A 50,371-nucleotide genomic window follows, 5' to 3' on the forward strand; every position below is an offset into this window, starting at 1 on the left:
CCTGGCAACCGGACGGCCAGCGCCCGCCGGGCGACCAGGACCATCGCAACGACGGTGACCACCGCGGCGACGACCGGCGCGGCCCCGACGGCGACAACCGACGACCCGATACCCCGAACCAGAACCCGTTCCCGGGAGTGCTGCTGGCGGGGTTCCCTGGAGTAGAGCTCGCGAGGTTTCCGGCTGTGCGGCCGGTCGGGTTACCGGGAGCAGAGCTGGCCGGGTTTCCGGTAGTGCGGCCGTCCGGGTTTCCGGGAGCAGAACTGGCGAAGTTTCCAACAGTGCGGCTGGCCAGGTCTCCGGAAGCGAAGTCGGCCGGGTTTCCGGTAGTGCGGCTGGCGGGGTTTCCAGGAGCGGAGTTGGCCGGGTTTCCGAAAGCGGGGCTCGCCAGGTTTTCGGCAGTATGGCTGTCTGGGTTTCCGGCAGCGGGGTCGGCCGGACTGTCGGTAGTGGGGCCGGACTGGTTTCCGGCGGCGGGGTCGCGTGGGCTTCCGGCGTCGGCACGTGAGGGGGCCGGAGGTTCGGCCGGAGCCCGGTCGAGGCTGAATGGCCGTGGCCGGTCGGTATTCTCCGGTGCTCGCGAGCCGGCGCGCGTCGGCGTGTTTTCGGCGTCGGGGCCGTAGCCGACCAGGTACCGGCCGCGCGGTGGGGTCGGATCGGCGGGCGGGAACGGCTGTACTGCCTCGGATTCGGGGGGTGTGGGGTCGTAGTCGTCGAAATTGCCTGCGGCGGAGGCGAATTGGCCGGTGCTACCGGCGTAGCGGTCGGGCTCGTAGTCGTCCTCGACCTGGTGGCTCGTGTCCTCGGCGAACATGTCGGGACCGTCGTAGACGGGGGTTGCGATGGTTCCGGTGTCGGCCGTATCGCGGCCGTAGCCCACCGACAGCCCGAATGCCGCGCGCGCGGCGCCCGCGAACTCGCCGGCGGTGGCGTAGCGGCCGTCGGGCGCCTTGGCCATCGCGTGCGCGATCACCGCGTCCAACGCGGGCGGGACGTCCGAGCGTTGCAGACTGGGCCGCGGCGGCGGATCGGACAGGTGGGCGCGGATCAGGGCGCTCACATTCTTCGACGGGTACGGCGGTGCGCCCGTGAGGCATTCGTGCAGCACGCAGGCCAGGGAATAGACGTCGGCGCGGCCGGTGACCGGACCGACGTCGAATCGTTCCGGCGCCATGTACGTGTAGGTCCCGGCCGCGGTGCCGACCAGCGTGACGCTGCTGTCGCCCTCGCTGCGGGAGATGCCGAAATCGGCCAGGTACGCGAAATCCGCTGCGGTGACCAGGATATTGGCGGGTTTGACATCGCGGTGCACAACACCCGCGACATGCGCGGCGTCGAGGGCCGCCGCGACCTGCTCGACCAACGCGACAGCGCGGTCCGGGTCCATCGGGCTGTGCCGGCGCAGCAGCGTGCGCAGATTGTCGCCGCGCACCAGCCGCATGTCGATGTAGAGAATGCCGTTGATCTCGCCCCAGTTGTGAATCGGGATGACGTGCGGCTCCGCCAATCCGGCCGTGGCCTGTGATGCGCGGCGAAACCGGGCCTGGTACGCCGGATCCTCCGCCAGTGCCCCCGGCAGCAGCTTCAGCGCGACGACCCGATCCTTGTTGGTGTCATAGGCCTCGTAGACCTCGCCCATGCCGCCTCTGCCCAGCAGCGAGCGCAGCTCGTACGGGCCGAATCTGTCGCCGGCCCGCGACCGCGGTGCGTCCACCGGTGCAACCTCCACATCCTGGGCAGGGTGCGAAACCCGTGCCCGGTGTGTCACCGGGGTTGTGCCTGCCCCTCAGACTGCCGATTCTCCGGGTGCGACCACGCCGTGGTCAAACGCGTACACGATCGCCGCGGCCCGATCCCTTAACCCGAGCTTCCCGAAAATGTGCCCTACGTGGCTCTTTACCGTCACCTCCGAGATGCCGAGCTCGTCGGCGATTTCGGAGTTGACGCGCCCGCGGCCGATCAGCCGGAGCACCTCGAACTCGCGGGCGGTCAGTTCGGCGAGCCGGTTCTGTGCCTTCGACGGGGTGGGCCGCACCGACCGATACGCCGAGAGCACGCGTCCGGTGACCGACGGGTCGAGCCACGAACCGCCCGCGGCGACGGTGCGGACCGCGCGGATGAGGTCCTCGGCGGGAGAGTCCTTGAGCAGGAACCCGGCCGCGCCCGCACGCAGTGCGCCCGACAGCAGTTGGTCGTCGTCGAAGGTGGTCAGCACCAGCACCGGGGGCGCTCCTTCGCGAGCGCGGAGCAGGCGGGTGGCGTCGATACCGCCGACTCGTTTCATCCGCAGATCCATCAGCACCACGTCGGGGCGCTGCGCGGTTACCGCCGAAGGCACCTCGTCGCCGTCGGAGCATTCGGTGACGGCGAAGCCGTCGCGGCGGCGCAGGATGCGGCGCAGTCCGCCGCGCACCAGTTCCTGATCGTCGACCACGAGGACCGTGATGGTGCCCGCCTCCGCCTCCACCGCGCTGCCCGCGGTATCCGCTCCCGATGTCACGTGCCCTCCTGCGTTTTCCTGGTTATCGAAACGAAGGCATCGCGCACCACCCGCAGCGGATCCTCCACGCCGGTGACCACGCAACTGCTCGCCGACTTGCCGGCGCCGAGCGGGATGTGCGCGCGCACCTGCCAGGTATTGCCGTCGTGCGGGCCGGAGGTCAGCGTGCCGCCCAGCAGGGTGGCCCGCTGGCGCATACCGGAGATGCCCATGCCGCCGCCGCGGTGCACGGTCCAGCCGGGCAGGGTGTTGATCACCGTGGCCGTCACGTCCGCCTCGGTCACCTCGATGCGGAGAACGACCTCCGCGCCGGGCGCGTGTTTCGCGACATTGGCCAATGACTCCTGGCTGATCCGGTACAGCGCCAGGCCCGTGGTCGCCGAGACCGCGATGGTGTCGCCGGTGATCGCGCAGTCGACAGGAAGGCCCGCGCGCACGAAATCCGTTACCAGACCGTCGATGTCGTCGAGCCCTGGTTCCGGGGTGCTGCTGGACGGGCGCTGATCGAGCAGGCCGACCGTGCGGCGGATATCGGACATGGCCTGGCGGCCTAGGCGTTCGGCGTCGGTGAGCGCGTCCACCGCCTCGTCCACGTCGCGGTCGGTCTGCAGGGCGTGGCGGGCGGCGGTCAGGTGCAGCATGGTGACACTGAGCGAGTGCGCGATCACGTCGTGCACCTCCCGGGCGATGCGGCGGCGCTCCTCGTCGGCCGCGCGGATCGCGCGAATCTCCTGATTCTCCCGCTCCTGGTAGAGGAATCGGCGCTGAAACTGCAGCATCAGCCCCACCATCCAGCCCAGCACGATGCCGACCAGATACATCGGCAGCCCGCCCTCCACAGTGCCCATGGCGGCGAAGGCGAGTAGTTGGAGCAGGGCGGCGATGGTGGCCGCGATGCTGATCTTCTTCGGGGCGATGGCCGCGACCTCGCCCACCACCACCGTCAGTACCAAGGGCGCACAGTCGGGAGATACCGGCTGGGCCAGGAAGATCGCCGCGGCCGTCATGGCCGAACCGGCCAGCACGACGGGGTGCGGCTCCAGATCGAACAGGAAGATGATCGGGTAGCACAGCATCAGGATCGCCACCGCGACGAACGGCAGTGTCGTGGCGAAATAGTCGTGACGCAGCGCGGCCGCGGCGATCGCGGTGATGATCATCGCGCCGTCGGCGGTGTAGACCACCGAGGCCGGGTAGTCGTAGCTGCTGTCCTCGATCTTGCGACGGACCGAATTCACCGGGTCGTGCAGGAATTCGCGGAACCGGGCGCTGATCCGGCCGGGCAGCCGCGACTGCGGCGCGGTACCGGTCGGCCCGGTCTCGCTCTGCGCGGTGGCGTCGGTCACAGCCATCCTGCAAGGCTAACCGCCCGCCCGGGGCCGCGGCATCGTGCCGTGAACGCACCGGTTCTCCTACCACGGTAGGAGTGGAAGTCTCGCCCGCGGCACGACGAATGCGCGGCCCGGTCGCCGTAGCGTGAAAGGCACCGTGCCCGGTGGTGAGCGGCGGGCACACGTACAGAGGAGGTGGGTGCGATGACGTGGAAGGATCTGCACGATCGTACCGAAATCCTGCACGAGGTACTCGCCCGCGCGGCCGCGGACCCGGCCACCCCAGGCCTGTTCTACGACCTTCCCGACTGCGACCGGCTCTTCGGCGGACCCGCCGGCGTGCTGGCCGCGCTGCAGTACCAGTGGGACAACCACATGCGCGCAAAGCTGGATCAGGCCCAGGTGGTGGGGCAGTCGGCCGCCGAGGCATACCTCGAGCTGGCTGCCGAGCAGCCCGTGCTCCGGGCCGTGCTGGACGCCCAAGACGCCCGCCGCTGGCGGGAGTCGCGGGCACTGGCCTCCTGATCCGGCACCGACAGCCAGCAGCATGCCGGCGCGAGTAGCACAGCGCCGCAGAACGACAGAGAGGCGACCACCGTGTTGGAACTGACCGATGTCACCAAGGAATACCTGGTCGGAAAGCAGCAGGTGCGTGCGCTGGACGGCGTGAGCCTGCGCATCGAGGCGGGCGAGTTCACCGCGATCATCGGCCCGTCCGGATCCGGCAAGAGCACCCTGTTGCACCTGCTGGGCGCGCTGGATACGCCGAGTTCGGGGTCGATTCAGTTCCGCGGCGAGGAGATCGGCTCGCTGGACGACAACCGCCAGTCCGAATTCCGGCGGCACCGGGTCGGTTTCGTGTTCCAGTTCTTCAACCTCCTGCCGACGATGTCGGCCTGGGAGAATGTCGCGATCCCGAAACTGCTGGACGGCACCGGATTACGCCGCGCCAAGCCACGCGCGCTGGAGCTGTTGAATATGGTCGGCCTCGGTGATCGCGCCGAACACCGCCCGGCCGAGCTGTCCGGCGGCCAGATGCAGCGCGTCGCCGTGGCCCGCGCGCTGATCATGGACCCGCCGCTGATCCTGGCCGACGAGCCCACGGGCAACCTCGATTCCAAGACCGGCGCGGCAATTCTCGAACTCCTCGGCGAGATCACGGGCACCGGCAATTCGGTCGTCATGGTCACCCACGACATGGGTGCCGTGCAGTACTGCGACCGGGTGATCACCCTGCGCGACGGCCGAATCGGCTCGAACGACAAGGTCGAGCGCGGGCACGCGAGCGTCGCCGAGATCGAGAAGGCGGTGCGCGCGTGATCGGTGCGGGCTGGGATCGGCTGCGGCTGTTCAACATCGGCGAACTACTCATCCACCGCGGCCGCACCCTCATGTCGATGGCGGTGATGGCGGTGTCGGCCGCGCTGCTGGTCGCCGTGCTGAGCATCGCCGGCTCGGTCACCGGATCGGTGGAGAAGCTCACCCACGCCCTCGGCGGCAAAGCGCAACTGGAGATCTCCGGCATCACCGAATCCGGCTTCGATCAGCAACTGCTGCCGCAGCTCCGGGCGGTGCCCGGCGTCGAGGCCGCCGTCCCGATGCTGCGCACCCGAGTGGGCAACCACGGCGATCGGACGCTGCTGGTCGGCGCCGACGCGAGTGTGGCATCGCTGGGCAGCGACCTGGACGGCCCGATGCGCGGGGACGCGGCGAAGCTGCTGTCGGTGCCCAACGGTGTGCTCGTCGGCGCTGCCCTCGGGCATGCCGAAGGCGAGCGATTCCAACTCGGGTCGTCCACCGTCACGGTCGCGGGAGTGCTCGACGAGGCCGCCTCGAAAGACCTCAACGGCGGGCATATCGTCGTCGCCACCCTGCCGCTGGCGCAGCAACTGGTGCACCGCACCGGCATGCTGGATTCCGTCCAGATCGTCCCGAAGCCGGATACCGATGTCACACAACTGCGTTCGGACCTGACCGCGGTTGTGAACGGGCGAGCGGTGGTGGCGGATCCGAGCCTGCGGACGGCGCAGGCCGGTGGCGCGATCCAACTGGTGCGCTACTCGACCACGATGGCCTCCGCCGCCGCGTTGATCGTCTCGGGATTCCTCATCTACAACGCGATGAGTATGGCCGTGGCGCAACGGCGTCCGATGCTCTCGCTGCTGCGCGCCATCGGCGGTCGGCGCGGGCCCATGGTGCGCGACCTGATCGCCGAGGCTGCCCTGCTGGGTGTGGTGGGCGGCGCCATCGGGGCGGTGATCGGAATGTTCGCGGGGCGCACCGCGATCGACAAGATCCCGTCGGCGATGGTGGCCGCGGTGGAGTCGCGCACCGAGTACATGGTGCCGTGGTACGCGATTCCGATCGCGGTCGCCGCCTGCGTCATCGCGAGCGTGGCGGCGGCCTCGATCGCCGCCCGGCAGATCTACAAGGTGGAGCCGATCGAGGCGCTGGCGCCGGTAGGGGTGTCGAAGTCCGACCTGGTGCCTCCGCTGCTGCGGTGGCTGGCCGGGTTCACCGGTGTGGCCATGCTCGTGGCGGCGGTGTTCGTCGCGGAGGCGAAGCTGGGCAGGTTGTCCCTGGCGGCGATCTCCCTGTCGATCGCGGGAGCGGTGGGGCTGTGCTTCGCGGCGTCCGGGCCGATCATCCGGATGGCCGCGGGGATCGCGCGATTGTTCGGCGCCCCGGGCGCTCTGGGCGCGACGACCGTCGAGCGTGCTCCGCGCCGAGTCTGGGCGACCACGATGACGGTCATGATCGGCGTCACCGCGACGGTCGCGATGGGCGGCGCATCTCGCAACCTGGTCGATTCGGCGGCCGCGTCGTTCCAAGACCTCGCCGACCGCGACGCCTACGTGAGCCCATCGGCGCTGGCCGAATTCCCCACCGGCCCACTGCTTCCGATCGACCTGCGGGATCGGATCCGCGCGGTGCCCGGCGTGGCGAATGTCGGCTCCGCCCAGATGGCGTTCGCCACGCTCGGCCGCGACCGGGTGATGCTGCAGGCCTACGAGAACGGTGTGCGCTCCTCCCTGATCGGCGGCCTGGACCCGGCCGTGCCGAAGCAGATGGCGTCCGGTGAGGGCGTGGTGCTGTCGCGAGATGTCGCCAAATCACTGGGCGTCGAGCAGGGGTCGACGCTGGACATGCCGACTCCCACCGGCATCCACAACGTCCGGGTGCTGCAGGTCATCCCGTACTTCTCGGCCGTCTCCGGCATCGTGCTGCTCGACATCGACATCATGCGGCAGTGGTACGAGCGGCCCGGCGAGACGATCCTCGGCGTCGATTTCACACCGGGCGCCGACGAGACCGCGGTGCTGGCCGCGCTACGTCAGGTCGCCGGACCGGACCTCGCCGTCGACACGGGGCAGGAGGCGGTGGCCGCAGTATCCCAAGGCGTGCAACAGGGTACGTCGCTGTCCGGCTCGATTCTCTGGATCGTGGTCCTGGTATCCACCGCCGCGCTGCTCAATACACTGATGCTGTCGGTGCTGGAACGCCGCCGCGAACTCGGCGTGCTGCGCGCGATGGGCACCAGCCGCCGCTTCCTGCTGCGCACGGTGATCACCGAGGCCGTCGGCATCGGAGTGGCAGGTGCCGCAATCGGATTGGTCACGGGCGCTGCCGTGCAGTATCTCGCCACCCTCGCGATGGGTCAGGCCATGACCATCGACGTGGTCTACCGGCCGAGCCCGATCCTGTTCGTCTACGGTGCCGCCGCGCTGATCCTGGCTCTGCTGGGCGCCATCCCACCGGCCCTCCGCGCGGCCCGGATGCCGATCGTCGAGGCCATTGCCGCCGACTGATCGGGAAGAGGAGGGGAACCCTCACCCGGCTCGGGCGGGTGAGGGTTACCGGGGCCGCCTTACTTAGACTGAGGGACATGACTGCACCCACGGTGGACTTGATGGACTATGCCGACGTCGTCGACCGGTACGAGCCGGTGCTGGGCATGGAGGTCCACGTCGAACTGGGCACCGAGACCAAGATGTTCTGCGGGTGCCCGACGGCCTTCGGCGCCGAGCCGAACACCCAGGTGTGCCCGGTGTGCCTGGGCCTGCCGGGCTCGCTGCCGGTGGTGAACCAGAAGGCCGTCGAGTCGGCCATCCGCATCGGCTTGGCGCTCAACTGCTCGATCACCCCGTGGGGCCGGTTCGCGCGCAAGAACTACTTCTACCCCGACCAGCCGAAGAACTATCAGATCAGCCAGTACGACGAGCCGATCGCCACGAACGGCCACCTCGAGGTGCCCCTCGACGACGGCACCACCTTCCGCGTGGAGATCGAGCGCGCCCACATGGAGGAGGACACCGGCAAGTCGGTGCACGTGGGCGGCGCCACCGGCCGCATCCACGGCGCCAGCCACTCGCTGCTGGACTACAACCGCGCCGGTGTGCCGCTGATCGAGATCGTCACCAAGCCGATCACCGGCGCCGGCGACCGCGCGCCCGAGGTGGCCCGCGCCTACGTCACCGCGCTGCGGGATCTGCTGAAGTCGCTCGGAGTGTCGGACGTGAAGATGGAGCAGGGCTCGCTGCGCTGCGACGCCAACGTGTCGCTGATGCCCAAGGGCGCCACCGTCTTCGGCACCCGCACCGAGACCAAGAATGTCAACTCGCTGCGCAGCGTCGAGGTGGCGGTGCGCTACGAGATGCGCCGCCAGGCCGCGGTGCTCGCCTCCGGCGGCACAGTGATCCAGGAGACCAGGCACTTCCACGAGACCGACGGCAGCACCTCCCCGGGCCGCGTCAAGGAAACCGCCGAGGACTACCGCTACTTCCCGGAGCCCGACCTCGAGCCCGTCGCGCCGGATGCCGCCTGGGTGGACGAGCTGCGCGGCACCATCCCGGAGTACCCGTGGCTGCGCCGGGCCCGCATCCAGGCCGACTGGGGTCTGTCGGACGAGGTGTTCCGCGACCTGATCAATGCCGGTGCGCTCGATCTGATCATCGCCACCGTCGATGCCGGCACCTCCGTCGATGCCGCTCGCTCCTGGTGGGTGAACACCTTGACCGAGCGGGCCAAGGAGCGCGAGGTCACCCTGGAGGAGCTGCCGATCACCCCGAAGCAGGTCGCCGAGGTGGTGGCGCTGGTGGACGCCAAGACCATCAACAGCAAGGTCGCCCGTCAGGTCGTCGACTTCGTGCTGGCAGGTGAGGGCGAGCCGGGCCAGATAGTCGAGGCCAAGGGCCTGGGCATGGTCTCCGACGACTCGGCCCTGCAGGCGGAGGTGGACAAGGCCCTCGCCGCCAACCCCGACATCGCCGACAAGATCCGCTCCGGCAAGGTGCAGGCCGCCGGCAAGATCGTCGGCGACGTCATGAAGGCCACCCGCGGCCAGGCCGACGCCGCCCGCGTCCGCGAACTGGTACTCACCGCCTGCGGCGCGGCCTGACGCCGTCACCGCGGACCGGCCGATCCGAACTCACCACAGGATCGGCCAGGTCCCGCCGTCCGTCGGTGCTTCGTCCTTGACGACCAGCATCGCCGCCGCCACGGCCGTCCCACCCATGCGAAGCGCCTCGGCCACGGTGGCGGCGCGCGTCCGGGTCTCCGGGGCCAGCGCGATCTCGAATGCGGCCGAGAGCGATTCGGGAGCCGGAGCCGATCCCGGACCGAACGCCGCGCCGATGCGCAGCTCGGCCACCCGGCGGGCCCAGTACGGTTGATCGGCCAACTGCGGTATCACTACCTGCGGAGTTCCGGCGCGCGCCGCCGCCGTCGTGGTGCCCGCACCGCCGTGATGCACGACGGCCGCCACCCGATCGAACAGCGCTTGGTGATTCACATCGCCGATGGTGAGGCAGTCCTCCCGCGCGCCGGTCGGCGCCGGCTCGGCCCAGCCGTGGGACACGACCACCCGGCGGCCCTGCGCCCGGATGGCCTCGACCGTGGCCTGCGTGATGTCCGAGGCGGCCATCGGCATGCTGCCGAAACCCACGTACACCGGTGGCGCGCCGGCGTCCAGGAACGCCGCCAGCTCGGCGGGCAGCGGGCGTGCGTCCGGCAGGATCCACGCACCGGTCTGCGCCACGTCGAGGTCGGCCGGTTCCTGCCACGGATCCAGCACCGGGTCCGTCGCGAGCCACGGCCGGTCGGTGAAGGTGTGGTCGCGGATATCGTGCAGCGGTGGCAGACCGGCCGCGGCCCGCTGGGTATTGAGGGCCGGCCCGAACAGCGCGTCGATGTTGCGGGCGTCCAGGTCCCACAGCTCGCGGTTGCCGGTCTCCGGTGGGAACCGCCAGCCCGGATAGGGCGGCGGGCGATGCGGCGAGGGCAGGGTCAATTGCTGAAAACTGGCGTACACGTAGCGAATTCCCAGTTTCTCGGCCACGGAGTGCGCCCCGGCCGCGGCCGGGAACTGCCCGGCCGCCACCAGCGCATCGCACCCCTCGGCCGCCGCGGCGACGGTATCGAACTGCGCCGCGATCAACTCCGCCGCACGGTCGAGCAGTTCCTCCGTCGACTGTGTGCCTCCCGCCAGCATCCGACGGACCGACGGGCCGACCGGGATCATCGGTACCCCGACCTCCGCCACCCGTTCCTCGAAGTCCGGCGGCGCGCACAGCCGCACCTCGACGCCGAGGTCCCGTAGCCGGATCGCCAACGCCACCATCGGCTCGACGTCCCCGCGCGACCCGTACGTCGACAACACCACACGCACTTGGCAACTCCCGTTCGATCGGCCCGGCTCCGGCCAAAGGCTATGCGCCGAGAAGGTACTTGCGCCCGGATACAGGCCCAGACATGGGGAGCCGCGACTCAGTCCGGCGTGCCGCCGCCGGCGCCCGACGGCGAAATGACGACCACGCGGTCGTCGGTCGGGGTGGGCTGACCGCCGACCTTGTTGGCGGTGCTGGCCCAGATCAGCCCGTTCGGGCCGGGCGCGGCGTCGTTGAGGCGGCCCCACTTGTCCTGGTACATCAGCGCCGGAGCGGACGTGATGGCGTGTGAGTCCTTCTCCACCTTGGCCATTGCCAGACCCTTCGCATCGGACATGGCGACGGCCACGAAGTCGTCGCCTGCGACGCAGCCCGCCACGCCGGGGTGGTCCGGCCAGTTCCAGGCCGTGGTGATGGCGCCGTTCGGGTCCAGACGCTGCAGGCGGTCGGCAACGGCGGTGCGGTCGGTGAACCAGATGTTGCCCTCGATGTCGGGGCATACCCCGCCGGCGGTCCCGATCCCGGAGGCCAGCACGTCGGGCGCGCTGCTGCCGGGGGCGGGGTTGGTGAGCCGCAGCAGTTTCCCGGCCAGCGAGCCCTGATCGGCCGCGGCCCCCGGGTTGCCCGCGTCGCCGGTCAGCACCAGCATCTTGTCCGCCGCGATGAACTCGATCGAACCGCGATTTCCGCTGTCGCTCTTGGGAATTCCGGTGAGGATCGGCTTGGCGGTCCCGTCCGCGCCGATGCGCACCACCCGGTTGTCGCTGCCGGTGGTGACGTAGGCGTAGATCAGCTTGTCCTGGCCGTACGTGGGCGACAGGGCGATGTCGAGCAGGCCGCCGTCGCCGGATGCGTCGACATCCACCTGTGCCATCTGCTTCATGTAGTACGGCCACGGACCGGGATCCTGGGTGTCGATCATGAAGATCTTGCCGGTGGCGCGCTCGGCGACGACGCCCGTGGTGCCGTCCGGCATGGCGAGCACGCCCGTGGAGTCGTTGACACAACTGGCGACGACGCTCGGGTCGGGATCCTCACACGGTCCCGGCGGCCGCTTCTTGGTGCTCGGCGGTTGCGGAGTGGTCGGCTCGACGCCTTCGGGCCGAATGGTCGGTGCGGGGGTGAACGGGCCGGACGCGGATTCGTCGAAGCGCGCACAGCCGGCCAGCAGACCGGCGGTGACGGCCAGGCTCAGCGCGACACGGCCGGCGACAACCACACTCATGGCTCAGACGTTACGGAAATACCCCGGCGGGCGCTCGCACCGGGGGTTGGCGCGCGCGAGCGCCGTGGGACACGCCGAGATCGGACAGCGCGCAGACTGCCCGCCCGTCATACTCTGACCCCGTGACCGACAAGCCGAACCAGACACCGGAGTCGAACGAGCCGCCGGAGAAGTCAGCTCAGGAGACGACCAGTCACGCGGCCACCAGCCCCTTCGACAACCCGACCGGTGAATTCCCGCCGGTCCGGCCGGAGCCGGGCAAGCAGGTGCCACACACCGACGACGAGCTGGGCCTCGACCCCGAGGTCCCGGCCGCCGGTGCGGCAGGTCCCGCCGGTGTGGGAGGTCGCGGCGAGGCGCCGGGTTCCGCCGGTGCGGCAGGTTCCGGCGAGGCGGACGCGCCCACCTACGCGTTCGCCACGATCCCGCCCGCCCCGGCCGCCACGGCGGAGAACGGACGCAAGCGCCGCCGCGACACGCGCCGCGGCACACAGGATCTGGGCCTGCTCGGACTGCGCCTGGTCATCGGCCTGACCTTCCTCTACCACGGCACGCAGAAGCTGGCGGGCTGGTTCCACGGCCCGGGTCTGGACGGCACCCGGCAGATGCTGGAGCAGGGCGGCTGGAAGCACATCGAATTGTCGACCGCGATGCTCACCATCTCCGAGGTCGGCGGCGGCGCGCTGGTGGTGCTGGGTCTGGCCACCCCGCTGGCGGCGGGTGCGCTGTTCGCCTCGATCGCCGACGCGTGGCTGTGGAAGCAGGGCATGGCGCCCGGATTCCAGTACAAGACCACCGAATTGGAGGCGATCCTCGCAGGCCTGGCCGCGGTGCTCGTCCTCACCGGCCCCGGCCGCCTGTCCTTCGACCGCAACCGCGGCTGGTCCACCCGCCCGGCCTGGGGCTCCTTCGTGGTCCTCGTCCTCGCGATCGCCGCGGCCATCGGCGGCTGGCTGGTCCTGCACGGCGGCAACCCCTTCGTCGGCACCATCGACTGACGTCCCTGCATTCCCGGCAAAAAGTACGCCGGGAATGCAGGGAATGCGTGCGGGCGCGGGGCTCGCCGTGTGGCGGGGAATGTGCTGTCCAGGCGCAGGGCTCGCCGCGTGGCAGGGAATGCGCTGTGCGGGCGCTGGGGTGGCCGCCTGGCAGGGAATGAGATGTGCGGGCGCAGATCTGGGCTGCGTGGCAGGGAATATGCGGGGGCACAGGGCTGCTGTGTTGCAGGGAATGTGCGGGGCGCAGGGCCGGCTGCGTGGCAGGGAAGGTGCGCTGAACCACTTGCGGGGAATGCTCGCCGAACGGCAGAAAGCCGGGATCCCGTGAGAGGTCCCGGCTTTCGTGTGGGCAGGCGCCGCTATGGCACTCGGCGGACAGCGCCCTTGTCGGCCGAGGTTGCCAGCGCCGCGTATGCCCGCAGCGCGGTGGTGACGGTCCGGTCGCGGTTGGCGGGTTGCCAAGGGCGTTCGGACGCTTCCATTTTCGCGCGCCGTTCGGCGAGAACCTCGTCGGGAACCAGCAATTCGAGCGCGCGGGTGTGCACGTCGACGCGGATGCGGTCGCCGTTCTCGATCAGGCCGATGGCGCCGCCGCTGGCCGCCTCGGGGGAGATGTGGCCGATCGACAGGCCCGACGTGCCGCCGGAGAAGCGCCCGTCGGTGATCAGCGCGCACTGCTTGCCCAGGCCGAGGCCCTTCAGGAACGAGGTGGGGTGCAGCATCTCCTGCATGCCCGGCCCGCCGGACGGGCCCTCGTAACGCACCACGACCACGTCGCCCGGCTTGATCTGCTTGCCGAGGATGGCCGACACCGCCTCCTCCTGCGACTCGACCACCACGGCCGGGCCCTCGAAGGTGAACAGGTCCTCATCGATACCGGCGGTCTTGAGGATCGCGCCGTCCGGGGCGATATTGCCCCGCAGCACACACAGCCCGCCCTCGACCGTGTACGCGTGCTCGAGATCGCGGATGCAGCCTCCGGCGGCGTCGGTGTCCAGCGACGACCACCGGTTGTCCGTGGAGAACGGCTCGGTGGTGCGCACCCCGCCCGGCGCGGCGTGGAACAGTTCGAGGGCTTCCTCGGAAGCCTTGCCCGAGCGGATATCCCACGTATCGAGCCACTCCTCGAGGGTCGCGGAGTGCACGGTGGTGACGTCGGTCTCCAACAGACCCGCCCGCCGCAACTCGCCGAGGATGGCCGGGATGCCACCGGCGCGGTGCACGTCCTCCATGTGGTAGTCGGAGTTGGGTGAGACCTTCGACAGGCACGGCACCCGGCGGCTGATCTCATCGATGGTGTCGAGGGTGAAGTCGATCTCGCCCTCCTGCGCGGCGGCGAGCGTGTGCAGCACCGTGTTGGTGGAGCCGCCCATCGCCACGTCCAGCGCCATCGCGTTGCGGAAGGCCTTCTCGTCGGCCACGTTTCGCGGCAGCACCGACTCGTCGTCGTCGCGGTAGTACCGGGTGGCGATGTCGACGATGGTGGTGCCCGCTCGCTCGAACAGCGCCCGGCGCGCGGCGTGCGTGGCGAGGGTGGAGCCGTTGCCCGGCAGCGCCAGGCCCAGCGCCTCGGTGAGGCAGTTCATCGAGTTGGCGGTGAACATGCCCGAACACGAACCGCAGGTCGGGCAGGCGCTGCGCTCGACCTCGGACAGGCCGTCGTCGGTGACATCGGTGGAGGCGCTGGCGGAGATGGCGGTGATCAGGTCGGTCGGGGCCTGCGCGACGCCGCCGACCACCACGGCCTTGCCAGCCTCCATCGGCCCGCCGGAGACGAACACGGCCGGGATATTGAGCCGCATCGCCGCGTTCAGCATGCCCGGAGTGATCTTGTCGCAGTTGGAGATACACACCAGCGCGTCGGCGGTGTGCGCGTTGGCCATGTACTCCACCGAGTCGGAGATGATCTCCCGGCTGGGCAGCGAGTACAGCATGCCGCCGTGGCCCATCGCGATGCCGTCGTCCACGGCGATGGTGTGGAACTCGCGCGGCACCCCGCCCGCGGCGCGTACCGCGTCCGCCACGATCTCGCCGACGTCTTTCAGATGCACATGGCCCGGCACGAACTGGGTGTAGGAGTTCGCGATGGCGACGATCGGCTTGCCGAAGTCGGAATCGGTGAGGCCGGTGGCCCGCCAGAGCGCGCGAGCGCCCGCGGCGTTGCGTCCGAAGGTGGTGGTGCGTGAGCGAAGCGGTGGCATGGGTATGGGTCCTAGGTCGTCGGGTGTGGGCCGCCTGCCGTCGTCGGGGGAGGGCGTCTCCTCGCTGTCGGCGAGGTCGGGCCACTCGTTCCCGAGTCGGCGCTCGTTCCGGTGATGCCGGAACCGGGTCGCCCAGGCTGGTCGGCGACTGTGCCGAGGATCTCGGCGGCTATCTCACGGTACTCCCGGGTGGCGGGGGCAGAGCGGTTACCTCGGCTCGGATCCCGCGTCCGAGTCGGGAGTCTCGGGTTCCGCGGGCTCGGTCTCCGGCTGCGCGAACGGATCCGGAATGCGGCCGTTCGACGCCGCGACCAGCAGTCGCAACCGGTCGTAGCTCACCGCGGGCAGCGCGACCTCGGAACCGTCGGACAGGTGCGCGCGCACGAATCCGCGCTTCGGCAGGCGCAGCCCCTGGATCTGTGACCAGTCCAGATGCCGGGAACCGAACACGGTCCGCAGGTCCAGCCCGGCGTTCGAGACGGTGGTCCGGGACCGCTCGATCCACAGCGAGACCGCGGCCGGGATCAGAAACAGCACCCACAGCACCGCGGGCCACCCGAAGAACGGGAACGCCACGCAGAACAGGAGGATGAGTACCCCGATATGACCGAGCCGGGGAATTCTGATCACCCGACCCGTATCCGCTCCGCTCTCGGCGGTATGCGACGATCGAGCAGGTGGTACGGACTGATGCGGCGACGACACACCCCCATCCTCGCATCACGGTAGACAGACAGACGAAACCGCCCCGTCTCACATAATGGGACACCACATGTCAAGGAATTTGACTCATCGGCTCTCGCGCGCATACCGTCGTGCGCGTGAATCGAATCGAGCTTCTCGTAATCGGCCGGCGCGTCCAGCGCTGAGCCTGACCACGTCAAGCTCGCAGCTGCGACGCGCCACCCTCGATCAGCTTCGGCTGTCGGGGGCTTTTTTATGTTCAGGCAAGTTCTGTGACCAGAACGACAAGCAGTAAGGAAAAAGACGGTGAGCGCACCTACCGCACGGCCCGGGCCCTCGGCTCGCAGGCCCGCGCCTTCGGCCAACCAGCCGACACCGGCGGCATCCGGAACCCGCCGCCAGGTCCCGCCCGAGAAGGTGACCGGCGCGCAGTCGGTCGTCCGGTCCCTCGAGGAACTCGGTGTCGACACCATCTTCGGCATTCCGGGCGGTGCGGTACTCCCGGTCTACGATCCGCTGTTCGATTCCACCAAGGTGCGTCACGTTCTCGTCCGGCACGAGCAGGGCGCCGGCCACGCCGCCACCGGCTACGCGCAGGCGACCGGCAAGGTCGGCGTGTGCATGGCCACGTCCGGTCCGGGCGCCACCAACCTGGTCACCCCGATCGCCGACGCGCAGATGGATTCGGTGCCGCTGGTGGCCATCACCGGTCAGGTCGCGCGCTCGCTCATCGGCACCGACGGTTTCCAGGAGGCCGACATCTCCGGCATCACCATGCCGGTCACCAAGCACAACTTCCTGGTCAACGAGGCGATCGACATCCCGCGCACCATCGCTGAGGCCTTCCACCTGGCCTCCACCGGCCGCCCGGGCGCGGTGCTGGTCGACATCCCGAAGGACGTGCTGCAGGCGCAGACCACCTTCAGCTGGCCGCCGGAGATGCGGCTGCCCGGCTACCGTCCGGTGACCAAGCCGCACGGCAAGCAGGTTCGCGAGGCGGCCCGGATGATCATGGACGCGAAGTCGCCGGTGCTCTACGTCGGCGGCGGCGTGATCAAGGCCGACGCTTCCAAGGAGCTGCTGGAACTGGCCGAGCTGACCGGCATCCCGGTGGTCACCACGCTGATGGCGCGCGGCGCCTTCCCCGACAGCCACCAGCTCAACATGGGCATGCCCGGTATGCACGGCACCGTGGGAGCCGTTGCGGCACTGCAGAAGTCGGACCTGCTGATCACCCTCGGCGCGCGGTTCGACGACCGCGTCACCGGCCGGCTGGACTCGTTCGCCCCGAACGCCAAGGTGATCCACGCCGACATCGACCCCGCCGAGATCGGCAAGAACCGGCACGCCGACGTCCCGATCGTGGGCGACTGCCGCGAGGTGATCGGCGAGCTGATCGAGACCCTGAAGGCCGACCCGGCCGCCAAAGGCGTTCCGCTGCTACAGCTTTCGGAGTGGTGGAGTTACCTCGACGGCGTCCGCAAGCAGTACCCGCTGGGCTGGACCCCGCCGAGTGACGGCTCGCTGTCGCCCGAATTCGTCATCGAGAAGCTGGGTGAGCTGGCCGGTCCCGACGCGATCTACGTCGCGGGCGTGGGCCAGCATCAGATGTGGGCCGCGCAGTTCATCAAGTACGAAAAGCCGCGCACCTGGCTGAATTCCGGTGGCCTGGGCACCATGGGCTACGCCGTCCCGGCGGCCATGGGCGCCAAGATGGGCGCGCCGGACAAGGAGGTCTGGGCGGTCGACGGTGACGGCTGCTTCCAGATGACCAACCAGGAGCTGGCCACGTGCGCGGTCGAGGGCGTGCCGATCAAGGTCGCGCTGATCAACAACGGCAACCTCGGCATGGTCCGGCAGTGGCAGACCCTGTTCTACGAGAAGCGCTATTCCAACACCGACCTGGGCACCCACACCCTGCGCATCCCCGACTTCGTGAAACTCGCGGAAGCCTTGGGCTGCCATGGAATTCGGGTGGAGAAGGAAGAGGACGTCGAGGCCGCCATCCGCGAGGCGCAGTCCATCAACGACCGGCCCGTGGTGATCGACTTCATCGTCGGCAAGGACGCTCAGGTGTGGCCGATGGTCGCCGCCGGCACCTCCAACGACGAGATCATGGCCGCCCGCGGCATCCGCCCGCTGTTCGACGAGGACGAGACCGTCGCCGAACCCGCGGTCATCCACGAGGCCATGTCGCACGAGAAGGCCACGCTCAACGCCCACGAGCGGGCCACCCAGAAGGGGACCGAACAATGAGTACGACCCACACCCTGAGCGTGCTCGTGGAGGACAAGCCTGGCGTGCTGGCCCGCGTGGCGAGCCTGTTCTCCCGGCGCGGGTTCAACATCGAATCGCTCGCCGTCGGTGGCACCGAACTCAAGGACATCTCGCGGATGACCATCGTGGTGACGGTCGAGGACCTGCCGCTGGAACAGGTGACCAAGCAGCTGAACAAGCTGGTGAATGTCATCAAGATCGTGGAGCAGGACGCCGAGAACTCGGTGGCCCGCGAACTCATCCTGGTGAAGGTGCGCGCCGACGCCAGCGTGCGCACCCAGGTGATCGAGGCGGTCGGCCTGTTCCGGGCGAAGGTGATCGACGTGTCGCCCGACGCACTCACCGTCGAGGCGACCGGCACCCGGTCCAAGCTCGACGCGCTGTTACGAATGCTGGAGCCGTACGGGATTCGCGAGATCGTGCAATCGGGTGTGGTGGCCGTGGGACGCGGACCCAAGTCGATCACCGCGACTCGTTAGAGTTGTCCGGATCGACAGGGCAAATGTTCAGCTCGTGGATCCGAACTTTGATACCGCGCGCCCGCGGGCGCGCTGACCGAATGCTTATAGAGCTTCCAGAAGGGATATAACCAGTGGCTGTCGAGATGTTCTACGACGACGATGCCGACCTGTCGATCATCCAGGGTCGCAAGGTCGCCGTCATCGGTTACGGCTCCCAGGGCCACGCGCACTCGCTGAGCCTGCGCGACTCGGGTGTCGAGGTGCGCATCGGCCTCAAGGAGGGCTCGAAGTCGCGGGAGAAGGCCGAGGAGGCCGGGCTGACCGTCGGCACGCCCGCCGAGGTGTCGGCGTGGGCCGACGTCATCATGGTGCTCGCCCCCGACACCGCCCAGGCGGCGATCTTCAAGGAGGAGATCGAGCCGAACCTGAAGGACGGCGACGCGCTGTTCTTCGGCCACGGCCTGAACATCCACTTCGGCCTGATCAAGGCGCCGGGCAACGTCACCGTCGGCATGGTCGCACCGAAGGGCCCCGGTCACCTGGTCCGCCGCCAGTTCATCGACGGCAAGGGCGTTCCGGCCCTGATCGCCATCGACCAGGACCCGAAGGGCGAGGGCCAGGCGCTGGCGCTGTCGTGGGCCAAGGGCATCGGCGGCACCCGCGCGGGCGTCATCAAGACCACCTTCAAGGAAGAGACCGAGACCGACCTGTTCGGTGAGCAGGCCGTGCTCTGCGGTGGCACCGAGGAGCTGGTCAAGACCGGTTTCGAGGTCATGGTCGAGGCCGGCTACGCCCCCGAGATGGCCTACTTCGAGGTGCTGCACGAGCTGAAGCTGATCGTCGACCTGATGTACGAGGGCGGCATCGCCCGCATGAACTACTCGGTCTCCGACACCGCCGAGTTCGGCGGCTACCTGTCGGGCCCGCGCGTCATCGACGCCGGCACCAAGGAGCGCATGAAGGACATCCTGCGCGACATCCAGGACGGCACCTTCGTCAAGCGCCTGGTCGCCAACGTCGAGGGCGGCAACAAGGAACTGGAGTCCCTGCGCAAGCAGAACGCCGAGCACCCCATCGAGGTCACCGGCGCCAAGCTCCGCGGCCTGATGAGCTGGGTCGACCGCCCCATCACCGAAACCGCCTGAGCCTCAGCGCATTCGGGCCCCCGCTAACTCGGCGGGGGCCTTTCGCGTCTGGGGCCCTCGGCGTTCCCGGGGTCAGCGGGTGTGGACCTGTTGGACCTGGTGGACGGGGAGGGGGAAGTGGTTGTCGGAGAGGAGGACCGAGACCAGGTCGCCGGTGAGGGCGGAGGCGAGGAACTGGGTGCAGGTGTGGGGGACGTGTTCCCAGAGGGGGCCGCGGCCTTCGTTGATCAGGACGGTCCAGTCGTCGGGCTGCTGGCCTGGGCGGATGAGCCAGTAGAGCATCTCACCGTTGTCGGTGGTGGCCCAGGGAATGATCCGGGTGCCCGCTTCCTCCAGCTCGGCCGGTTTCGGCTCGAACTCCCACAGGTCGTTCAGCTCTTCGGTCTGCCAGTCTTTCCACTCGAACAGGTCGTAGCTCTCGTCGGGGCAGCCGGGCGCCATGACGCGGAGATAGTTCTCCCAGTGACTACCCCCGTAGGTGTCGATGAACTCCTTGTAGTCGGTGGGCAGCCGGAATCCGAGCGTTCGTTCCACGTTGTCCCAGTTGGTATCTGGCGCGGGGGCGGGCGGAGGGACGATTTGCCGGAGTCGATCCATGGACGCGGTCACCGGTCGATTCTCCAGGAAAATCAGCGCTCGCTCGGCAAAACGTGGGAAGGATCGCTCGAAAAAGGAAATTGTGCGACCGTGCAGGAACTTTCGGACCACCGCACCCGCCGCTGCCGGGAAGTCGGCTACTCGCCCGTAAACCTCCAGCGTGTTTATGGTGCTTCGCGACAACGGAGTCAGAGAAGCGAACCTCTGCCCGAACGGATAGTGACACCCTTGCCCTCAGCACAACTCGCGCCCAGCGTCCCGAGCCCGGCCTCGGCCGGCCGTCGGTCGGAGGCGATTCACCGGTTCCTCGTCAAACCCGCCGACGCGGGCATTCTCGGCTCCGTCGACGGCGGTCGGCTGCTCGAATGGATCGACAAGGTCGCCTACGCCGCGGCGGCTCAGTGGAGCGGCCGCTACTGCGTGACAGCCTATGTCGGCAACATCCACCTCGACCGCCCGATCGTGCCCGGCGAACTCGTCGAGCTGCACGCCAAGCTCGTCCACACGGGCCGCACCAGCATGCACATCCTGGTCACCGTCTACTCGACCGATCCCACGCGAGTGAAGCCGGTCCAGACCTCGCAGTGCCTGACGATCTTCGTCGCGGTCGACGACGACAAGCGTCCCGCCGAAGTGCCGCAATGGGATCCGGCGACGATCCTGGAGCTCGAGCGCCACCGCCAAGCCCGCGCGCGAATCTCGGTGCGCAAGCAGATCGAGCAGGCCATGGCCACCCAGCAGTACACGGCGGCGGGGACCGGGCCCAGTGCCACACTGCGTTTCCTCGCCGCGCCCTCGGACATCAACTGGGGCGGAAAGGTGCACGGCGGCCGCACGATGGGTTGGATAGACGAGGCCGCGTGCGTCTGCGGCGCGGATTGGGCGGGGCGGCACGTCATTACGTCCTATTTCGGTGGAATCCGTTTCTACCGGCCCATTCTCATCGGCCACGTGGTCGAGATCACCGCGCGGCTCATCCACACCGGCCCGCGCAGCATGCACATGAGCGTCCACGTGACGGCGACCGAAACCCTTTCCGACATACCGGAACTCGCCGCGCACGGGCTCGCCGTCGTGGTCGCCGTGGACGACGACGGCAAGGCGCGGCCGGTGAAACAGTGGCAGCCGGAGTCGGAGGAGGACCACCTGCTCGACGCGCACGCCCGGCACCTCATCGAATTGCGGTCCCTGGTCGAGCCTTTCACCCTCGCGACCGCAGTTCCTGTCGACGCGGAACCGAGCCACTTCAGGGTGCCTGCTGCGAAGTAGGGTGCGGCGGAGTTCGGTGCAGGCCTCGGGCTTTCGTGACACCGGCGGTCAGCAGGTCGGCGATGACGTCGACCAGATGGGCACGGTCGGTGCGGAATTCGCCGCGCAGCCAAGCGCCGACGAGTTCCAGCGTCCCGCTGACCAGCACGTAGGCGGTGAGATCGATATCGCGGGGGTCGGGGGCGGGCGTGATCAGCAGTTCCCGGGCGACCGCCGCCATGGCATCGGCGATGGAGTGCTGCGTACGCACCCGCGCCCGCTGCAGCACCTCGGTGCTGTTCGCGAGCAGCAGCGCATTGCGACGCGGGTCGGCGGCCAGGAAATCCAGTGCGGCCGCGGCGGCCGCGCGGATCTGCACGTCGATGTCCGGCCCGGCGGCGAGCGTCGCGGCGACGACGGCGTGGATGCCCCGCGACGTGACGTCCTCGGCGAGCGCCTCCAGTAGCGTGTCCCGATCGGCGAAGAGCTCGTAGAAGTAGCGGTCGTTCAGCCGGGCACGAGCACAGACCGCCCGCTTGGTGACCGCGCCCGCCCCGCCCTCGGCCAGTAGATCCAGCGCGGCGTCCAAGAGCGCGGCGCGGCGGCGCTCACGACGTTCCCGCGCGCCGACCCCGCCGTAGGTCCGATCGGTCTCGTCGCTCATGACCTTGACCATCTCACATTTCTGGTGCACGCTGACACCAGACAACTTTGGTGCCGCAGTGCACCAGAATAGCCGGACATGGCGTTCGCGGCCCCGGAGCAGCGCGGATGCCGGAACAAGGGAGTTCTCTCCGATGACTTGCCCCGTTACCCAGCAGCAGTCGTCCGCGCCGCCGCGGGAGGGCACCTCGGCGGTCGTGAAACGGTTCGAGCGCGTGAGCGGCTCGGTGTTTCTCCGCTTCTTCGGCGTCGGCCTGTACGACCAGACGATGCTGCCCCCGGTGTCGGCCGCGCTGGAGAACACCGGCCGGGTGCGCTACGAGCCGTGGGCCCGCGCGATCCGCACCACCGCGTCGGACCAGATGGTGTTCCACGGCGAGGAGGCCGACCGGCTCGCCGAATCCGAGCGGTTGCTGCGACTGCACCGCGACGTCAAGGGCGTCGGACCCGATGGCGAGCGGTACTCGGCGCTGAATCCGGAGACCTGGAACTGGGTCCTGTATTCGTCGTTCTTCGTGCAGCGCACCGCATTTCTCGCCGTCACGGGTGAGCGGCTGTCGGCCGCGGACAATCAAGCGATCTGGGATCACTTCCGCGCCAAGGTATCCGGACTGGAGCTACCGGGCCGCTCGCGCCTGCTCGAGGACTATCGCGACGTGGCCGCCCACTACGACCGCATGGTCGAGGAAAAGCTCACCACCACAACCACATTGGACGCGGCAACCGCCGCGATCCGCCGCGCGCCCCGCCCCGACTTCCTGCCCCCGGCAGCCGAACCGCTCTGGCGCCTCGGCGCACCCGCGATTCGTCACGTGATCACGATCCTCGGCTGCGGTGGTATGCATCCCGGCGTCCGCGCACGCATGCCGATCACCTGGACCCGCCGCCACGAGCGCGAGTACCGGGCGATGACTACGGCGCTCCAACTGGCCTACCGCTGGTTGCCGGCCACGGTTACGGACACCCCGCTGGTTCGCAACCGCCGCCGCTACGAAAAGCTCATCGCGAAATACCGAAGGATGGGCTTGGAATCGTTCACTCCCGCCGGACAGGCGGAATCCCGCACGTAGGCCGACTGCCCGGCACCCGTGCGGGTACTGGGCCGTCGCGTAACCGAATCAGCTGCTGCCGAGCCACCCCGGAGGCACAGCCTGCCGCCACCCGTTACCCGGGTGGTTGCGCCGACGATCACGATCCCAGTCGTTCCAGTCGTCGTGGCGATCCCACGGGTTATCCCACAGCCCCGGCCGATCCCACGGGTTGTGCCCGTGACCGCCGTGAGCCTCGGTAACGTCCGGCTCGCCCACCGCATCGGCCTGCGCCGGAATAGCAACAACAGCCAGCGGAGCGGCCACAACCGCCCCCGCCACGGCCACCCGCGCCAGAGTGCGCCTGGTTATCGATAACAAGGTGAATCCTTCCAACTCAACTGCCGTGCCAGCAGTCTCGTTCATCACCGCGGGAAGGTCACGGGGGCTAGCACCAGTACGGGGGATAAATGGGCCCGAGGGATGACGGCGGCTCAGGGTCTACCCTGACCCCACCCCACAGCACCTACGAGACGTTACGCGACTCCCCATCCGGATTCGCCGGATCGATATGCCAACTGTGAACCCGCCGAGGATGAACCCGAATCACCTCATCGCAGAACCACTCCGGATTCACCGGAATCTCCTCGACCTTCACAATCTCCGCAACCCCCCGAACCTCGACCCCCCGCCCCCACCCCGGCTTCACCTCCGCCGGGTCATCGGGCGTCATGTCATCGACGACAAAGCTCACGTTCGGGTTCTGCCGAACGTTGCGATACCGCTGGGCGTTGGGGTTTGGCCCGCCGATGTCGATGGTTCCGTCGGGGTTGAGGCGGTAGCCGGCGGGGACTTGGTTGGGGTGGGAGGCGGGGGTGACGGTGGCGAGGCGGCCTAGGCGCTGGGTGGACAGGTAACTACGTTCGACTTCGGTAAATGGCATGACCCGAGCGTAGAACCTTGAGCATGATTGAGGTCAACTCGTCGCATGCCTCGTGTTTCGGATTGACGGCTGCGGAGACGAAATCAGGCACGTTGTCGAAGCGACACGCCAGCTTCTGCCTCTGGTTGACAGCTGGGCGCATGTCCATAACAATCGACCAGTAGTCGGAGGGTTCAGCTGGTTTAAATGGTCTAGGGACACATCAGGCAATGGCTCGTATTCTAAAAATACTGCAGAATTCGCAGAAGATCAGGGCGCACAAGCTCAACAAGGGTGTCGAGTGTGAATATCAAGTCATTGAAGACGGCGCAGGCGATACCTTGCTCCACTTGTCGACCTTCGGCTCGCAGCAGCGCATTTCGAATCGTAAGAGCAGCCAGTCTTTGCAGATTGACAGAACCATCGCACGCGACCTGATAGAAGTCTTCGGCGATACATTCGGGTTCGAGACAGTAGACAAAGAGGAAAGTCAACGAATTGCGGCGTATCGAAAATTTCCAGAGTTGTTTCGGCACCTGATTGCCGATGATATATCTGCTCGAGATGTGATCGCGCTGGCGCACCGAAAGTCTCAAGTCGAGAAATTTCGTCGCCTGCTGGTCGACGACGATTTCTTCGAGGAAGAATCAGAGGCAATCCCCGGAGAAGGTGCCGAGCGGGTCTGGCAGAAGTTTTTCGAGGATAATCCATGGATTTTCGGAGCATCGTTGACGGGCCAGTTTCTGACTTCCTGGGATGCTGGCAAGTTGGAAAAGATCGTGACCGGTTCGTCCGTGTCGCAGGTCGGTAAGCGCGCCGACGCTCTTCTTCGGACATCCGGACGTATCAAATCGACGGTGTTTGCCGAGATAAAGACGCATAAAAAGGACATCATCGGGAAAAAAATACCGTTCTGGCTGTTGGGCTCCTTCGGCGGAGCTCACTGGAGGTGTGGCGCAGGTCCAGGGAACTGTGCATGCTGCCGCAAGGCAGTTCGGAGACTGCCTTCAGGCCAAGGCCGAGGATGGTAGCAATATTCCTACGCAGTATGCGTATGTCTTTCGACCACGTTCGTTCCTGGTGATCGGAAACCTGGCATACGCTCCGGGGCGTGGGGGGAGGCGAGAATGAGGGCAAGGTGCGCTCCTTCGAACTGTATAGAACCAGCTTGAAAGAACCCGAGGTGCTAACATTCGACGAATTGCTAGCGCGCGCCGAATGGGCTGCTGGGTTGGCCCCGAGTACGTGACAAATTGTAGTGTACTACTCGAATTTCACGCTATCTCAGCCTACTGCCTGAAACTTGCTGAAACGCTCGGCAAGGCGTTCCTTAGAGGGCTGATATTTGCGTTTACTCGGGACGGATAGTGGTCTTCCGTGCATCTCTTGAAGTCCATGCTGAAGCATGGGGCCATCCTTGTCCTCCAATAACTCGCTGTTGATTCGCACCTCGTAATCCGGCGTGATTCCCAAATAGTTTTCATCATACGCGGCATGGTGAATCTTGCAGAGGCTCAAGCCGTTGTCGACTGTTGGCGTTCCATTGGACTCACCATCGGCAATGATATGTGCGGCATCCAGTAGCTTGCTTCGATTCAGATTGCAAACGGCGCACTGGTATTCGTAGGCCATCAGCACTCGCCCTCGAAATTCGGGCTGATGTAGACGTTGTCTCGTAATTCTTTCTACGTATCGCTTTTCGAGGGGTTGAAGGTGCAAGGGATCGCTGATCGCCAATAAGCTTCGATCCAGGCCGATCAGGAATCGACGATTTTCTGGATCATCTCCGACGACGTAGACAGGAAAGACTGGAACGAAGAAGCCGTCGGCAATCTTGCGAAGCAGGATTATCGGTGAACGTAGTTCGTACGCGCGGCGAAGTTTTCGATTGTCTCCCTGAACGCTACCCTCCCTGTAAGCATAAGCAAAAAGGGAGTCGTCGAGTTCTTCGTCGCTGTACCTACTGTTCGGATCCGACATAATCGATAGCGTCGCTTCGAGATATGCCGGGTTGCGGATACCGCGGCTGCGGTCGATGAGGCGATGAACTTCGCCGTTGACTGTGAAGTCCCACAACTGATTTCGTGTCACGACGCCCGTGTCGCGGGTCAACGCGCTGAGGTGTTCGAAGATCGCCTCACGCAGGATGGCCTCACCGGTGCTGTCCACGAGTGAAGTGTGCCATGTTCGGATCGGTCATGTTGATCTTTGGGTTCAACCAGAACAGTGCGTCCCGACTAGATACCAACGGCATCGGAGGGAGGTGTCGTATCGCATCGTCGTGTTCGGAAGGGATTGCCCATCGGCTCCACGCCAGGTCGGCTTCAACGGATGTCGTGGGACGGTGGTGACATTCGTATGGTCTACTGCGGGACACGTGCGTGCCCGATCGCGAGGTAGGCCAATCGGGCGCCACAGCGAATCGAGCTTCCCAGGAGATGGCCTCGTCCAGTTGCTGCCGGATTCGTGTCGCGTCGCGGCCCCACAGATGATCGATGGTGACGACCGTGCGGTGTAGCTCTCCGGGGGAGACACCCAGCACGGCCTGCGCGATTACTGGCGAGACGCGCAGTTCGACGCGCTCGATGTGGCTGCTGCGCAGGCGAATGGGGCAACCGTTGAGTCTGCCGACGATACTGTGCCGCGCTGCTGCCGACCGTCGGTGTCCTCCACGGCGAGCGAACCGCCACCGAGATGCAGTACCACGGTGACGGCCGGGTGCGGGATCAGGTACGGGATCAGTCGCTTCGCGATCGGCCCGGTGCTGTGGTCGTGGAGGCCGAGCATGCCCACACTGGGGTCTCGGCCCGCACGCATCGCCCACTCTGTTTCCCATGTGCCCGCCGTATCACCTCGGTGCCCTCTGAGCCGTTTCTGCTCATATTGCTGACTCGATATGACGTGCCGCGTGACTCGTGTCGACGTCTGAGCTGAGGAAATCGAACGTCCGCCGGTTCAGGAGCTGTGGCGGACGCCCGATCGCCGAGCAGCGAATCAGGTGGTCAGCCCTGGGCTAGGCCGATGATGTTGCCTTGGGGGTCGGCGACGATTGCTACCTGTTTGCCGCCGCCTACGTCGTGGGGATCCTCGGTTACCTTGCCGCCGGCCTGTATCAGGGCGTTGACCTGGGTGTTGATGTTGTCGACGGTCCAGAAGGGGGTGGGGCCGGTCATGCCGCGTTGTTGGCCGTTCGGGACCAGGCCGACCGCTGTGCCGTCGGGTGTCTCGAAGTGTACGTAGTAGGGCTGGTCGACGGCCGGTTCGGTGCCGAGAAGTGCGGTGAACTGGGCCTTTGCGGCTTCTAGGTCGGTTACCGGGTAGAGGATCGCGTCGAGTTTCTTCGCCATCGTCGGGCTCCTTGTGTTGTGGGAACTTCGTTGGTTCACACGTTATGGCTGTGGCATTGCTCGGGGCTTCTCGATTCCTGACCGATCAGGGATCGGATGCCCATCGGAACGGCGGGTGAACTCCCCGGCGCGCCGAGGCTCACCGCGTGGTTGTGCTACTCCATGCTGTTCAGGCGTCCGTTCGACCAGTTGTTGCGGACGGCCGTGAATCGCCCAGCGGGAGCCGGCTCTCCGTGAGGAGAGGGGCACGGTGCACTCTCGGGCGGATGCGCCGCCCAGCCTGGAGGAGTAGCGTCCGCCCTGCTTTGCCCGACGGCTCGGGTACGCACGTGAAAGGCGCTGCCGCAGTGGCGAGGAGGATATCGTGAGGCGGACCGACGGCGGACGCGCCGGGGATCATGCGGTGGTTCTCGGTGCCGGGATGGCCGGTTTGTTCGCGGCCCGAGTGCTGACCGATCACTATGCGGCGGTGACCGTGGTGGAGCGGGATCGGTTGACGCCCAATGGCAATGGGCGCAGGGGAGTTTCGCAGGGGCGGCATTCACACGGGTTGCTGATGCGTGCCGCGGACATCGCCGAAACGCGGTTTCCGGGCTTGGTCGAGGAGTTGATTGCGGACGGGGCCAAGGCATTCAGCGCGTTCGATGATTTCCGGGCGGTCTTCTTCGGTCGCGTTCTGCACCGCTCCGCGACGGGCCGGAGTTCGGTCGCGGCGAGCCGTCCGTTCCTGGAGGCGCATGTTCGTGCCCGGGTGGCAGCCCTGCCGAATGTGACCATCTGCGACGATGCCGTTGTTTCCGGCCTGCTCGCCTCCGATGCTGGTGTCCGCGGTGTGCGAGTGATGCGCCGGGAGACCGAGGGGGAACCGGAGTCGATCGATGCCGACTTGGTGGTCGATGCGATGGGCCGCGGTACGCGGGTGGGGGCCTGGCTCTCGGAGCTGGGCTATCCGCGGCCGCGCGAGGACCGGGTTCCCGTCGATATCGGCTACGCCACTTGCCATTTCGATCTTCCGTTGGATGCGGTCGGCGGCGATCGGGTCATTCTGGTCGGGCCTACGCCGAGCCGGACCCGAGGGTTCGGGTTCGCCGCGCAAGAAGGGGAGACGTGGGTGCTGTCGGCGTTCGGCGTCGGGAAGTACGATCATCCGCCGGATGATCCGGATGCGTTGCGCGAGTTCGCCGCCGAGTTCGCGCCCGAGGATGTCGGTCCCGTGATTCGCCGCGCGACGCCCGTCGATGACGTGGCGACCTACCGGTTCAAGCACTCGGTATGGCGCAGATACGAACTGCTGCAACGACTTCCGGACGGCATCTTGTCGATCGGCGACGCGGTGTGCTGTTTCAATCCCATCTACGGCAGCGGCATGACGGTCGCGGCCGTCACCGCGGATCTTTTGGACGAGGTGCTGCGGCGGGGCACCGCTGATCTGCCACGCCGCTATTACCGGCGTGTGGGGCGGATGTTGCGGGTGCCGTGGTGGTTGACGAAGGTCAGCGACGTTACGTTGCCGCCGGTGCCGGTCGGCTCACCGTGGGTGAAATCGTTCCTTTACCTGGGTGCCGACAGGGTGTTCCGGGCCGCCGCCACCGACCGGGCGGCCGCGGCCACGTTCCTCGACGTGCTGAATATGGACAAGTCCCCGCTGCACATGCTGAAGCCGCGGGTCGCCGCCGCCACGATCGGGCTGACGGGTCGTGGCGGTCGCCAGTCACATGGTGCGGCTCCCTCTGGTGTACGGGCTCGCTGATCCGAAAAGGTTGCTGCGAGGGGCCCAGCTCCGGATGATGCCGGGAACGCGCATCGTTTGCATTGACATCAACGTCAAGGTTTAGCGTCGTGGCAGCGGTGTAGCGAGGAGATTGCATGTTGATCGGGGAACTGGCCGGTCGCGCCGGGATCAGTACGCGGGCGTTGCGGTACTACGAGCAGCAGGGTCTGGTGCGGCCGGCGCGTTCGAGCAGTGGGTATCGCGTGTACGACGAGCAGGAATTGCAGGTTGTGCAGAAGATTCGGGCGCTGCTCGAGCTGGGGTTCGACCTCGCCGATACTCGGCCGTTCGTCACCTGCCTGCGCGCCGGGTATCGCAGCGGGGACGAGTGCCCCGACTCGGTGGAGTCGCTGCGCCGCAAATTGAGTGAAGTCGACGAGGCTATGAGCAGGCTCGCCGAGGTCCGGGAACGTCTGCGCGGCCAGTTGGGGGAGCCGCTGTGCGAGTTCACGTATCCGGCGGACGCAACCACACGAGGAGAGCGGTCGTGAAATTCGCGATCAGTTACAGCACGGCCTTCAACGGCACCGATCCGGATCGGCTGGTGGCCTTCGCCCAGCACGCCGAGCATTGCGGTTTCGAGGCGCTGTATGTGCAGGACCACATCGCCCTGTACCCGGGCGCCGCGTACGGTGCGGGCGAATTGCCTCCGACACTTCCGTACTTCGATCCGCTGGACTGCCTGAGTTTCGTCGCCGCGGCGACGCAGCGGTTGCTGCTCGGCACCGGAGTGCTGCTGCTGCCGTACCGGCATCCGGTCGTGTTGGCGAAACGTCTTGCGACAGTGGACGTCCTGTCCAAGGGGAGGATGCGGCTGCTGACGGTCGGGCTCGGCACGCTGTCGGGGGAGGCGAAGGCCACGGGTGTGGATTTCGCGACCCGTGGCCGTCGTGCGGACGAGGCGATCGACGTGTTGCGCCTGCTCTGGTCCGGCGGGCCGGACGGGGTCGACTACCACGGTGAATTCTTCGCCTTCGACAAGCTGTGCAGCTTTCCGAAACCTGTTGGGGTGCGCGAACTGCCGATTCATGTCGGTGGGTCCAGCCGTGCGGCGGCGCGGCGAGTCGGTTCGAGGGGCGACGGATACTTCGCCGGTGGCATGTTGACCGAGCACGAACGGGATCATCAGATGTTGTTGGCGCGCAAGGCCGCTGTCGATGCTGGGCGTGATCCCGCGGTTCTGGAGTACACGCGCTGGGGGGCCGGCGACATGTCGGCCGAGCGGGTGCAGGAGCTCGCCGAGCACGGGGTGGATCGGGTCGTGGTGAACTTCGCGGGCGCCGACGCCGCCGAGCAGCACGACCAGATGTCGGAATTCGCAGCAAGATTCGGTCTCGCTGTGGATCGTTGAGTACCTGGCATAACAGCGTATCCAATACCGCGCTACGTGGGAAGCTCCTCTCCTGAGTTGGCTCTCGAGATCTCGGCTGGGTGTGGCCGAGATCCGTGTCGAGCCCATCCGGGTCGTCGGTCGTGCCGAATATCTTTCGACCGCAGTTACTTTCGTTGTGCCGGGCTTGTCCTGGTTGTGACGGCGTGCCTGGATGTGGTGTGTGAAGGGGGAGCATGGTTTCCGAGCTGATCGTCGCGGTGCTGGCCGCGGTCGCGGCTGTGCTGGTGTTCGTCGCCGGCGCGCGGCTGCGGCCCGTGTCGTGGCAGGAGACCGAGGAGCATGCGGCCGGTGAGCTGGTGCTCGATGTCGTGAAGAACTTCTTCGTCGCGGTGGTGGCCTTCGTGGTGGTGCTGTGCTGGCAGCAGTACGACAATGCGCAGACCCACACGGTGTCCGAGGCGAAGGCGCTGGTCGAGACCTATTGGGCCGCACACCAGATGCCGGAGCCGGAGCATCAGCGCATCCAGGGGCTGGTGCGGCGATACACCGAGCAGGTCGCCGGACCGGAGTGGTCCAGCATGGCGCACGAGGGGCGGCTCAGCTCGGACGCGCAGCAGACCCTGGATTCCCTGCGCGATTCGGTGTACGCGATGCCGCATGAGGACCCCGAGGTCGAAGACCTGCGCTCCAAGGTGCTCGACAGGCTCGACGACGTGGCGGACGCCCGGCACGAGCGAGAAGTCGACGTCCGGCGCAGCGTTCCCGGATTCCTCTTCCTCGCATTGGTTTTCGGTGCGATCCTGATGCTGGTGATCCCGGTGCTGTCCGGTGTCAAGCCGACCGTCAGCAGCGTGCTGATGATCGCGCTGCTCGGTGTGGTGGTGGGATTGATTCTGCTCGAAATCCGAAACCTCGACCGCCCCTTCTCCGGGGCGACCATCGTCCCGCGCGACGCCTACGAACTGGCGCTGGCCCGCTATCAACACGTCGACTGACGCCGAATGCGAGGTGTGGGGATGCTTGTCGACAAACACACGGCCACAGCAGCATTCGCCGCGACAGCCGTCTTGGCTTCGCTGACGATGTGTGGCCATGCGCAAGCCGAGCCGACTGACATCCGTCCGTTGGTCGACGAAGTCGTGAGCGGGAGTGCTGAACCGGCACCCGGTGGTGCGCGGGACTCCGGTGTCCATAGCCCCGGAGAAGGCTCCGGCCCTGAACAAGACATCGCCGTTCCGCGCCCGAATGACGGTGCGGCGCATGGTATGAGCGATAACGCTGTGCCGGATCGCGGTGCCGTGCGCAGCTCGAACGAGAGTCCCCTGCCAGGTCCTACCGGAGGTGCGGGTCCGGGTCCGAGTGACAGTCGTGCGCCAAGCATGAACGGCGGCCCCGTGACGGGGGCGGACGCGAGTCTTGTGCCCGGCTTGCCCGATGGTCTCGCGCAGGGCCTTGGCGGCGGTCTTGTGCGGGGCACGGACAGCGGTTTCGTGCTGGGTTCGAGCGGCAGTGCGGAGATGGGCGCGAGTGGCGTGCCGGGAGTCAGCGATAGTGCGGAGCCGGGGCCGAGTGGTGTACTGGGCGTGAGCGGCAGCGCGGAGACGGGGGCGAGTGGCGTACTGGGCTCGAGCGGCAGTGCGGCGATGGGGCCGAGTGGCGTGTTGGGGGGCAGCGGTAGTGCGATGCCAGGGGTCGAGGGCCGCTTGCTGGAGAGACCGCTCGGCTTGGGTGGTCGTTCGCCTGTCCAGGTGTCCGGTGCCGGAGGCGAGCGTCCCGGTACCGCGGAGCGTGGTGAGATCAAGGTCGGAAATCCCGTGGCGGCACTCGTTCTGGATACCGGACGTGTCGCGACAGCCTGCGCCGGTAGCGCGGTCGCAGGTAGCTCGGCTGTGCTGCTCGGATCGGCGACGGGTAGCGGTCTCATGCCGGGACTTATAGGCCCCGGATCAGCGGGATCAGGAGTGGGTAGCGCGGCTGCGGGGTCGGGAGTGGGTAGTGCGGCTGGGGGGTCGGCGGCCGGTGGCGGTCTCGTTCCCGGCTTGGTGGGCACAGGGTCCGGTGTGGGGAGTTCGGGGTCGGCGCTCGGTAGCGGTCTCGTTCCCGGGCTGGTGGGTACCGGTTCGAGTGGGTCGGCTCTGGGCAGTGCGGCTGTAGGGAGCGCGATGACCGGCAGCGCATTGCTGACCTGCCTGCTGTTGCTGCCGTCCGCACCACTGCCGGAACTGCCACTTCGGTTTCCTCCGCCACTCATGCCGCCACTCACACTGCCTCCACCGGTCGCGTCGCCCGTCGTGAACGCCCCCACCCCGACACCCGTCCCCGAACACCCGAAGGCAATGCCCGCACCGCGCCGCGAGCGCCCGCCCAGTCCCGCACTTCCCGAACACCACAACCCCTTGAACACCGTCATCCTCATGACACTTTTGGTCGTCGCCGCCGCAGCGAGCCGCGGTCGCGCGAGTGTCCGCCGCGTACGCCTATAGCCACAGCCTCGCGGCGGTCGATCGCTGTCGCTGCTCACGCCCAGCCGCTACGCCAGTCCGGCCGCAGCGGTCACAAACCGAGGCGAGTCGGCGAAAATTTGCCGCTTGCGTTCGAGTTGTGACCGTCTGAGCCGGATCTCGCACCAGGCACATCGCGCATCACGGAACGGAAGCGTCGGTCTGTGGCCAGACGAGATTTCCGCCGCGGGAGATCGACGCACCTCCGGACTACTCTGCCTACCGTGCGGGAACGCGAATTGCTGGAGGAATACATCGCCGACGGCGGACTGATGCAGCTCTCGACGGTGCGCCCAGATGGCACGCCCGTGGTGTGCACGGTGTGGTACGTGGCGACCTTCTACCCGGATCGGTTGCGTTTCATCTCCCGGACTGACCGGGTGCACTCGCACAATATCCGGCGCAACCCGGCCGTCGCGGGGGCCGTGCTGGCGGATCCGCCGGCGGAGTTGGGGCTGCCGGGATGGGACGTCTCGTTCACGGGACGGGCGGTGGAATTGCCCGGTACCGGCATCGATGCGGAGAAGCGGGAGTTCGCGGCGCGATGGCCGAGGGCGACGGGTGTGCTCGAGGCCATGCCGGATTGTGCGTCGCGAATGTATGAGATCGCGGTCGAGCGGTGGGTGCTGTTCGACGAGGAGAATTTCCGGGAAAGTCCGCGCCGGGAGATCGCCGGGCATTAGGCGCCTGCGTGGACCATCCGCGCCGGAGGGGTGATGATGGCAGGGCAGGGGCGAACGCCTAGTGCGAGGAGGTCGCGTGGTGCGCACGCCCGATTGGTCGCCCGACGACATAGACCCGACGGTGCCCAGCTCCGCCCGGATGTACGACTACGTACTCGGCGGATTCAACAATTTCGAGGTCGACCGCAAGCTGTCCGACTGGGTCGCGGAAACCATGCCGGAGGTGGCGCGGGGCGCCCGCGACAACCGCGCTTTCCTGCGGCGTGTGGTGACATTCCTGGTGCGGGAGGCGGGCATCCGGCAGTTCCTCGACCTCGGCTCCGGCATCCCGACCGTCGGAAATGTCCACGAGATCGCGCAACGGCTGGTGCCCGACACGCGGATCGCCTACGTCGACATCGATCCGGTGGCGGTCTCCGTCTCCCGACGGCTGCTCGCGGGCAATTCGCACGCCACCGCCGTCCGCGGCGACCTCACCGATATCGAGTCGGTCCTCGCCGACCCCGACGTCCGTGAACTGCTCGACTTCACCCGGCCCGTGGCCGTGCTGCTGGTGTCGGTGCTGCACTTCGTGCCCGAGTCGGCGCGGCCCGCGGACATCATCGCTCGGTTACGAAAGGTGTTGGCGCCCGGCAGTTTTCTGGCCATCTCGCATTTCACCGACGACGGCCAGGAGGAGTACGCGAGACGCATCGTCGCCATGTCGCGCCAGACACCCACCACGACGACACCGCGCACTCGCGCCCAGGTCGCGGACCTGTTCAGCGGGTTCACCCTCGTCGCGCCGGGGCTGGTGGACGCCGCCGAGTGGCGGCCGGACGATCCGGACGCGGCCGTGTCGAGGTCGGGCTGGTACGGCGGTGTCGGCGCGCTGGAGTGAGGCGCTACCGGGAGTACAGCTTGAAGATCTCCCGGGGACGGACCTCGCGTTCATCGAAGGCGACATCGAGATTCGGTGCGCCGTCGAAGGTGAACGCGGCGGTGTAGTCCTGCTCCGTCTCCCAGTGTGCGGCCGACACCACGGCGGCATCGTCGTCGGTGACCCAGTAGTCCACCGACAGGCATCCGGGTGTCGTACCCAGGAATGTCGCGACCCGGGCGACGCGATCGACGAAGTCGTCGAAATGCGCGGCGGCGGGATAATGGAATGCGACGAATCCGACGGACATATCGGTTCTCCTTTCTCGTGCGGGTGATCTCACCCGCGGGACTCCACAAGGGTTTTCGGGCGCTCGGCCGATCCCGTGAGCGCACGCAGCGCCCGCACCGGCAGACTCCAGCGCGCCGGGCGGCGCACCGACCCGGAGAGCGCCTGCTCGGCGCTGTCGAAGCAGTCCTCCAGGCACGCGTCGTGTAGCCACCGGAAACCGAACGGCCACGTCAGCCGTGCCGAGCCGCGCAGCCGCATGACCAGCAAATGCTCGAGTTCTACCGAGTCGCCCCCGGCCGGTCGGACGGTGAACTCGTGGAATCCGTCGAAGCCGCGCGGCCCGGTGAATCGGAACCGGATCCGCTGCCCCGGTTGGTAATCCTCGACGGTGTAGCGAACCGGCCCGTGCCCGCCGACCGCACCGACGCCGAGCGGCCGATCGAAACGCATCGGCGGCCAGCGATGGCTGGGCCAGAGTCGATCGTCCTCGCCCGCAAGCGAATCCAGCAGGGCACCGGCCTCGGCGGCCGTTCCTGGAACCCGCCGCGTGTGGATATTGAGCACGGCCATGGTGGTCAACCTTCCGATGTCGTTATAGAGGGAACGCTCTACAACGAATTAGAACATACCCTCCATAACGAGGGGAAGTCGCTCGCCGCATGATCCGCGCCACTGTCCGCGCGCGAATTACGGTCGTGCCGTGGATGTTTTGGACAGACTCCGGCTGGATGTGCCGGTCGTGCGGGCGGGTATGGGCGGTCGCGTCGCGGGCGGCGTACTCGCGGGAGCGGTCGCGGCGACCGGTGGACTGGGCACGATCGGCATGCTGCCGCCCGATCACCTGCATTCGGCGATCTCGCGCGTTCGGGACGAGGCGCCCGGACGGTCGGCAGCGGTGAACCTGCTGATGCCCTTCGCGCGTCGCGGCCACGTACGGGCCTGTCTCGAGACCAACGCCGACATCGTCGTGCTCGCTTTCGGGGCAACGCGGCACTGGTAGCTACCGCCGCCGATACCCGGACCGCGCTGGCGGCGGGCGTGGTGGCCGGGACCCGATTCCTGCTGACCGAGGAGTCCGGGGCGCATCGCGAATACCAGCGGCGGGTGCTGGCCGCGCGCGAGACCGTGGAGACGACGCTGTTCGGGCTCGGCTGGCCGGCCCGGCATCGTGTCGTCCCGAATGCCGCGACCCGGCGGTGGTGTGGTTCGGACGGCACGGCTCGCCACTGGGTGCGGGCCCTCAACACGGGGAGCGGCGTGTTCGGGCGGTTTGCTCCCGAGGGCGCGGAGGCGGTCTTGCTGCGGGGACAGCGTCCGGGGTCGCCGTTGTTCGGCCCGGCCGCGCCGCTGGTCGGTATGCCGGATTCGTGGACGGGCCGCGCTCTATGCGGGGGAGTCGGCGTTGCGTATCACAGAGGTCGTGTCGGCGAAGCGGGCTGTTGCCGAACTGGCCGGAAGTTGACGGTGGCGTGATTGGGCAAGGGGGTCTCCCGCGGCGGACGCGACGGCCTGACCTCCATGGTTCCGCGCGATTGCCTGGATGTTGCCAGATGTCATAGGGGTTCGTGGGGTGAATCTGTTCACAATCGCGCGCTCCGCTGCCGACCGTCCCGGCATCGCCGTTCGGATCCGCTGTACCGTCGTGCATGACCTCCGAAGTGATCGCGAAGGCGGACTACCCCGGTGGGGTGGCCGTCAGGAGCACGCCACTGGATCGGATGCGGGTGTGGGCGGGTGTGTGGCTAGCCGCGCTGCCGACGGCGGTGGTGACGACGGTCTTGTTGTACGGGCTCGGTCTGGCGATGGGTTTATCTGTCGCGGCTGCGATTCCAGCGCTGTGGCTGGTCTGCTGCATCCTTTGGGGCGCGATGTACTTCCGTGGCGCGGAGCGGCGCTGGCCATCGGCGCGATTCGGCCTGCGACCGCCCGCATACGGTGAAGGAGCCGGATTGGCCGGGGCTTGGGACGCGGTCACCCGGCAGTCCGGTGTGGCAGCTTCGGCCTATTCGCTGTGGGTGCGGGACGCGGACCGCGAAGATCCGGTGCCGGACCGGATGATCGCGATAACCACGGAGTCGCTCGCGGATTCGACCTCGCGCGAGACGGAAGCGGTGCTGGCGCGCGAACTCGGCGCGCGGGTGCTCGGCCGGGGCGCGTTCCCGCGCTTCGTGTTCCGTCGCTACAACGCCCCGGTGGTGCTCGGTGAACAGGCGCTGCTATCGGGTCTGGTCGGTATCGGCGAGACCCTCGCGCAGCGGGTACCGGTCCGTGGCGCCCGGGTCTTCACCGGAGTCTGGAATGCGGCGAGCCGGTTGCTGGTGGCCTGTCCGATCGTGGCCATGGCGACGGTGATCGTCGGGCTTCCGGCGGCGCTGCTGCTGCGCCTGGCACCCGAGATCGTGTCGTTGGCGCTCGCTCCTCTCGTTCGCCGGATGGTCTACCGCGCCGACGCGGTGGCGGCCGACCTGGGGTATGGGCCGGATCTGTGCGCGGTCCTGTCCCGGCACCTGCCCGAGCATCGCGCCCGGGGATCCGATCCGCTGTCGCTGTCGGCCTCGGTTCTGGGACCGACAGCGGACGAGCGAATCGGACGGGTGCGCGACCGCCTGGACGAGTTGGCTCGGCTCGGCCGCATCTGACCGACTCGTCGGGGAGTCTGTGCCGAGCGGACGGGCAGTGGTGTGCCTGAATCGATCGTGCGTACGACGGGTTCGGATGCGTTTGCGACCGAACCCGTTACGGCTGGCAGTGGCTATTGTGTTGGGGGATGGTCTGTTCGATGAAGTAGTTGTCGGCGGCTGTGGTGGTGCAGGCGTTGCGGCCGTAGACGCCGTGGCCCCAGCCGTCGTAGGCCAGTAGCACGGAACCGGGCGTGTGGGCTGCTACGGCGGTGGCCCATTCGTACGGGGTCGAGGGATCGTGTCGTGAGTTCATCAGCAGAACCGTTGGGGCGTCGGCGATCCGAGGCCGGTGTGGCGGGTTCGCCGGCGACGGCCAGTTCGCGCAGATACTTCCGGCGATCCAGGCGAAGTGGGAACGGAGAGTACCGGCGTGCCGCTGCTGGTCGCGCCACAACTCGTCCCACCGTGCCTGATCGGGGATGCTGAATGACCAGTCGGAGCAGGCGATCAGCTCCGGCGCGGGGACCGGCTCGCCGCGCCGGAGCGGTGTGGGAGCGGCGGTGAAGGTGGGTGGCAGATCGTGCATCGTCCGCAGATCGTCGGCCAAGTGCGGCCAGTCGGGCTGGTAGAGCGATTGCAGGGCGGTGTGGCTCAATTCCCACGGCCGCAACGGTTTTCCGGCCGGGTCGGACAGCTCGCCGCGCAGTGCCCGGTCGTACAACCGATCGAACAGTGCGGGCACGTCGGCGCCGTGTAGCGCGCAGGCGGTCTCGCGCTCGCACCAGGACACGAACTCCGCGAACGCGTCTCGGCCGCCGCGTGCCTCGGTGGCGAGGAAATCGGGCCCGGCGAGGCTGTGATCATCGATGCTGTCGAGCACCATCGCACGCACGCGCTCGGGGAACAGTTCGAGATAGGCCTGTCCCGACATGGTTCCGTAAGACCGGCCGTACAAGCTGACGGTCTTGTCGCCCAGCGCATTGCGCAGCGCGTCGACGTCTCTCGCGACGCTCGCGCTGTCGAGATGGTCGAACAACGGCCCGGTGTACTCCCGGCAGCTGTCCACGAGTTGCTTTGTGTACGTGGCCACTTCGGTCAGGCGGCCACCGGCATCGGGTACCAGATTCGGCCGCGTCGAGGCGAGACCGGCATCGCAGCGCAGCGGGTGGCTGCGCCGCACGCCGCGCGGATCGAAGCTGACGATGTCGAACCGGGTTCGCAGCGCAGGGGAGAAGCGGTCACCGTGCAGCAACTCGTCCACTCCGGAGGTGCCGGGGCCGCCGGGCAGCGAGATCAGGGTGCCGATCCGGCCGGGGTCGTGGGTTCGCTTCCGCGCCACGGCCATATCGATGGTTGGTCCGCTCGGCTGCGACCAGTCGATCGGTACGGCGACGGCCGCGCATTCGACTTCGGCATTCTCGGCGCACGGCCGCCAATCCGGACTCGGCGCCCGGGTATCGGCGGTAGTGCACGCGGTCAGCCCGGCCGTGACGCTCAGCAGGGCCAGGACGACCGGAATGACGCTTCGGCGCAATCGCATGGGCGGAGCATGGCGGTCCGGGTCACGCTCCGGCATCACCGCGCGGAGGGATTCCGGTCTCGCTCTCGGGTAGGGGTGCCGGTCCGAGCGTTCCGCGGCACCAGCCCATCTCGGGGCTTACCAACCTGCCTACTGAGTTGGGGCTCTGGCGGGCAGGTGCCTCGTGACGCTCACTGGACCTCGTCGACAGCGACCGGCCGGTGTTCGCGGCGGGACAGCTCGCAGGCTTCCGCGATATAGAAGGCCTCCAGGGCTTCTCGCGGGCCGCACGGGTTTTCGGCCCGCCCGCGCACGACATCGGTGAAGACCGACAGCTCCTCGGCGTAGGCGCGGCGGAAACGGTCCATGAAGCCGGGATAGGTGGGGAATGGCGATGCGGGGTGGTCCGGCTCCACCGAGCGCAGGGGGACCCGTTCGTCCAGTCCCACAACGGCATTGCCGCGTGAGCCCAGCGCCTCGAGTCGTACGTCGTAGCCGGCGCCGTTGTAGCGGCCCAGCGAAACCGTCGCCAGCGCACCGTCGTCCAGCCGCATCAGGACCGCGGCGGTGTCCACGTCGCCGGCGTCGGCGAAGAAACGCTCGCCCCGGTTGGCGCCGAGTACGAACACCTCGCGCACCTCGCGCCCGGTGACCCACCGGATGATGTCGAAATCGTGGACGCCGCAGTCCCGGAACAGGCCGCCGGAGCGCGGAATATAGTGCGCCGGAGGCGGTGCCGGATCGAGGGTGGTGGCGCGCAGAGTATGCAGCCAGCCCAGTTCGCCGGACGCGACGGCGGCGCGGGCGGCGGTGTACCCGGCATCGAATCGGCGCTGGAACCCGATCTGCACGGGAACGGCGGACTGCTCGACGCGCCGGATGACCTCGAGCGTGCCCGCGATGTCGGCGGCGAGCGGTTTCTCACAGAACACCGGAATGCCGCGGTCGACCGCCGCGACGACGAGTTCGGGGTGCGAGTCGGTCGCGGTGGCGATCACCAGCCCGGCGATATCCGAACCGAGGAGGGTGTCGATGTCGGGGGCGAATTCGGCGCCGAGTTTGGTGGCAGTGGCCCGTGCGCGTTCGGTGTCGGCGTCGGCGACGACCACCTCGGCCACCGCGGGCAGGGCTTTCAGGATTTCGGCGTGCGCGCTGCCGATGCGGCCCGTGCCGGCGAGGCCCAACCTGAAGGTCATGACGAACTCCTGTCGGTGAAACATCGGTGGACGGTGGATGATTCGAGCCGCGCCGCGATCCGGATCGGGACCGATCTCAGTCTCTGGGTGGGGCCGTCGTCGCGCGGACGACCAGCGACGGCTGCACGCGTGTGCGCACCGCGGCGGTGCGATCACCGCGCAGCCGTTCGATCAGCGCCGCCATGGCGAGGCGGCCGATCTCGACGCGGGGCTGGTCGATGGTGGTCAAGGAGACGTGGTGCAGGGCGGCCAGGGACGAATTGTCGTAGCCGACAAGCGAAACATCCTGCGGGACTTTCAATCCCGCCTCCTCCAGCGCGGACATCGCACCGACGGCGTTGAAGTCGTTGCCACACAGCAGGGCGGTGGGAAAGTTGCTGGGGGAGAACAGATTCAGCAGCTTGCGTACGGCCGCCACACCGGCCGCGTCGGTGTGCTCGCTCGACAGCACCATCGGCTCCAGGCCGTGGCGCTCCATGGCGGCCAGGTAACCGCGCCGCCGCGGCGCCGCGGTGAACGCCGCGCCGCCGTCGAAGTGCACGATTCGCCGATGTCCCAGCGACACCAGATGATCCACGGCCAGCCCCGCGCCGGTCGCGCCGTCGTCGTTGACGGTGTCGATGCCGGGGACCATCGAACTGCGCGACACCAGCACCATCGGATAGCGCCGGGCAGCGTCCCGGATGGCCGCCGCGGGCAGCACCGGTGAGAGCAGGACGATCCCGCCGGGACGGAAGGACTGCAGGCTGTCCAGGGCGGTGCGCTCGCGAGATGCGTTGCGGCACCCCGTGTTCAGGATCAGCTCCAGACCCGCCTGCTGGGCCGCGGCATCCATTCCCTCCACCACGTCGGCGAAGAACGCGTTGCGTAGATCCGAGACCAGGACGCCGACGATGTTGGAGGTGCGGCTGGCCAGCGATCGCGCCATGGCGTGCGGCTGATAGCCGAGTTCCTCGGCCGCGCGCAGCACCGCGCGCCGCCGATGCTCGCTCACCTTCGACGACCCGCGCATGACCAGCGACACCAGCGCGCGGGAGACGCCCGCCTCGGCGGCGACATCCTCCATCGTGGGTCGGGTCATCGTGGTCTCCCTGGCCATCGAACGCGGCGGGTCACGCCGCGTGCGGTGCACGTTACAGCGTCCGCACAAGGCAGGCAATAGAGCGCTCCAACGCGGAATTTCCGAGGTTTGCGGCAGCCGTGTGACTACCGTGGACGCCATATATATGCAGGTGGAGACGCTAAATCCGCAGTTGAGCGAGCCTTGACACAAGAGTGATTCAGGTTACATAGTTGGAGCGCTCCAACGGACGGAGTGCACCCCGACAGGCCGGAGAAGTCTCATGACCGAACCGCTGTATCCGCTGCGAATCGCCGCCGCGCCGATTTCCTGGGGCGTATGCGAAGTCCCCGGCTGGGGTCACGTGCTGGACGCGGGCACCGTGCTGTCGGAAATGACGGCGCTGGGCATCACGGCCACCGAATTCGGCCCGCCCGGGTACCTGCCGGGCCGCCCGGCCGCCGTGCGCGAACTGCTCGATCCCTACGGGATCAGTGCGATCGGCGGCTTCCTCGCGCTGCCGCTGCACCGATCCACCGGCCACGCCCTCACCGCCGCCGCAGCCGCGGCCGCCCGCTTCGCCGCCACGGGGGCCGAGGTCCTGGTGCTGGCGGCCGCGACCGGCACGAACGGCTACGACGCCCGGCCGCCGCTCGGCGCTCACGAGTGGCGCACCCTCATCGATACGGCGGCGACCATCCGCGACATCGCCGCCGAACGCGGCCTGCGCACCGTGCTGCACCCACACGTGGGCACGCACGTGGAGACCGAGGCCGAGGTGGACCGTTTCCTCGCCGACTCGGACCTGGATCTCTGTCTCGACACCGGTCACCTGCTGGTCGGCGGCGTCGACCCGGTGCGGTTGGCCCGCCGCCACGCCGATCGCATCGGGCACATTCACCTCAAGGATGTCCGAAGCGCGCTCGCCCACGAGATACGCAGCGGAACAATGGATTACAGCCAGGCCGTGCGACGGGGTCTGTACGCCCCGCTGGGAGAGGGGGATGTCGATATCGAGGCCCTGGTTCGGTGCGTTCGCGAGGCGGGCTACCGGGGCTGGTACGTGATCGAACAGGACACGGCGCTGACACCGGGCGATACCGCGGCCGTCCCGAGCCGCGACACCGCCCGCAGCCTGCGCTATCTCGCGGAACTCGGCGCCGCCCCGCAGGCGGCGCGAATCTAGGTTGGGACCATGACGACGAAGTCTCGACCGCCCCGCGGCAGGTACGGCCGGTGGCGAGTGCTGCCGTGGTTGGCCGCCGGGGTGCTGCTGGCCGCCTGTAGCGGGCCGGGCGCCGACGCGCCGGTCTCCCACACCCGGGCGCCGGTGGCCGCCGGCACCCTCGAATCCGTCGCGGTGGTCTCGCACGGCACGCCCGGCGACGCCTTCTGGAACGTGGTGAAGAACGGTGCCGAGGCCGCGGGCAAGGATCTGGGCGTCCGCGTCGAATACAACTCCGCGGGCGATCCCGGCGAGCAGGCGAAGCTGGTCGACAACGCGATCGCGCAGGGTGTCGACGGCCTGGTGGTGTCGATGGCGAACCCGCAGGCGCTGGGGCCGTCCGTCGAACGTGCTGTGGCGGCGGGCATTCCGGTGGTAACCATCAACTCCGGGGAGGCCGAGAGCGTGAAGCTCGGCGCCATCGGCCACGTCGGTCAGAGCGAGCGGGCGGCCGGCGAGGCGGCCGGGCGGCGACTGCGGGAGGCCGGGAAGTCCAAGCTGCTCTGCGTGATCCACGAGGCCGGTAATGTGAGCGCCGCCGAGCGCTGCGGTGGCGCCATCCAGGGCTTCGGCAATGCCGCGACGCTGCAGGTCGACATCAACAATCCGACCGACGCGCAGGCCCGGATCAAGGGCGCGTTGGAGGCGGACCGGTCCCTCGACGCGGTACTCACGCTGAATTCGCAGATCGCCGCCCGCGCCGTCGCGGCCGCGGGCGAGTCGCGCTCGAGCGCCACGGTCGCCACTTTCGACCTGAATCCCGAAGCGGTGGAGGCGATCCGGGCCGGCACGCTGCTGTTCGCCGTGGACCAGCAGCAGTACGAGCAGGGTTATCTGCCGGTGGTGATGCTGCGTCTGTACCGCACCAACCTCAACGCGGTCGGCGGCGGCCGCCCGGTCCAGACCGGGCCGGCATTCGTCGACTCCGGCAATGTCGACGCCATCGCCGAGCTGGTGGCGCAGGGCACCCGCTGAGGACAGGAGTGGACGAGATGAGTGTTGCCACAACCGGTTCGGACGTGAGCCCGGCCGAGGATCGGCGCGCCACGCTGCTCGAGCGGATCGTCGTCCGGCCGGAGATCGGCGCCGCACTGGGCGCGATGCTGGTGTTCGCGTTCTTCTCGGTGATCACCGAGAAGTTCCTCAGTCCGCTCGGCGTCGCCACCTGGCTCGACGACGCCTCCACGCTCGGCATCATGGCGGTCGCCGTGGCGCTGCTGATGATCGGCGGCGAGTTCGACCTCTCGGCGGGCGTGATGACCGCCTCGACCGCCCTGGTCACGGCGCTGCTCGCGGTCGAGGCGGGCTGGAACGTGTGGCCGGCGCTGCTGGTGTCGCTGCTGTTCGCGCTGGCGGTCGGCGCGCTCAACGGCTGGCTGGTGATGCGCACGGGGCTGCCGAGCTTCATCGTCACCCTCGGCACCTTCCTGGCCTTGCAGGGTGTCAACCTCGGTGTCACCCGGTTGGTGACCGGCACGGTGCAGGTGTCGGGCATGCGATCCGCGTCCGGATACTCCTCGGCCGGTTGGGTTTTCGCCTCGACCACCGATATCGGCGAGGCGCGGATCCAGGCGTCGGTGGTGTGGTGGGTCCTGCTCACCGCGCTGGCCGCGCTGGTGCTGGTGCGCACCCGGTTCGGCAACTGGATCTTCGCCGTCGGCGGCGCCCCGGCCAGTGCCCGCGCCGTCGGGGTGCCCGCGGTGCGGACGAAGATCATCCTGTTCATGACCACCGCGTTCGCGGGCTGGGTGGTCGGATCCTGCAACATCCTGCGGTTCGCCAGCGTGCAGGCCAATCAGGGCGTGGGCCTGGAGTTCCAGTACATCATCGCCGCGGTGGTCGGGGGCTGTCTGCTCACCGGCGGTTTCGGGTCGGTGATCGGCGCGGCCATCGGCGCCCTGATCTTCGGTATGGCACGCCAGGGCATCGTCTTCGCGCGCTGGGACAGCGACTGGTTCATGTTGTTCCTCGGCGTGCTGCTGCTGTCGGCCGTCCTGGTCAACAACGCGTTCAAGAAGCGGGCGGAAAGGGTACGGCGATGACGGCGCCACTGATCGAAACCCTCGGTGTCGGAAAGAGTTACGGCGGCGTGGTGGCGCTGCGGGACGTGTCGACCGTGGTCGAGGCGGGCCGGGTCACCTGCGTCCTCGGCGACAACGGCGCGGGCAAGTCGACATTGATCAAGATCCTCGCGGGTGTGCACCGGCACGACACCGGCGAACTGCGCGTCGAGGGCAAGCCGACCGTATTCGGCTCCCCGCGCGCGGCCTTGGACGCCGGGATCGCCACCGTCTACCAGGATCTGGCGGTGGTGCCGCTGATGAGCGTGTGGCGCAACTTCGTACTCGGCTCCGAACCGACCGTCGGCCTCGGCCCGTTCCGCGTACTCGATCGGCGCAAGAGCACGGAGGTCACCCGGAAAGCGCTGTCGGACATGGGTATCGACCTGCACGACCTGGAGCAGCCGGTCGGCACGCTGTCCGGCGGGCAGCGCCAGTGCATCGCCATCGCGCGTGCCGTGCACTACGGCGCGAAGGTGCTGATCCTCGACGAGCCGACCGCCGCGCTGGGCGTCAAACAGTCCGGCGTCGTGCTGCGCTATGTCGTGCAAGCCCGCGACCGGGGCCTGGGAGTCGTTCTCATCACCCACAATCCGCACCACGCCTATCCGGTGGGCGACCGATTCCTGCTGCTCGAGCGGGGTTCGGTGCTCGGCTCCTATGAAAAGTCCGAGATCGACCTGCCCGAACTGACGCGGCAGATGGCCGGTGGCGCGGAACTGGAAGCGCTGCAACACGAATTGGAGCGGATGGCGCCGTGAACGACTCCCCGCAACCGCCGCCGCTGGAGGCACTGACCGTCGGCCGCGTCGGCGTGGACCTGTATCCGCAGCAGAGCGGCGTGCCGCTCGCCGAGGTGCGGACGTTCGCGAAGTTCCTCGGCGGCACCGCGACCAACGTGGCCGTCGCCGCCGCCCGGCTGGGCCGCCGCAGCGCGGTGCTGACCAAGGTCGGGCCGGACGGTTTCGGGGACTTCGTGCGCACGGCGCTCACCGAATTCGGCGTCTCCGCCCGGTACGTGTCGACCGCGCCGCAATTGCAGACCCCGGTGGTGTTCTGCGAACTGAACCCGCCGTCCGATCCGCCGCTGCTGTTCTATCGATCGCCGATCGCGCCCGACCTGACCCTCACCCTCGGCGACGTGCCCTGGGAAGTGGTGGAAACCGTTCCGCTGCTGTGGGTTACGGGAACGGGCGTCAGCGCGGAGCCAGGCCGTTCGACCCAGCGCGCGATAGTGGAGCGGCGCGGGCGATTCGGCCGCACCGTGCTGGATCTGGATTACCGGCCGATGTTCTGGCCCGACATCCCCACCGCGCGCCGCGAGATCGGCTGGATGCTCGATCACGTCGACGTGGTCGTCGGTAACCGGACCGAGGCGGAGGTGGCCGTCGGCAGTGCCGATCCCGACGAGGCGGCCGACCGGTTGCTCGCTCGCGGGGTGCGGCTCGCCCTGATCAAATGCGGCGCCGAGGGAGTGCTGGCCGCCACCGAGTCGGGCCGCTGGACGGTCCCGGCCTGCGCGGTGGAGGTGGTGTGCGGGCTCGGCGCGGGCGACGGGTTCGGCGGCGCGCTCGTGCACGGACTGCTGTCGGGCTGGGAGCCCCACCGCGTCGCTACCTACGCGAATGCGGCAGGGGCGCTGGTGGCTTCGCGGCTGGCGTGTGCCGACGCCATGCCCACCGCGGCGGAGATCGAGGCCATGCTGTGTGTATGAGAGCGTGGATCGGCTGAGAGGTGTCGCAATGAGACTGACCACCGCGCAGGCCTTGGTCGCCTGGCTGATCGCCCAGCATTCGGAGACCCTCGACGGCCGCGAAGTCCCGTTGTTCCCAGCGGTTTTCGCCATCTTCGGGCACGGCAATGTGCTCGGGCTCGGCACCGCGCTGGAGGAGCGGCGCGATGTGATTCCGGTATGGCGCGGCCACACCGAGCAGGGCATGGCTCTGGCCGCGATCGGGCTGGCGAAGGCGACGCATCGTCGGCAGGTGGGGGTGGCGACCTCGTCGGTCGGTCCGGGCGCGTTGAACATGGTGACGGCGGCGGGGGTGGCGCATGCGAACCGCCTTCCGCTGCTGCTGCTTCCGGGCGATACCTTCGTCGGCCGTGCGCCCGATCCGGTGTTGCAGCAGGTGGAGAATTTCGGCGACGCGACAGCGACCGTGAACGACGCCTTCCGTGCGGTCAGCCGGTATTTCGACCGCATCACCCGTCCGGAGCAGCTGATCGCCACGCTGCCCCAGGTGGCCCGCGTACTGACCGACCCGGCCGAAGTGGGCCCGGCGACCCTCGCGTTGCCGCAGGACGTCCAGGCCGAGAGCTACGACTTCCCCGACGAACTGTTCCGCCCGGTCGTCCATCCGCCGCGCCGGGCGAGGCCGGACCGCGGCGAACTCGCCCGGGCCGCGCGGGCATTGGCGGCGGCCCAGCGGCCGCTGCTGGTGCTGGGCGGCGGCGTCCGGTACTCCGGCGCCGGGCGGCGTGCGGTGGAATTCGCTCAGCGGCATGGCATTCCGATAGCGGAGACCACCGCGGGGCGCACGCTGGTGCCGCACGCCCATCCGCTGTACGCGGGCCCGCTCGGCATCACCGGCTCGGCCTCGGCGAATGTCGTTGCGGACGAGGCGGACCTGGTGCTGGCCGTGGGCACCCGCCTCCAGGACTTCACCACGGCCTCCTGGACGGTCTTCGCTCCCGGCGCGCAGCTGATCAGCATCAATGTCGCGGCCTTCGACGCGGTCAAGCACGGCGCGCTCGCCGTGGTCGGCGATGCGGGCGCCGCCCTGGAAGACCTTGCCCCACAGCTGATCGGGTGGCGGGTCGATCGCGCGTGGAGCGCCCGAGCGGCCGCGGTGCGTGCCGAATGGGACGGCTACATAGATACGCTGCGCGAACCGGCGGACGGCCGGCCCAGCTACGCCCAGATCGTCGGCGCCGTCAACGATCTCAGCGAACCCGCCGACTACGTCATGACCGCGTCGGGCGGCCTCCCCGGAGAACTCGTCGGCGGCTGGCGGGCGGTGGGCGGCGAACCGACCATGGACGTCGAATACGGCTTCTCCTGCATGGGTTACGAACTCGCGGGCGCCTGGGGCGCGGCCATGGCGCACCGGCGCGGGCTGGTGACCACGCTGCTCGGCGACGGCTCCTACCTGATGCTCAACTCGGAGCTGTTCTCGGCGGCCTTCGCCGGTCATCCGCTGGTGGCCGTGGTGTGTGACAACGACGGCTACGCGGTGATCGCACGGCTACAGGAAGGCCAGGGCGGCAACGCATTCAACAATCTCTACCGCGAGTGCCGCTCCAATCACGCCACACCGCCCCGGGTGGATTTCGCCGCCCACGCCCGATCGATGGGCTGTGCCGTCTTCACCGCCACCGACGTGGCGGAGTTCCGCACCGCCTACACCGAGGCCCGCGCCGCGGCACTCGCCGAATCCCGGCCCGCGGTGGTCGTCGTGCGCACCCAGCCGTCGCAGTGGACCGAAACCGGGGCCTGGTGGGAAGTCGGTGTGCCGGAACATCTTTCCGGCCGCACCGCATACGACGAGGCCAAGCCGCGGCAAGTGCGATATCTGTGAGAAAGGCCGGTGGCTGATCAGTCGGCCACCTTCGTGAATCGGACGTGGGTGACGCGCTCCGACGACACCAGCTCGCTGCATTCATAGCCGGGCAGCGTCCCGAGATCGTCGAAGATCCGCTCGCCCCCACCCAGCAGGATCGGCACCACCGCGAGGTGGAGCATGTCGACCAGCCCCGCGCGCAGGAACTGCCGCACGGTCGCCGCCCCGCCGCCGAGCCGCACGTCCTTGCCGCCCGCGGCCTCGAAGGCTCGGTCCAACACCGCCCGCGGGGTGTCGTTCACGAAGTGGAAGGTCGTGCCTCCGGCCATCTCGAACGACGGCCGGGAATGGTGGGTCAGCACGAAGACATCGTGGTGATAGGGCGGGTTCGGGCCCCACCAGCCGGTCCAGGAGTGATCCGGCCATTCGCCGCGCACGGGCCCGAACATGTTGCGGCCCATGATGGTCGCGCCGATATTGACCTCACCGGCCAGGCCGAAGTCGTTGTCGACACCGGTTTCGCCACCCGGCTCGCCGGTCATCTCGCGGCCGAATCGGGTGGCGAAGATCCACTCGTGCAGTCGTTCACCGTCGATTCCGAGCGGATTCTCCGAACCCTGATCGGGTCCGGCGAGGTAGCCGTCCAGGGAGATCGACAGGTTGTGGGCGCGCAGCTGAGGCATGACAGGTCCTTCAAAAGTGGTTGTGATTTGCAATCGGTAGGGACGATAACGCATGCGGTTGTAGAGTGCAATCAGTTGGTCGAAGCGGAGGTGAGTGATCGTGCAAGCGCGTTCGGGATGTCCTATCAACGCCACGATCGAGGTGATCGGTGACAAGTGGACGATGCTGGTGCTGCGGGACGTCATGTTCGGCAATCGGCGGCACTTCCGCGAGCTGCTGGCCGGATCCGAGGAGGGCATCGCCTCCAACATCCTCTCCGACCGGCTCAAGCGCTTGGTCGCCGCCGGGCTGCTCAGCAGGGAGGACACCCGCCCGGGGCAGAAGGCCGAATACCGCCTGACCGAGGCGGCCATCCAGTTGGTGCCCGTGATGGCGCAGCTGGGCAGTTGGGGGTTGCGGCACCGCCCGACCACCCAGCGCCTGCGGGTGCGCGCGGAACTGCTGGAGGACGGCGGCCCCGCGCTGTGGGAGGAGTTCATGGACGAATTGCGGGAGTCGCACCTCGGCATCCCGCGTCCCGCCGACGCCGGACCGGCGCCGTCGGAGCGACTGCGCGCCGCCTACGAACGGGCCGTCGCGGAGGGCTGACAGCGCGCCGCCGACGGCGCGCCGGGCCCGTGTGGACCTTCGCGGGGGACCTCGTTATCGTCTGCCTGGCTCGAGGCGAGAAGGTACGAGAGATGGCGCACGGCACGGTCAAGTGGTTCGACAGCAAGAAGGGGTTCGGTTTCATTACCGCCGACGACGGCGGACCGGACGTCTTCGTCGACTACGCCGAGGTCGAGGGCGTCGGCTTCCGTTCCCTCGTGGAGGGGCAGCGGGTGCAGTTCGAGATTCGCCGCGCGAAGGCCGGGCCCGAGGCCAGGGGCGTGCGGGTACTGCGCGACCGTTAGATGTGTCCTGCCGCACATTTTCTTCGATTCTGTCGCTCGAGTCACTTTTCAGCAAATCCGGATAACGCGTGTTTAACTCGGTCGTATATACCGGTTGTCAGCCAGTTGGACTGAGTTTTACGAAGGAGAGTCAATTTCATGATCCCCGTTATCATCGACACCGGTAGCGCCGCCCTGAACGGCCTCTTCAGCACCTTCGGTGCCGCCTTCCACGGTCTGGTCGACACCCTGTGGACCGGCTCGTTCGGGGGCTGACCTCGTACGATGGTCGTAGTGAACGACCTTGGGCCCGGCCCCGGACGACAACCGTCCGGGGCCGGGCCATTTTTCGCCTTCGGCGGCTGCCGATGCCCGGTGGCATGGCTCGCACAGCTATCACAGGGCGATAACATCGGCGCGCTCCAGGAAAAACGAATAATCATGCGGCGCAGCCGCAACCACCCCTCGCACGCGCGCGCGGTGGCGAGTATGCCGCCCGGCATGGCAATGTGGACGGGTGAGACCGGGTCGGCCGTGTGGTTGGTCGCCTGGCTCGTCTACAGAAGGTACGAAATGGCGCAAGGCGTAGTTAAGTGGTTCAACAGCGAGAAGGGCTTCGGGTTCATCGCACAGGACAACGGGGGGCCCGATGTCTTCGTGCATTACTCGGCGGTCTCCGGGTCGGGCTTCCGCTCGCTCGATGAAGGTCAGCGCGTGGAGTTCGAGGTCGGCCAGGGCCAGAAGGGCCCGCAGGCCCAGGACGTCCGCGTGATCTGATCCCGCGACTTGCCGAGGGGCCCCCCGCCGGGGACCGTGCGGGGCCCCGCGCGCGGTCGGGGTACGG

At 68.0% G+C, this 50,371-nt stretch carries 45 protein-coding genes and 2 pseudogenes; 28 read left to right on the forward strand and 19 right to left on the reverse strand.

The features are described 5' to 3' along the window. The 3 genes from QH470_RS07465 to QH470_RS07475 form a co-directional block, all read right to left on the reverse strand. Window positions 1-1,714 (reverse strand): serine/threonine-protein kinase (locus QH470_RS07465; RefSeq protein ID WP_280271536.1); only part of this gene is annotated, 1,714 nt, incomplete at its 3' end. Window positions 1,715-1,786: 72 nt separating this feature from the next. Next, complete coding sequence (locus tag QH470_RS07470) at window positions 1,787-2,500, reverse strand: response regulator (protein WP_280271537.1); 714 nt, start codon at window positions 2,498-2,500, stop codon at window positions 1,787-1,789. After that, window positions 2,497-3,852 (reverse strand): sensor histidine kinase, encoded by a 1,356-nt coding sequence (locus QH470_RS07475; protein WP_280271538.1) that lies wholly within the window; start codon window positions 3,850-3,852, stop codon window positions 2,497-2,499. Before QH470_RS07475 ends, QH470_RS07470 begins: the two co-directional genes overlap by 4 nt. 183 nt (window positions 3,853-4,035) lie before the next feature. On the opposite strand from QH470_RS07475, the gene QH470_RS07480 reads away from it, so the two are divergent. From QH470_RS07480 to gatB, 4 genes are all read left to right on the forward strand, one after another. After that, a complete protein-coding gene (locus QH470_RS07480) occupies window positions 4,036-4,356 on the forward strand; it encodes a hypothetical protein (RefSeq protein ID WP_280271539.1) in 321 nt (106 codons plus the stop codon). 72 nt (window positions 4,357-4,428) lie between these two features. Next, a complete protein-coding gene (locus QH470_RS07485; RefSeq protein WP_280271540.1) occupies window positions 4,429-5,151 on the forward strand; it encodes an ABC transporter ATP-binding protein in 723 nt (240 codons plus the stop codon). After that, entirely contained in the window at window positions 5,148-7,640 is a 2,493-nt protein-coding gene (locus QH470_RS07490; RefSeq protein WP_280271541.1) for an FtsX-like permease family protein, read from the forward strand. Before QH470_RS07485 ends, QH470_RS07490 begins: the two co-directional genes overlap by 4 nt. Window positions 7,641-7,717: 77 nt before the next feature. Beyond that, the gene (gene gatB, locus QH470_RS07495; RefSeq protein WP_280271542.1) at window positions 7,718-9,229 is read left to right on the forward strand and encodes an Asp-tRNA(Asn)/Glu-tRNA(Gln) amidotransferase subunit GatB; all 1,512 of its coding nucleotides are present in this window, start codon (window positions 7,718-7,720) and stop codon (window positions 9,227-9,229) included. A 30-nt stretch (window positions 9,230-9,259) separates the two neighbouring features. On the opposite strand, the gene QH470_RS07500 is transcribed toward gatB, so the two are convergent. Together QH470_RS07500 and QH470_RS07505 are read right to left on the reverse strand one after the other, a co-directional pair. After that, window positions 9,260-10,498 (reverse strand): glycosyltransferase, encoded by a 1,239-nt coding sequence (locus QH470_RS07500; protein ID WP_280271543.1) that lies wholly within the window; start codon window positions 10,496-10,498, stop codon window positions 9,260-9,262. A 98-nt stretch (window positions 10,499-10,596) separates the two neighbouring features. Further along, on the reverse strand, window positions 10,597-11,721 hold the full coding sequence (locus QH470_RS07505; protein ID WP_280271544.1) for a PQQ-dependent sugar dehydrogenase: 1,125 nt from the start codon (window positions 11,719-11,721) through the stop codon (window positions 10,597-10,599). A gap of 122 nt (window positions 11,722-11,843) precedes the next feature. Here QH470_RS07505 and QH470_RS07510 point away from each other — a divergent pair, with 122 nt between their 5' ends. Continuing rightward, window positions 11,844-12,719, forward strand: a complete 876-nt coding sequence (locus QH470_RS07510; RefSeq protein ID WP_280271545.1) for a DoxX family protein — start codon at window positions 11,844-11,846, stop codon at window positions 12,717-12,719. Window positions 12,720-13,078: 359 nt separating this feature from the next. Here the strand turns inward: QH470_RS07510 and ilvD are convergent, their stop codons facing one another. Beyond that, on the reverse strand, window positions 13,079-14,920 hold the full coding sequence (gene ilvD / locus QH470_RS07515) for a dihydroxy-acid dehydratase (RefSeq protein WP_280271546.1): 1,842 nt from the start codon (window positions 14,918-14,920) through the stop codon (window positions 13,079-13,081). Between the two features lie 207 nt (window positions 14,921-15,127). Then, window positions 15,128-15,550: a PH domain-containing protein gene (locus QH470_RS07520; RefSeq protein WP_280271547.1), complete on the reverse strand. Its 423-nt coding sequence runs from the start codon at window positions 15,548-15,550 to the stop codon at window positions 15,128-15,130. A gap of 360 nt (window positions 15,551-15,910) precedes the next feature. Here QH470_RS07520 and QH470_RS07525 point away from each other — a divergent pair, with 360 nt between their 5' ends. From QH470_RS07525 to ilvC, 3 genes are all read left to right on the forward strand, one after another. Then, complete coding sequence (locus QH470_RS07525) at window positions 15,911-17,860, forward strand: acetolactate synthase large subunit (protein WP_280271548.1); 1,950 nt, start codon at window positions 15,911-15,913, stop codon at window positions 17,858-17,860. Continuing rightward, window positions 17,857-18,360, forward strand: a complete 504-nt coding sequence (gene ilvN / locus QH470_RS07530) for an acetolactate synthase small subunit (protein WP_280271549.1) — start codon at window positions 17,857-17,859, stop codon at window positions 18,358-18,360. Before QH470_RS07525 ends, ilvN begins: the two co-directional genes overlap by 4 nt. Before the next feature lie 125 nt (window positions 18,361-18,485). Further along, window positions 18,486-19,487, forward strand: coding sequence for a ketol-acid reductoisomerase (ilvC, locus tag QH470_RS07535; RefSeq protein ID WP_280271579.1), 1,002 nt, complete (start codon window positions 18,486-18,488; stop codon window positions 19,485-19,487). A 72-nt stretch (window positions 19,488-19,559) separates the two neighbouring features. Here the strand turns inward: ilvC and QH470_RS07540 are convergent, their stop codons facing one another. Next, a complete protein-coding gene (locus QH470_RS07540; protein ID WP_280271580.1) occupies window positions 19,560-20,084 on the reverse strand; it encodes an SMI1/KNR4 family protein in 525 nt (174 codons plus the stop codon). 228 nt (window positions 20,085-20,312) lie between these two features. Here QH470_RS07540 and QH470_RS07545 point away from each other — a divergent pair, with 228 nt between their 5' ends. After that, window positions 20,313-21,353 (forward strand): acyl-CoA thioesterase, encoded by a 1,041-nt coding sequence (locus QH470_RS07545; RefSeq protein WP_280271550.1) that lies wholly within the window; start codon window positions 20,313-20,315, stop codon window positions 21,351-21,353. On the opposite strand, the gene QH470_RS07550 is transcribed toward QH470_RS07545, so the two are convergent. Next, window positions 21,331-21,996: a TetR family transcriptional regulator gene (locus tag QH470_RS07550; protein WP_280271551.1), complete on the reverse strand. Its 666-nt coding sequence runs from the start codon at window positions 21,994-21,996 to the stop codon at window positions 21,331-21,333. The genes QH470_RS07545 and QH470_RS07550 overlap by 23 nt on opposite strands. Window positions 21,997-22,129: 133 nt before the next feature. On the opposite strand from QH470_RS07550, the gene QH470_RS07555 reads away from it, so the two are divergent. Further along, window positions 22,130-23,065: an oxygenase MpaB family protein gene (locus tag QH470_RS07555; RefSeq protein WP_280271552.1), complete on the forward strand. Its 936-nt coding sequence runs from the start codon at window positions 22,130-22,132 to the stop codon at window positions 23,063-23,065. 48 nt (window positions 23,066-23,113) lie between these two features. Here the strand turns inward: QH470_RS07555 and QH470_RS07560 are convergent, their stop codons facing one another. Both QH470_RS07560 and QH470_RS07565 read right to left on the reverse strand, forming a co-directional pair. Next, complete coding sequence (locus QH470_RS07560) at window positions 23,114-23,452, reverse strand: hypothetical protein (protein WP_280271553.1); 339 nt, start codon at window positions 23,450-23,452, stop codon at window positions 23,114-23,116. 97 nt (window positions 23,453-23,549) lie between these two features. Further along, complete coding sequence (locus tag QH470_RS07565) at window positions 23,550-23,966, reverse strand: PPOX class F420-dependent oxidoreductase (protein WP_280271554.1); 417 nt, start codon at window positions 23,964-23,966, stop codon at window positions 23,550-23,552. A gap of 209 nt (window positions 23,967-24,175) precedes the next feature. Here QH470_RS07565 and QH470_RS07570 point away from each other — a divergent pair. Further along, window positions 24,176-25,076 (forward strand): annotated as a pseudogene (locus QH470_RS07570) (Shedu immune nuclease family protein). Window positions 25,077-25,229: 153 nt separating this feature from the next. Here QH470_RS07570 and QH470_RS07575 read toward each other — a convergent pair. Together QH470_RS07575 and QH470_RS07580 are read right to left on the reverse strand one after the other, a co-directional pair. Next, a complete protein-coding gene (locus tag QH470_RS07575; RefSeq protein ID WP_280271556.1) occupies window positions 25,230-26,114 on the reverse strand; it encodes an HNH endonuclease in 885 nt (294 codons plus the stop codon). A gap of 833 nt (window positions 26,115-26,947) precedes the next feature. After that, on the reverse strand, window positions 26,948-27,292 hold the full coding sequence (locus QH470_RS07580; RefSeq protein ID WP_280271557.1) for a VOC family protein: 345 nt from the start codon (window positions 27,290-27,292) through the stop codon (window positions 26,948-26,950). 364 nt (window positions 27,293-27,656) lie between these two features. On the opposite strand from QH470_RS07580, the gene QH470_RS07585 reads away from it, so the two are divergent. The 6 genes from QH470_RS07585 to QH470_RS07610 all read left to right on the forward strand — a co-directional run bounded on the left by QH470_RS07585 (window position 27,657) and on the right by QH470_RS07610 (window position 34,460). Further along, the gene (locus QH470_RS07585) at window positions 27,657-29,042 is read left to right on the forward strand and encodes an FAD-dependent oxidoreductase (protein ID WP_280271558.1); all 1,386 of its coding nucleotides are present in this window, start codon (window positions 27,657-27,659) and stop codon (window positions 29,040-29,042) included. A gap of 116 nt (window positions 29,043-29,158) precedes the next feature. Further along, a complete protein-coding gene (locus QH470_RS07590) occupies window positions 29,159-29,554 on the forward strand; it encodes a MerR family transcriptional regulator (protein WP_280271559.1) in 396 nt (131 codons plus the stop codon). Further along, the gene (locus QH470_RS07595; RefSeq protein ID WP_280271560.1) at window positions 29,551-30,414 is read left to right on the forward strand and encodes a TIGR03619 family F420-dependent LLM class oxidoreductase; all 864 of its coding nucleotides are present in this window, start codon (window positions 29,551-29,553) and stop codon (window positions 30,412-30,414) included. Before QH470_RS07590 ends, QH470_RS07595 begins: the two co-directional genes overlap by 4 nt. Window positions 30,415-30,629: 215 nt before the next feature. Then, window positions 30,630-31,391: a bestrophin-like domain gene (locus QH470_RS07600; RefSeq protein WP_280271561.1), complete on the forward strand. Its 762-nt coding sequence runs from the start codon at window positions 30,630-30,632 to the stop codon at window positions 31,389-31,391. 1,730 nt (window positions 31,392-33,121) lie between these two features. Further along, the gene (locus tag QH470_RS07605; protein ID WP_280271562.1) at window positions 33,122-33,580 is read left to right on the forward strand and encodes a pyridoxamine 5'-phosphate oxidase family protein; all 459 of its coding nucleotides are present in this window, start codon (window positions 33,122-33,124) and stop codon (window positions 33,578-33,580) included. Window positions 33,581-33,659: 79 nt separating this feature from the next. Beyond that, on the forward strand, window positions 33,660-34,460 hold the full coding sequence (locus QH470_RS07610; protein WP_280271563.1) for an SAM-dependent methyltransferase: 801 nt from the start codon (window positions 33,660-33,662) through the stop codon (window positions 34,458-34,460). A 4-nt stretch (window positions 34,461-34,464) separates the two neighbouring features. Here the strand turns inward: QH470_RS07610 and QH470_RS07615 are convergent, their stop codons facing one another. Beyond that, on the reverse strand, window positions 34,465-34,749 hold the full coding sequence (locus QH470_RS07615; protein WP_280271564.1) for an antibiotic biosynthesis monooxygenase family protein: 285 nt from the start codon (window positions 34,747-34,749) through the stop codon (window positions 34,465-34,467). Window positions 34,750-34,778: 29 nt separating this feature from the next. Continuing rightward, window positions 34,779-35,300, reverse strand: coding sequence for an SRPBCC family protein (locus QH470_RS07620; RefSeq protein ID WP_280271565.1), 522 nt, complete (start codon window positions 35,298-35,300; stop codon window positions 34,779-34,781). Window positions 35,301-35,430: 130 nt separating this feature from the next. On the opposite strand from QH470_RS07620, the pseudogene QH470_RS07625 reads away from it, so the two are divergent. Further along, window positions 35,431-36,192, forward strand: a pseudogene (locus tag QH470_RS07625) (nitronate monooxygenase family protein). Between the two features lie 184 nt (window positions 36,193-36,376). Next, window positions 36,377-37,369: a M48 family metalloprotease gene (locus QH470_RS07630; RefSeq protein WP_280271566.1), complete on the forward strand. Its 993-nt coding sequence runs from the start codon at window positions 36,377-36,379 to the stop codon at window positions 37,367-37,369. A 97-nt stretch (window positions 37,370-37,466) separates the two neighbouring features. Here QH470_RS07630 and QH470_RS07635 read toward each other — a convergent pair whose 3' ends face one another. From QH470_RS07635 to QH470_RS07645, 3 genes are all read right to left on the reverse strand, one after another. After that, the gene (locus QH470_RS07635; RefSeq protein WP_280271567.1) at window positions 37,467-38,891 is read right to left on the reverse strand and encodes an alpha/beta hydrolase; all 1,425 of its coding nucleotides are present in this window, start codon (window positions 38,889-38,891) and stop codon (window positions 37,467-37,469) included. Window positions 38,892-39,061: 170 nt separating this feature from the next. Further along, the gene (locus QH470_RS07640; protein WP_280271568.1) at window positions 39,062-40,066 is read right to left on the reverse strand and encodes a Gfo/Idh/MocA family protein; all 1,005 of its coding nucleotides are present in this window, start codon (window positions 40,064-40,066) and stop codon (window positions 39,062-39,064) included. Between the two features lie 76 nt (window positions 40,067-40,142). Beyond that, the gene (locus tag QH470_RS07645; protein WP_280271569.1) at window positions 40,143-41,147 is read right to left on the reverse strand and encodes a LacI family DNA-binding transcriptional regulator; all 1,005 of its coding nucleotides are present in this window, start codon (window positions 41,145-41,147) and stop codon (window positions 40,143-40,145) included. A gap of 262 nt (window positions 41,148-41,409) precedes the next feature. Between QH470_RS07645 and QH470_RS07650 the strand changes: the two genes are divergently transcribed. From QH470_RS07650 to iolD, 6 genes are read left to right on the forward strand one after another with little or no spacing between them, the layout of a single operon-like run. After that, a complete protein-coding gene (locus QH470_RS07650) occupies window positions 41,410-42,312 on the forward strand; it encodes a TIM barrel protein (protein WP_280271570.1) in 903 nt (300 codons plus the stop codon). 9 nt (window positions 42,313-42,321) lie between these two features. After that, window positions 42,322-43,326 carry a sugar ABC transporter substrate-binding protein gene (locus QH470_RS07655; protein ID WP_280271571.1) on the forward strand — a complete coding sequence of 335 codons (1,005 nt, stop codon included), beginning with the start codon at window positions 42,322-42,324 and terminating at the stop codon, window positions 43,324-43,326. A gap of 17 nt (window positions 43,327-43,343) precedes the next feature. Beyond that, window positions 43,344-44,393 carry an ABC transporter permease gene (locus QH470_RS07660; RefSeq protein WP_280271572.1) on the forward strand — a complete coding sequence of 350 codons (1,050 nt, stop codon included), beginning with the start codon at window positions 43,344-43,346 and terminating at the stop codon, window positions 44,391-44,393. Beyond that, window positions 44,390-45,172 (forward strand): ATP-binding cassette domain-containing protein, encoded by a 783-nt coding sequence (locus tag QH470_RS07665; protein ID WP_280271573.1) that lies wholly within the window; start codon window positions 44,390-44,392, stop codon window positions 45,170-45,172. Before QH470_RS07660 ends, QH470_RS07665 begins: the two co-directional genes overlap by 4 nt. Next, complete coding sequence (gene iolC / locus QH470_RS07670) at window positions 45,169-46,125, forward strand: 5-dehydro-2-deoxygluconokinase (RefSeq protein ID WP_280271574.1); 957 nt, start codon at window positions 45,169-45,171, stop codon at window positions 46,123-46,125. The genes QH470_RS07665 and iolC overlap by 4 nt, the downstream gene beginning before the upstream one ends. A 28-nt stretch (window positions 46,126-46,153) precedes the next feature. Then, entirely contained in the window at window positions 46,154-47,989 is a 1,836-nt protein-coding gene (gene iolD, locus QH470_RS07675; protein WP_280271575.1) for a 3D-(3,5/4)-trihydroxycyclohexane-1,2-dione acylhydrolase (decyclizing), read from the forward strand. Window positions 47,990-48,006: 17 nt separating this feature from the next. Here the strand turns inward: iolD and QH470_RS07680 are convergent, their stop codons facing one another. After that, window positions 48,007-48,654: a dihydrofolate reductase family protein gene (locus QH470_RS07680; protein ID WP_280271576.1), complete on the reverse strand. Its 648-nt coding sequence runs from the start codon at window positions 48,652-48,654 to the stop codon at window positions 48,007-48,009. A gap of 100 nt (window positions 48,655-48,754) precedes the next feature. Here QH470_RS07680 and QH470_RS07685 point away from each other — a divergent pair, with 100 nt between their 5' ends. From QH470_RS07685 to QH470_RS07695, 3 genes are all read left to right on the forward strand, one after another. After that, the gene (locus QH470_RS07685; RefSeq protein WP_280271577.1) at window positions 48,755-49,243 is read left to right on the forward strand and encodes a winged helix-turn-helix transcriptional regulator; all 489 of its coding nucleotides are present in this window, start codon (window positions 48,755-48,757) and stop codon (window positions 49,241-49,243) included. Window positions 49,244-49,335: 92 nt separating this feature from the next. Then, a complete protein-coding gene (locus QH470_RS07690; RefSeq protein ID WP_280271578.1) occupies window positions 49,336-49,548 on the forward strand; it encodes a cold-shock protein in 213 nt (70 codons plus the stop codon). 552 nt (window positions 49,549-50,100) lie between these two features. Further along, window positions 50,101-50,304 carry a cold-shock protein gene (locus QH470_RS07695; protein WP_280271581.1) on the forward strand — a complete coding sequence of 68 codons (204 nt, stop codon included), beginning with the start codon at window positions 50,101-50,103 and terminating at the stop codon, window positions 50,302-50,304. Window positions 50,305-50,371 lie beyond the last annotated feature (67 nt).

This window comes from Nocardia wallacei, assembly GCF_029868745.1.
Classification (GTDB): domain Bacteria; phylum Actinomycetota; class Actinomycetes; order Mycobacteriales; family Mycobacteriaceae; genus Nocardia; species Nocardia wallacei_B.

Excerpts from the sequence above, each read along its gene's own strand:
- QH470_RS07475 (WP_280271538.1), bottom strand. The coding sequence starts at position 3,852 with ATGGCTGTGACCGACGCCACCGCGCAGAGCGAGACCGGGCCGACCGGT.
- QH470_RS07480 (WP_280271539.1), top strand. The coding sequence starts at position 4,036 with ATGACGTGGAAGGATCTGCACGATCGTACCGAAATCCTGCACGAGGTA.
- gatB (WP_280271542.1), top strand. The coding sequence starts at position 7,718 with ATGACTGCACCCACGGTGGACTTGATGGACTATGCCGACGTCGTCGAC.
- QH470_RS07505 (WP_280271544.1), bottom strand. The coding sequence starts at position 11,721 with ATGAGTGTGGTTGTCGCCGGCCGTGTCGCGCTGAGCCTGGCCGTCACC.
- ilvD (WP_280271546.1), bottom strand. The coding sequence starts at position 14,920 with ATGCCACCGCTTCGCTCACGCACCACCACCTTCGGACGCAACGCCGCG.
- ilvN (WP_280271549.1), top strand. The coding sequence starts at position 17,857 with ATGAGTACGACCCACACCCTGAGCGTGCTCGTGGAGGACAAGCCTGGC.
- ilvC (WP_280271579.1), top strand. The coding sequence starts at position 18,486 with ATGTTCTACGACGACGATGCCGACCTGTCGATCATCCAGGGTCGCAAG.
- QH470_RS07540 (WP_280271580.1), bottom strand. The coding sequence starts at position 20,084 with ATGGATCGACTCCGGCAAATCGTCCCTCCGCCCGCCCCCGCGCCAGAT.
- QH470_RS07550 (WP_280271551.1), bottom strand. The coding sequence starts at position 21,996 with ATGAGCGACGAGACCGATCGGACCTACGGCGGGGTCGGCGCGCGGGAA.
- QH470_RS07555 (WP_280271552.1), top strand. The coding sequence starts at position 22,130 with ATGACTTGCCCCGTTACCCAGCAGCAGTCGTCCGCGCCGCCGCGGGAG.
- QH470_RS07565 (WP_280271554.1), bottom strand. The coding sequence starts at position 23,966 with ATGCCATTTACCGAAGTCGAACGTAGTTACCTGTCCACCCAGCGCCTA.
- QH470_RS07580 (WP_280271557.1), bottom strand. The coding sequence starts at position 27,292 with ATGGCGAAGAAACTCGACGCGATCCTCTACCCGGTAACCGACCTAGAA.
- QH470_RS07590 (WP_280271559.1), top strand. The coding sequence starts at position 29,159 with ATGTTGATCGGGGAACTGGCCGGTCGCGCCGGGATCAGTACGCGGGCG.
- QH470_RS07600 (WP_280271561.1), top strand. The coding sequence starts at position 30,630 with ATGGTTTCCGAGCTGATCGTCGCGGTGCTGGCCGCGGTCGCGGCTGTG.
- QH470_RS07615 (WP_280271564.1), bottom strand. The coding sequence starts at position 34,749 with ATGTCCGTCGGATTCGTCGCATTCCATTATCCCGCCGCCGCGCATTTC.
- QH470_RS07620 (WP_280271565.1), bottom strand. The coding sequence starts at position 35,300 with ATGGCCGTGCTCAATATCCACACGCGGCGGGTTCCAGGAACGGCCGCC.
- QH470_RS07630 (WP_280271566.1), top strand. The coding sequence starts at position 36,377 with ATGACCTCCGAAGTGATCGCGAAGGCGGACTACCCCGGTGGGGTGGCC.
- QH470_RS07635 (WP_280271567.1), bottom strand. The coding sequence starts at position 38,891 with ATGCGATTGCGCCGAAGCGTCATTCCGGTCGTCCTGGCCCTGCTGAGC.
- QH470_RS07640 (WP_280271568.1), bottom strand. The coding sequence starts at position 40,066 with ATGACCTTCAGGTTGGGCCTCGCCGGCACGGGCCGCATCGGCAGCGCG.
- QH470_RS07645 (WP_280271569.1), bottom strand. The coding sequence starts at position 41,147 with ATGACCCGACCCACGATGGAGGATGTCGCCGCCGAGGCGGGCGTCTCC.
- QH470_RS07650 (WP_280271570.1), top strand. The coding sequence starts at position 41,410 with ATGACCGAACCGCTGTATCCGCTGCGAATCGCCGCCGCGCCGATTTCC.
- QH470_RS07655 (WP_280271571.1), top strand. The coding sequence starts at position 42,322 with ATGACGACGAAGTCTCGACCGCCCCGCGGCAGGTACGGCCGGTGGCGA.
- QH470_RS07660 (WP_280271572.1), top strand. The coding sequence starts at position 43,344 with ATGAGTGTTGCCACAACCGGTTCGGACGTGAGCCCGGCCGAGGATCGG.
- QH470_RS07665 (WP_280271573.1), top strand. The coding sequence starts at position 44,390 with ATGACGGCGCCACTGATCGAAACCCTCGGTGTCGGAAAGAGTTACGGC.
- iolD (WP_280271575.1), top strand. The coding sequence starts at position 46,154 with ATGAGACTGACCACCGCGCAGGCCTTGGTCGCCTGGCTGATCGCCCAG.
- QH470_RS07680 (WP_280271576.1), bottom strand. The coding sequence starts at position 48,654 with ATGCCTCAGCTGCGCGCCCACAACCTGTCGATCTCCCTGGACGGCTAC.
- QH470_RS07690 (WP_280271578.1), top strand. The coding sequence starts at position 49,336 with ATGGCGCACGGCACGGTCAAGTGGTTCGACAGCAAGAAGGGGTTCGGT.
- QH470_RS07695 (WP_280271581.1), top strand. The coding sequence starts at position 50,101 with ATGGCGCAAGGCGTAGTTAAGTGGTTCAACAGCGAGAAGGGCTTCGGG.